Genomic DNA, 57671 nt, shown 5'->3' on the forward strand with positions numbered 1-57671 from the left:
ATCCAAGACCAGAACATCGTAGGACTGACTTCGCAACCGCTGCTCTTTTCCATGCAATACCCGCTGGTGGGCACGGCGAGGTACACCTTTGGGGTGCGGCCCATCGGTTCATCCGGTGGAGTGCAAGTGGCTAATGGGATTGTGCAGTTCAACCCCCGAGGCGAGGCCATCTGCGACGCCGGTCCAATCATTGTCCCCGCACCGGTGTTGGAGATCGCCATTAAAGAAGCCCATGGGAACCGCGCCGCCTCTGGAGCTAATGTTATCGCCCTCAATATCAGTGGCCTGACCGGGCAAACCACTCTCTTCCGTCCATGAAAAATTTCCGCAAATCCCTGGCTGCGTTTTCAATGGTGGAGATCGTCGTCGCGCTCGGTGTGGCCTCATTTACAATGGTGTCCATCCTCGGCATGCTGCCGATTGGGTTGAGCAACAGCCGCAGTTCCACGGCCCAGACAGGGGCCATGAATCTCATCACCGCCATCGCCGCCGATCTCAAGGCCACCGCTTCCGGTGCGACCGCCACGCCTCGCTTTGCCATCGTCACCAATGCCACGGGTGGGCAGACCTACTATTTCAATGAAGAGGGAACCGTCTCCTCCTCGCTTCAATCCGACTCTCGCTACAAAGCGTCAGTACAGGCGGTATTGATGCCCTCCACCAGCGAAACGGTGCAGCGGGTAACGATCTCGTGGCCCGCACAAGCCTCCGCGCCTAATCTAGGCGGATCGGCAGATGTGGTGGTATCGCAGTCCCGGAACTAACCCCGCTTTTCATTGCCCCCCAAATGGTACCTTCCCCCAAGTCCGGTGAGTATTGCGGCGAACCAGCGCCCATCCGGACGGTGCGGTTGGGTTTTACGTTACTGGAACTCATGGCCTCCATCGGCATCCTCGTTTTGTTGGTAGCCGTGGTCCACCAGTTGGTCAGCAGCGCCACCCTATCCACAGTCAGCGCCACCCGTTTGATGGACTCCGACAATCAGGCCCGGTTGATCTTCGCCAAAATGGCCGAGGACTTCGCCTCAATGTACCGCCGCGCCGATGTGAACTATTATTTTAAAAGTCAGAGCGGAAATGACGCATTTTATTTTTACAGCCAGGCGCCCGGGCACATCGCCTCGCAGGAGGTAGCGGGAACGACCGACGCCTCCATCAACAGCGCTTCCCTCGTGGGCTACCGCGTGAGCGATTCCGTGAGCGGCGGGACGCGGGTGGAATTGGAACGCCTGGGCCGGGGCTTGCGCTGGATGGACCTCTCCGCGCAAGCCGCCGAGAACGGCGCTGCCACATCGGTCCAGCATTTGCCCTCGCTGATCAAAAACGCTTTTTCCCAAGCGATCGCAGATGTCTATAATAACACGACAAACCCCAGCACCAGCGCCTCGGCCACTAATCAGTGGGATGTCATTGGAGACCAGGTCTTTCGCATGGAGTTCTGCTTTCTATTGCGGGATGGCACCTTTAGTTTGAAACCGGTTTTGGCGGCCTCCACCAATTCCAATAATCTCGAAGCCAACGCCGCGCCCACCACCACCGCAGACTCCTCGGCAGGCTACGGGGTCGGCTCTCGCTGGTACGACACTACAACGCAAATCGCTTACCAGTGCACCAACGCAGCGGCGGGCGCTGCCGTGTGGGCGCCGCAGGGCCTCGCGGACGTCAAGGCCGTGGTCGTCACTCTTGCCCTCATCGACACCAAAAGCCGCGTTTCAACCGGCATTGCGAGTATCCGGAACGCCATTTCGAGCCTTTCGGACACTCCCGCAACCAACCCAGGATCGATGCAAAAAACGTGGGTGCAGAAAGCCAACGATACCGCTTCCCTTGTGCGGGAAACCGGCCTCAATCGCACCACCGCTTCATCCGTGCGGGTTTACGAGCGTTTCTTCTACCTGAACTAAGGTTGTTTATGACAATGAACGGTTTCAATCAGCACCTCACGCATTCGGTCCAAGGGGCCGCTTTGCTGCTAGTGCTTTGCTTTGTCGTTTTGACCGCCGGTTTGATGGTGGCCTTTTTTTCGCGGGCTACAACAGAGCGCCAGGTCTCCAACTTCAGCGCCGGTTCAACCAAAGTGGAACTACTCGCCGATACGGCGCTCGACCTCGTGATTGACGACCTCAAACAGGAGATCGTCAATCATTCCAACACCAGCGGATCGGGTACCAACACCCTCTACACCCCAGCGTCGGGAACCTACGCCGTTCCGGTACGGCAGACCTTCCTTTCGGGCACGCTGGCCAATCTGCTGCGCATCAGCAGCCGCTCCGACCCGGCCACGCGTGCGGTCAACGCGTCCACCTCAGGAACATCGATCAACGGGCGCTCGGTGCCGCTCCCGCGCTGGAACCTGCATTACCTACTGCCGCTCAAAACCACGGGCACGGTAGGCGACACCACGCCGGATGCGAGCTTCGCCGCGCCGGATTGGGTGATCGTCACGCGCAGCGGCACGGCAGCGGGCTCCGGATGGAGCCACTCACTGGCCGACGCAACCTCCAGTAATACTTCCTATGCCATTGGCCGCTATGCCTACGCCATTTATGACGAGGGCGGGCTACTGGATGTCAACGCGGCGGGGTATCCTTCCAGCTCCGCGGCGGATCAATATGGGCCAAAGGGAGGCATTGCCTATGCGGACTTGACCCAGCTATCGTTGACGGCTCCCCAAATCGACCAACTCGTGGGCTGGAGAAACTACGCCACCGCGCAACCCACGGGGACCTTCTCTGCGTTTACCTTTGACAACAGCGCTGCCGCGCGCTTCCAAAGCTGGGCCACCTCAAGCTCCAATCAGTTCCTGAGCATCTCCGGCACAGCCACGTACAACGGCAACACCGATCACGCCATCCTCAACCGGCAGCAACTTATCAAACTGCTGCTCAGCATCGGCAACACCAGCGCCGAGCAAACACAGCTCCAGAGCGCCTTGCAATACCTGGGCACCTTCACCCGCGAGGTCAACGGCCCCACTTCCTCCGGCACTGGCACCAGCCTCACCGACTTCAATCCGCCCGCCATTTTTGGCGTCAAAGTCAGCGGCACCTTTACCCGCGCCGACGGCACCCCGACAGTCTCGGGCGAGCCGCTGGTGAAAAACCGCTTCCCGCTGGAGAAGCTCGCGCTTTTGGAAAAAATGCAGGGCGTCGGTTCGCTGAGCGTCCAGGACAAGGACGACATCGCGCGCTACTTTGGTCTCGACCCCGTGAGCGATTCCAACGGCTACTTCCGCCACTGGAGCTACCCTACCACCAGCACGGTTTACCGCCATGGCGTGGGCACCACGGGCACGAACGGTATCATGTCGCTGGCCGATGTCGCCGCGCAAAACCGCGAGCCCGATTTCTTCGAAATGCTCCAGGCCGGGATCTACCAGGGCTCGCTCGGCAAGGGGAATGTTCGCACCGATCTCTTGCATGGTGGCATGGGATACACCCTCCCGAGCCCTAACAATCCTGGCTTTACCGATCCGGACACCCGAATTACCCTGCAACTCCTGCGTATCGGGGCCAACATCATCGACCAATGGGATTCCGATAGCTATCCCACCACGATTACCTACACTCCCACCGGTGATAGCGTTTATGGGATCGAGGATCTTCCTTACATCGACAAATTCCTATTCCGTGTCACTGGGACAAACATCAACTACACTCTTCCCTATACTTTTTCCTGCGGTTTTATGCTCTGGAACCCGCATCAGCTTTTGGCTAATAACGGAGCCTACCCCTCGAATATTCAGATCTCGCCGCTTTCGGACGCCAGCAACGCCCAGAATTCCGATTGTTGCCTGGTGGGGGTTGTGGGCGACGATGCCAGCAAAAGTAACCGGGGCTACTGGAGTTACGATGTGGTCAATGGTAACTGGAGTGCTGGCTCACCTTACCAGCGTTTTAGCCAAATCGCTTCAGGTTCCGGAGTGATCGGGCTATCCTTATCCACTACCAGGACGGATTATCGGGAGCCCGCCTTGAGCGGCAGCATGACGATTTTCACGATGAACTCTTTCCCTGACGACACCGTGACTTCGGGGACGCTTAAGTGGTCCACGGTGAAGGCTGCTCAGGCGCAGATCGCTGGCTCGACGAACTGGAATGTTGGCCTGCGGTTCTGGTTTTCGCTGGTGTACCGCATTCAATTTCAAGATTCTTCCGGTGTTTTCCGGACCTACGGTACGTTTGTGGGCCAGGACCGCACAGACGTCGCGACCGGTTTCCGGCAAGGGCCTTGGTTTCCCTTCGACCAGACTACGCAGCCCGGATGGTGTTCCTATCCGAAGCCGGACCCGCGCACCTACCGCTTTGCATCGGGCTACTCCTCTTTAAATCCGAATTCGTTACAAAGTCTTACTCCATCATACAACACCAAGGCGGCGTCTATATACCAGAACGACCCTTTTGTGGCGAAAACGCTCAATAATTCCAACCAAACCCTCTATGCCGATTACCGTGCCGACTTATGGTCGGTGAACGATCCCCTTGACGGGGTCTTCACTGGAGTGAGCACCGATCCGGCCACCGTCAGTCCAGCCAAGCCTTATTATTTTGATCCCGATGGCAAGGCGCGGCCAGGGGATTCTGTTTACTCCTGGAGCACCGCATCCACTTCGCAGAGCCCCCTCTACACCTCCGGCACGGCGGCTCGGCCCGTGATTTTGAACCGCCCGTTCCGCTCCGTCGGCGAGTTGGGCTACGCCTTCCGCGATATGCCGTGGAAAACGCTCGATCTCTTTTCGCCCTACAGCGCCGACGCCGCATTGCTTGATCTCTTTTCGCTCCAGGGGGGGCAGCGGCTGCTCGCCGGTCGCGTCAACCCCAACACGCGTCAGCCCAAGGTGCTCGCTGCAATTCTCGCGGGGGCCACGCAGGCAAGTGCATCCACCACCGGCACCGTTTCCTCGGCCAACGCGCAAGCCGTCGGCTCGGCCGTAACGGCGCTTTCCGGAGCGATTCCGTTTGGGAACCGCCAGGAACTCGTCAGCCGCTTGATGAACCAGCCCGCGGTGAATGGCATTTCCAAGCTCAAGACCGAGCGGGAATCCGTGATCCGCGCGCTGGCGGACGCCTCCAACACGCGCACCTGGAATTTGCTGATCGACCTCGTGGCCCAGGTGGGCAAATACCCCGCCGCCGCCGGTTCGCTCGATCAATTCCTGGTCGAGGGAGAGCGCCACTATTGGCTCCACGTGGCCATCGACCGCTACACGGGCCGGGTGGTGGATCAACAACTGGAGGTTGTTTCTGAATGAAAGCGTTTTGCCTACTTGTTGCGTGGCTGGTGTGCTTGATCCCGGCAACCCGGGCGCAGGAGTCCGCTTTGCCGGTTCCCAAGCCGCCTTACGTCGCCCCCATCCCCGACAATGCCCGATGGGTCGTCACGCTGGAGATGCCGGGAGCGTCGTCCACGCAATCGGAACTTCCCACGTCGATTGAGACCATCAAAACCGGCAGCACCAAACGCGTCACGTTGTTCCTCAAGGGCGGATCGTCCCAGCGGTTCGATCAAAAGGGCGAATATCTGCTTACCAACACCCCCTCCGGTCCGCAGATCTCCAAGTACATCCCGCTTTTGCCGCCGTATCCCTTTTACACGGAGGGTTTCCTATTCGTGGAAAACGTCGTCCCGGCGAATTTCAAAGGCGTGGTGAAGCTCAAGGGCGTTGAATGCTTTTATTACGCCAGCGGCAACACGAGCGTTTGGATTGCCGCTGAATCCATGTTGCCGGTGGCGGCGCGGCACGAGGGCGTGCTGGCTTATTTCCAATTTCTCCCAGCGCCCACCCAACCGCTCACGCTTTCGCCGGAGGTGGTCGCGCAGCTTGAAAAATACGAAGCCGCCGCCAACGCCTTCCGCGCCATGCGCTAGCCATTCCGTTTCATGAATCATACCCTTTCCAGCGCACTTAAAAGCGATTCCCAGGAGCCCGACCAACTCACGGTCGGCTCGCTCAAATACACCAAAGCCGGCCTCATCACGCTTTTCCTATATTTGCTGTGGGGCGATTTTTGCTTCACGCTGATGGAGACCGTCGTACCCAACATCCTGCCGCTGAAGCTTCGGGACATCGGTGCGCCCAACTGGATTGTGGGCCTGATGATGCTCACCATCCCGAACGTCATGAGCGCGACGATCAACCCGATCATCAACTTCCGCAGCGACCGCTTTCGCAGCAAATGGGGACGGCGCATTCCCTTCCTCGCCGGGGCCACGCCGTTTCTCGTGCTTTTCCTGATTTTGCTGGGCTATGCGGAGCCGATCGGCGCGTGGGTGGAACATGCGGTAATGGGCGGCCGGGTGCCCTCGACCACGGTGCTCATCGCGGTAATCGGCGTATTCCTAGTCTGCTTCCAGTTCTTTAACATGTTCGTCTCCTCGGCCTACTATTGTCTCTTCAACGACACGGTGCCGCAGGCGTATCTCGCGCGGTTCATGGTGAGCTTCCGAATGGTCGGCGTGGGCGCGGGTGCGGTATACAACTACTTCGTGCTCCGCTATGCGAACACCCACATGCAGCAGATCTTTCTCTGGGCCGGGCTGCTCTATTTTGTGGCCTTTGCCGTGATGTGCTGGAAGGTTCGGGAAGGGAATTACCCGCCGCCACCGCCCAATATCGATAACCAAACGGGGTTCGTGTCGGCGGTCAAAACGTATGCCGTGGAATGCTTCACCCATCGTTTTTATTGGTACATTTTTCTCGGCAACGTCTTTGTGGCAATGGGGTTTGTTTCGGGTTCCTACGGCCTGCTTTATCAAACCAAGTATCTCGGGCTCGGGCTCGATTTCATTGGGAAAGTCAACGGTGTATGCGGCGTGGTGGGGCTGCTGTTGCTATATCCCGCCGGCATCATCACCGACCGCGTTCATCCGCTGCGCGTGCTGCTGCTAGCCAGCTCTGTTCAAGTGCTGGTGGTGGGGCCGCTGGGGATCATCTTTGCCATGACGCGCCCGCTGATGTCGGCGGAGACAGTGGCCTGGTTCTTCATCGGGCTCTCGTCGCTGTGGCTGCCTTTCATCGCGCTCAACGGCGCGGCAGAGCCGATCACAATGATGCGGCTCTTTCCCGCGAGCCGTTATGGCCAGTTTGGCTCCGCCAACGCCCTCCTGCGTTCGCTGGGGATGATGGTCGGCGGCGTCCTCTGCGGCGGCTACCTCGATGTAATGAAGCGGCTACATCCCGATACGCCAGATTTCTGCTACCGCTATCTGCCGTTTTGGAACATCACGTGCAGCGCGGGTTACGCCTTTTTTATCTATCTCGTTTACCGCGAATGGAAGCGACTTGGTGGAACGAAGCATTTTGTACCGCCGGTCAGCGGTGACATCTAACTATTGGATATTACTCCGAAACAACTTAACTAAACTGAGTAAGTCCACCACCCTTTTGACTTCAAAACCAAGCCGGGGAAAATAGCAGCCTTCAATCCAAAGACAAGCCATGAACCTACCCCCATCTTCCCTCCTCGGAGCTGTCGCCGCCGCAATGATGTTGCTGATCTCCCCGGCCGCTCTCAACGCCCAAAGCCCGGATGCACCGCCCGTCGAGCATCGCGCGGCCACGGCAGGTGAAAAGGAAGTCTTCGCCGCGCTGGATCTTTCCCTGCCGGAACTGGCCCCGGTGAAAAAGGCCATCGACACGGGCGACTACGGCCTCGCCACGCACGAATGGGCCACCTACCTGCGCCAGCGCACCTCCGTTCCGTGGTTTATCGATCCGAGGGAAAAGGGGGCATCGGTGCGCGGCTTCGACCTCAAGGTGGCCAACAACGCCGTAGCGGGAAAGCTACAAGGTGGCTATGTAAATCTGCTTCACGCCTTCCCGGATGGAAAAATCGACTGGGCCTACGATCCCACCGGCAAAACACCCGACATGCCCCCCAATCACGAATGGGTGTGGCAACTCAATCGCATGATGTTTTGGGAAGACCTCGCGGGCGCTTACGCCGCCACAGGTGACGAGCGCTATGCTGAGACGTTTGTGAACCATCTACGCTCGTGGGTTGCCCAAACAGCCAACATCCCGACGATGGACGACTGGCGTCCCGGCTCGGCCTGGCGGCCCATCGAAGCCGGATTGCGCATGGGCAATTCCTGGCCCATGGCCTATCACCGCTTCCTTTTGTCCCCGTCGTTTACCGACGCCGACATGTTGCTGTTTGTCCGTTCCTGCCTCGACCATGGCCGCTATTTGCAAAAATACGGCGTGGAAAACCAAGGCAATCACCTCACCATGGCCATGTCAGGATTGTACTGCGTTGGTGCGCTCTTCCCCGAATACCGCGAAGCCAAAGGATGGCGCACCACCGCCGTTGAGCGCCTTGCCCGCGAAGCCACGCGCCAGTTCTTGCCCGACGGAGCGCAATTTGAACTCACGCCCGGCTATCACAACGTGGCGCTCGAGAATTTCCTGAAAATCATGGATGTGGCGCAAAAAACCGGCCATCAGGAGGAGGTTCCCGCCGCTCTGACTACCTGCGTAGAGAAAGCCTATACCTACCTGCTCGGGCTGATGACGCCGGACCGTTCGCTGCCGATGTTCAACGATTCCTGGGGGATTTCGGCCAACTATCTCTACCAAAAAGCGGTGAAGCTCTTCCCCGAGCGCACCGATTTCCGCTGGGCCTTGACGGTCGGCAGGGAAGGCACAGAACCCGCTGCCACCTCGCAGTTCTTCGACTGGGCCGGGTTCGCCGTCATGCGTTCCGGCTGGGGGCGAAACGACAACTTCCTCGTCTTCCGCGCGGGTCCCGCGGGCACCGGCCACATTCACAACAGCGCACTGGACGTCGTCCTGTGGGCCTGGGGGCGCCGCTTGCTGCTGGACAACGGTGGTGGCAGTTACGAGAAAAGCAAATGGCGCGACTGGTCCATTTCCACCCAATCCCACAACTGCGTGGTGGTGGACGGCTTGAGCCAGAACGTTCCCGACGAATGGTCGCCGCAGGGGCATGACAAAGACCCGCGCTATGTCTCGCAGAAGCCCATCGACGCAAGCTGGACGAGCACGCCTGCCTACGATTACGCGCAGCAAACCTACAACAACGGCTACGGTCCCCAGCGCAAGAAAATCGCCGCGCAAAAGCGGGAAGTCTTCTTCCTCAAGCCCGGCATCTATGCCGTGCGCGACACCGTTGCGCCCAGCGACGATGCCGAGCACACCTACCAGGCGCGCTGGCAAGTCGGCAGCACGCATACGGAGTATGATCACGCTTCGGGGTCCGTGGAGACGCGGGACGCAGGTCTGGCCAACCTCGCCGTCGTTCCGCTTCTCCGCGACGGGCTGGAAGTGCGCAGCGTCACGGCCCAGGAAGAGCCGGAAATTCTCGGCTGGATCGTCATCAAGGATAGCGTGCCGCCGCGTCAGCCCATCACCACCGTGCTGCACACCGTCAAAGGGAGCGGCGTAAAGCAATTGCTCACGCTGCTCATCCCACTCAAACCGGGGGAAAAATCTCCCATCCGCAGCGTCTCCGGCACCAATCCCATCGAAGTCACCTTCAACGACGGGCGGCGCATTCAAATCAACAACGCGCCGGATGCCCCGCTGACCCTGAGCGAGCTTAACTGAGTAATTAATTCTCCACCTTGAAGGTGGAAACTGCGGCGTTATTTTTCCCTGAAACGGACACTCGTCCATCAACGATACCCCTAAGCAAACCCATGAAAACCCCGAAGACTCGTCATCCCCGTTATACTTCCGCCGCCCTGGTCGCATTGGCACTGGCTGGCGCATTTTCCGGCACTTCCCAAGCGGACACTTCCACATGGTCTGGCACCAGCGGTCTTTGGTCGGCTTCCTCTAACTGGGATTTGGCACCCGTCCTCGGGGGCTCCATCACGTTGGGCAATGTGGCCAGCGGCACCCGTACCGTAAGTTACGACGATACAGCGACTACTGGCACGATCGCGACTCTGACGATGACCCAGACATCTGCGGCCATCAACCAGCTTTTTATCACTGGCACCAAAGGGCTGACGGTCACCAACGCCATTACGCTTGGAGCCACCAGCGGCACTGAGGAGTTAAGAATCGGCAATACCGTTACAACTAATACTACCGGATACACATACTTGACGGCTTCCGGCGGAGTGACCGTCAACAGCGGCGGGGTGCTCACTTTCCAAATCAGCGGCAGCAATAGTGCCGGTTCTCCAACCATGGTGGGCAACGTCACCGTCTCGGGCGGCTTGGTGGGAATAATGACCGGAGGTAATCGTTACTCGGCAAATGGCGGGCTCATTACAGGAAATATGAGCCTAACCTCGGGAACCATCCGGATGTACGACCCGGTGGATACCTGGAGCCGCGGCAGAATTAGTGTCTCCGGTTCGTTCACCGCCACGGGCGGTACCATTATTGGGGGGCCTCAAAATACGTTCAATGAGATTTACGTTGGAGGTAATATCACCGTCGGCTCGGGCGTGACGCTGAGCATGACTCCTAGCTTTGTGCTCATGGCCAATAATTCCGTAGGGACTATAGATGCCTCTGGAGCCGGCATTCTGGGGGCACGCACCTGGATCGGCAGCGGAACCAGTACCGCCACGTTCAAAACGAGCGGTACCGCGGCCCTTCAAGCCACGGGAATTTCTTTTGCCGTCGGCTCCACCAACGTCCGCCAGAAAATTGTGCTCGGTAGCAACCTGATCAAAACGGGCACTGCCGTCACGCCTATTCAGTCAACCTTTGGTGCGGGATCTGGCAACAACTCCGAATATGAACTGGACCTGGGCGGACACACCTACGATGCCACAGCCTACGTTCTGCCCTGGGCTCCCAACACCTCTAGCGGAACGGCCAAATACTTTATTACATCCTCTACCGCAGGGGGTGTTTTCAAGGTGCAGCAAGTGAATCTCTCCACAGCGTTCACCCAAACCACCCTTGGTGCGGGCGCGACTTTGCAAATCACGGGAGGCAACGGAGCCACGATCAATCTGTCCGGCAGCAACACCTTCGCCACCAACTCGACGGTGCTTTACACCGGAGCCGCCACCACGAGTTCCGCAGCCGTGCTGACCACCAACAGTGCTCTTGGAAATCTCACCGTCAAAACCGGCGCCGTGCAAGTATCGGGCTCCGCGTTGACGACCGCCGGGACGTTGACGGTTGACGCGGGCGGCACGCTCGATGTCAGCGCCTTCTCAGCCAAGGCTGCGGGCGGCCTCGTCCTTGGTTCGGCCACAGGCTCGGGCCTGATCACCGGCGCACAGGGGATCGTGCTCGCGGGCACCAATGGCGGCGCGGTCGCCGCTTCGCTTATCAGCGGCACCATCACCAGCGCCATCTCCAGCGGCACTGCCGCCAGCACCGTGACCAAAACGGGCACCAACACCACCGTGGTGCTCAATGGGGTCAATACCTACCTCGGTGCGACCACGGTTTCCCAAGGCCGCCTCGATGTCAACGGCTCCCTCGGGGCCAGCAGCGCGGTCGGCATCGCCGCATCCGGTACGCTGGGAGGCGCGGGCACCATCAACGGCACCGTGGTTAACAGCGGTGTGATTACCGGCGGCCTCATCTTCGCCAACGACGTCACCATTAACAACGGAGCGACCGCCACCGCCGCGGCCTTCAACGGCAATATCGTCGACAACGGCTCCATCACCGGCGGCCTCACCGTCCAAGGCGGCAAAGTCCTTAGCGGCTCTGGCTCCGTCAGTGGCAACACCACCGTCAACGGCGGCACCGTCAACGGCACAGGCCTAGCGCTGGGTACAACCCGGCTCAACGGCACCAGCACCCTGAGCGGCTACAACATCGCCAGCAGCGTGGCCATCACCGGGGGCAGCACCTCGCTGACCGGCACCACGAAATCCACCGCAACCTTGTCCGTCGGCGTGGGAGCCATCCTCAATAATACCGGAACCGTGGACGGCAACGTAGGCGTTAGCGGATTACTCAAAGGCACCGGTACGGTAACTGGAAATCTCGCTCTCACCAGCGGCACCCTCTCGCCCGGCAACAGCCCCGGAATCACCACCGTCCAGGGCAACTTCACCATGGACGCGAGCTCCAAACTCGTGGCGGAAGTGAGCGGCACCATCGCGGGATCAACCTACGATCAGGTCAAGGTAAGCGGGAACGTCACCCTCGCGGGCACGTTGGATCTGAGCACGCTCGGCGGACTAGGCATGGGCGACACCATCACGCTTATCGACAACACCGGCAGCGGTACCACCAGCGGGTACTTCTCGCAGATCATCACCAGCGGCAGCACCTACGCAATCGGCACCGCTGTCGGGACGTATACCTTCACCTCAGGTACCACGGAGTATCTCCTCAACTATGCCGCCAATGCCGACAGGGACAGCCTCAACAATGACGTCACCCTGACCGTCGTGCCCGAGCCCGGCACCTGGGCTATGCTCGTGGGCGGAATGGGGCTCCTCACCTTCGGCCAGCGCCTCCGCCGCCGGTCGGCAAGATAGGAAATGAACAGCAAATTAATCCCGCCAGTTCCGGCTGGCGGGGTCGATCCTTATCGGGAAACATCATGCTCATCGCATCGCAGACACGCTCTAGGAATACAGAACCTGCCGAGGAAAACGGCATGAGTTCTCCATCGCACCGCAGGCCAGCCCTGTTTGCCATGCAGGACCCCCTGATGTTCGACATGGTCTGGACAGAGCAGCAGAAATCCAAGCTCCGCGATCTCGTGGATATTTCGGACTGGGTGTGGACCGGCAATGTCGAAGATCATCCGGAAATTCTCGCCAATACGGAGCTGATCTTCTCCACCTGGGGCATCCCCAGCCTCACGCCTAGGGATCTGGACTATCTGCCGAAGCTCAAAGCGGTGTTCTACGCCGCCGGTTCCGTCAAATCCTTTGCCGCCCCGCTGCTCGAGCGCGGGATCACCGTCGTCAGCGCAAACGTCCCCAATGCCATTCCCGTTGCGGAATTTACATTATCGCAGATAATCTTTGCCTTAAAGCAAGGCTGGCAGCATCACCGACAACTACGCTGCACGCCTAACGCTAATGGGTTTAAGGAACTGCCCATCACCGGGCTCTACGGAGCAACTGTCGGCATTATTTCATTAGGAACGATCGGAAGAAAATTATGCGAGCTGTTGACCCCCTTTGACTTGAATAAGCTCGTGTACGATCCGTATATCAAAGAATCCACGTTGCGAAAGTACCACCTTCAAAACACAAGCCTGGAGGCCCTTTTCGCCCAGTCGGACGTCGTCACCGTACACACTCCATCGTTGAAGGAAACGGAAGGCTTGGTGACCGGCAAGCTGCTGGATTCCATGAAGCCTTTCTCTACCTTCATCAACACGTCCCGCGGCGTATTGGTGAGGGAAGATGAAATGATCGAAGTTCTCCAGCGGCGTCCCGACATCACCGCCATCCTGGACGTAACCCGCTCTGAGCCACCCATGGAAGGCTCGCCCCTTTATCACTTGCCGAACGTGGTGCTGATGCCGCATATCGCAGGGTCCAAAGGCAACGAGATCCGGCGCATGACGGACTGGATTATCGAGGAGTGCGCCAACTATATCGAAGGTAAGCCGTTGAAACTCGCCGTAAGTGCCGACGCATTAGACCATTCGGCCTAGGAAGCCGAATAGGACCCCCCTAGCACTTCATGCAAAGGCAATGAAATTCGCTTGATGCTTGGGCTGGATCTTAATTGCGTCATCAAAAGATGAATGACCGTTTGGGCTAGTTCAGTGTGGGAAACTCCCACACATGCCAGAGGAGGATCAAAGTACCTCGATATTTCATAATCGCCCACACCGAGCACGGCCACGTCATGCGGTATCTTCAGCCCTTGCTCCCTGATTGCCCGATATGCTCCCAAGGCCAGAGCATCGGACGCTGCATACAAACCATCAAATGGAATCCCCTTGTGTGCCAAGTAAAACTTCACCGCATCGTAGGCCGTATCACCGGAGAGTTTCTCCGCAATAATTTCCTCGGCGGGAATTCCCAGCAATTCGGTTGATCGCCTCTGAAATCCGTTCACCCGGTTTTCCGTGCTCTGGGTCAACGGGCTGCCATGAATCACCGCCAGGCGTTTCCTCTTCCGTCTCACTAATAGCTCGGCAGCGCGCGCCCCGGTTCCCTCGTGTTCGACAACACACGGATACCCGGCAATGGATCGGTTTACCAATACCACGGGGAAAGGCAAATGCGTGCGAGCCAAAAAGTCATCATCCTCGGCAATCGTGTTCAAAATGATCGCGGCGTTAAAATGATCCCCAGACAGCAACCCGGGCATCTCTTTCAACCGTCCGGCGTTAAACATTTCGATTAGTAAAGAGAGCGATTGATTTTTCGCTTTTCCCACGCCTTCGATCTCCCGATGAAGCGCCGCGACGAAATGATTTACCAGCGTAATGGGGGCTTCAAAACTTGTAATCAAAGCCAGCACGAGCGCGTTTTTCACCCCCTCGCTGCTCCGGAGCCTTCGTGCGCTGATATTGGGTAGATAGCCCAGCTTGGCTGCGGTATCGCGGATTTTCTGTGCCGTTTCCTGAGGAATGCGTCTTTCCAGATGCCGGTTATTAAGAACACTGGAAACTGAGCCGATGGATACCTGTGCCCTGGCTGCAATATCCTTTAAGCTCACGCGAGTATGGGCTTTTGACGACAATTTTGACATGGGAGAAAGGATTAAAAAAAACAGCAGATCACGAATTGACCCAAATTTGCCCCCAATCCTCCTAAAGTTCCACAGGAAAACCATATATCGAGATGCACAAACGTTATTGCATTTGCGAGGAAATCTTTTTAATCTTCAACGCTACTTTCTCCCTCACCTACTCTGTTTACACCTATGCTCCCTCTTTTTCTTGGTATTGACGTCGGCACGGGAAGTGCCCGCGCGGGAATTTTCACCGCAAACGGTCAAATGATTGCGTCCTCCAGCCAGGCGATCCGGATGTGGAAATGCAAAAATGATTTTGTCGAACAGTCATCCGAGGATATCTGGGCCGCTTGTTGCCGTGCGGTTAAGCTTGCGATCTCCCAGGCGGGAGCCGTTGCGCAGGATATCCACGGCATCGGGTTTGATGCAACGTGTTCTCTGGTTGCCTTGGATGCCGCAAATCAACCGATTACCGTCAGCCCCACTGGGGAGGATGAGCAAAATGTGATCGTCTGGATGGATCATCGCGCTATTGCCCAAGCGGAGCGCATCAACGCCACCCGGCATCCCGTCCTCCGCTACGTCGGCGGAACGATCTCCCCCGAGATGCAGACGCCCAAACTCCTTTGGCTCAAAGAAAACATTCCCGGCACTTGGACCCGCGCCAAGCACTTTTTCGATTTGGCGGATTACCTAACCTTCCGAGCGACGGGCGATGACACGCGCTCCCTATGCACTACGGGATGCAAGTGGACTTACGTTGGGGAAAATGGGCTGGATGGCGACGGCTGGGACAAAGGCTTCTTTGAACAGATCGGTCTCGGCGATCTTGCTGGGGAAGGATTTCAGCGAATCGGCACCCGCGTTCGCCCCATGGGGGAAGTTCTCGGGAACGGGTTGAGCAAAACGGCCGCTTCTGAAATGGGACTGAAAGAGGGCATACCCGTGGGCGTTTCCATCATTGACGCCCACGCCGGCGGCCTCGGTTTGCTGGGAGCCCCACTTGAAAAAGGGGCTGGACAGACATCGATGGAACAGCGGCTGGCGCTTATTGGCGGAACTTCCTCCTGCCACATGGCGGTGTCACAGAGCCCGATTTTCATTAAGGGGATATGGGGGCCGTACTTTTCCGCCATGATTCCAGGCTTGTGGCTGACGGAGGGGGGACAATCCGCCACCGGCGCGTTGATCGACCACATCATTTTCTCTCATCCAGCTGCCGCCTCGCTCCAAAATGAAGCTCGAGAGCAGAACCAAACGATCTACGAACTGCTCAACGCGCGAGTGGAGGCGTTGGCTAAAGCCGAAAATTGCGGCCATTCCTCGGAATTGACTCGCGAGCTTCATATCCAGCCCGATTTTCATGGCAACCGCTCGCCACTGGCTGATCCCACGCTGAGGGGAATAATCAGCGGGCTGACGCTCTCTTCCACGGCTGACGATCTTGCACGGCTCTACCTGGCGACCATCCAGGCAGTTGCTTATGGCACACGGCATATCATCGAGACGATGAATGAATGCGGATACGGAATCAGCACCGTATTCGTTTGCGGCGGCGGAACCAAAAATCCTCTCTTTTTGCGGGAACACGCCGATATCACAGGCTGCCAGATGGTTTTGCCGCGGGAGCCAGAGGCGGTCCTGCTGGGAGCCGCGGTTTTGGGGGCGGTTGCTTCGGGACAATTCCCCACGGTCATGGCGGCAATGCAGGCAATGAACGCCGCAGGAAAGATTATTGAACCGGCACAAGGCCGCACCGCTGCCTACCATCGGCGGAAATACGAGGTTTACCTCCGCCTTCATGCCGACTTTTTGGATTACCGCCAGATAATGAATATTCGATAATATCCACCTTTCGTCAGGAACATGAACCGTTCCATGAACCCTCTACAGATCCCGTTGCTAAGCAGCGTACCCGCGAGCCCTCTAGGGTAGAGGCGCTTTGTAGTGATCGCGGCCGCCGAGTTTTCTCCAATCTCGGATGACGGCCACCATTGGGACAAGCGCCAAGAGGCTGAAAATCGACGTCCAGTAGAACGCCAGGCGGTAGTTGCTGTTGGAAATATCCATCAAGTAGCCGATGGCGATGTTTCCGAGAATCAGGACGCCGCAGTTGAAGACGTTGAGAGCGCCGGAGAATTGGCCAAATTTTTCAACAGGGAAAAGCTTCATGGCCACAGCGCGCCCCGACAAAGAGTATCCAATCACCCCCAAGTTCGACACAACCGAATAGACGAACAGCGCGGTCTGACTATGAATCAAGAGTGCGCCCAGCAGAGATTGAATGCAGAGGGTCACGACCATGATCATCTGGAGGTAAAGGGGTGAAAAGCGGTCGCTGAGGTAGCCGATGGGATAGACAGTGATAACAGTGATGGCGCTGGACCAGGCAAAGATGTGGCCCATCCCTTTCATATCGATGCCGAGGGTTTCTTTGGCAAAAAGAGCCGTGAAATTACCGGCACACGCCAAGCCAAGGGTGATCAGGATCGAGACGAAAAAGCTGTTCCGGTAGATGGGGATCTGCAAACACTCGCGGAAGTAAATCGCGTAGGTTTTAAGCAAACCGGGGGGCTTTTCCTGTTTGGCCGGGGGCGGGTATTCGCCCTCTTTGACTTTAAAGCACATCACCATGAAGACAGCGACGTAGAAGAAAGCGACGCCGATAAATGCGGCATGGCGGTAGGTCATCAGGTGGGGAAATACAAACCAAAGGAAAACGGCAGTTCCGATATTCCCTGCGATGCCCATCCATGCCAAAAATCGAGACATGCATTCCAAGGGATAGACATCTCGAATGAGCCAGTTGTAGCCGTTGATGAGAAGCATGTTGGAAAAGTGATAGGTGGCGATAAAGACGCACAGGGAGCCCAGGACAAAGGTTCCCCTAGTGACATTCCCGGGAAGCCATGAGCCGAACAGACCGTGGCACAGGCCGCCGATTTCTGGCCCGAATCCAACGCCGACGAGGATGAGGGCAGTGAGCGGACTGACGATACGCAGCAGCGGGATCCGGCGTCCGATCGGGGTGCGCAGGTTGTCGTTCCAACGGCTGATGTTGGGCAGGAAGAGCATGTTGATCACTCCGGCGATGCTCCCCATCATCATGCCGATGAGTGTATTGGAGGCGCCCTCGCTTTTGAGGTAAAGCGGAATGAAGCGGCCGAAGACCGATTCAAAAAATTGGAACGCGAAGTCGCCGCCCAACAGCCACAGGGAAAGGATAATGAGTCCTTGCTTGGTGTAGGCGAGGTTTTCGGTTCGGTAGAGGCGCGGTTCGGAAAGGGAGACGGCTGGAGGTGCGGCGGGGGTCATAATGATGATGTTGCCTTAGAAAATCGCTCTTAGAGTGATGATTTGGAACGGAGCGAACTCCAGCGTGACGCGGCCCTCTTGCAGGGGCAGCGGATGCGGTTCTTCTTCCAAAAGATTGGTGACAGAGACCTCGCGCAAGGGTTGGCGGAAGGTCAACTCGGCCCGGCCATGGGAGCCCTCGGCCTCGTAGAGCCGCAGGATGATGCCGGGGCCGTCTTCGGCGGGCTTGACCGTTTCGCACAGAATGTTAGGAGCACTGATATCACAGAGTCCCGCGAATGAATGCGCGCCGGGGGTAACGACCAAAGGGATATTGAATTCGTACGCGGGACGGATGACGGCGTCGGTGGAAAAAGCGCCCGCGTGCGGCAGCAGGGCATAGGAAAAGAAGTGCTCCCCGGCGTCGCCCCGAGGATCGGGATGGCAGCCGCCTTTGAGCAAGGTGAGCCGCAGGTCGCTGTTTTCCACGGAGATGCCATACTTGCTGTCGTTGAGGATGGCGACGCCGTAGAGGGTTTCCGAAAGGTCGGTCCACTTGTTGTTGCAGACTTCAAACATGGCTTTCTCGTAAGGGGTATTTTTGACGGTCGAACGCAGGGCGTGCCCGAACTGGATTTCGTGCCGGGCAAAACGGGACCGCAGGTTGAGGTCGAAGCCGACTTTGAGAAGCTGATGTTTTTCGTGCCAAGCGACCCGGGTGTCAAAGTCGATTCGATACGATTCGGTATGAACCGTCATGTCCTGCGTGATGCGGGATTGGCGACCGATTTCGTAGACGCTCCGCAGCGTGAAGCAGAGCGGGCCGTCGGCGACGACGCGGCGTTCGGCAAGCCGCGTCTGGAGCTTCATTTTGAGCTTTTGGTCGGGATCGATATCCCAGTTATCCCAGACTTCGGGGACGTCTTCGCCAAGCAGGAACGCGTTGAGGGGGTGACCGCCGCCCCGCAGTTCGCGGCGGTGGGCGAGGTCGTAGAGCGAGGCAATGTAGCCGTGTTCGTCGAATTCGATTCGGAAGAGAGGCGTCTCGAGCGTGTGTCCGTCGTACGAAAACGGGGAGGCGGGGCGCGGGGCCGGGGCGGAAGTCGCCGCGAACGAGGCGCGGCCAAGGGCAGGCACGGCCAGGCCTTTGGCAAGGAGCACGGGCTCACCGCCGATGGTTTCGATCGCCTGAGTGATGACAGACGGATCAACGCAACCGGTGCCGGGCGGCAAGCCTTCAATACGCAGCGTGCCGGTCCGATCCCAACCGAGGCTATTCCAGAGCGTCCAGGCGGAGTCCTCGCCAGGGGCGGTGCCGAGTTCGCGAGCAAGGCGGTGGGCGGTTGCTTCGACGTCGCGCAGTTCGGCGATGGCGCGGTCGTGCACTTCGGGCATGGAGGTGCCGGGGAGGATGTCGTGGAATTGGTTGATGAGGAGTTGACCGTAGAGGGCGTCGGTGGCGGCTTTGCGGGAATCGCCTCCGCCAAGCAGTGTGACGGCGGAGAGAAACTCCGCGTTGTGCAGGGCGATTTCACTTTTACGAATGCCGCGCTTGATGGCGCCCATCTGCGTGAGTGTGCCCCGGTGGCCTTCGAAGTAAAGTTCGCCCGAGTAGGTGGGGATGTGGGTGGAGGTGGCTTCCAGGTCGTCCATGAACTGACGGACGGTGGTGTGTTCGGCGCGGGGGCAGCCGTCGAGATCACGGCAGCGCCGCGCCATTTCGAGCATTTCATACTGCGGCCCGCCGCCGCCGTCGCCGAAGCCGTAGGAGATGAGGCGGCTCTGGTTGACTTCCTTGTGCTGGACGTAGTTTTCCACCGTGCGGAAGTCTTTTGGGCCGCCGTGCAGCTTAGTGATGAGCGTGGCGGGATCGGGCCAGCAGTGGATATCGTTGAAGTGGGTGAGCACTTTGGAACCGTCCAGCCCTTCCCAATAAAACGTGTCGAGCGGAAAGGTATTAGTGTCGTTCCAGGTGAGCTTGGTGGTGAGGAAATTGCGGATACCGCACCCGAGCAGGATTTGCGGCAATGCGGCGCTGTAGCCGAAGGTGTCGGGCAGCCAGAAGGTATTGGAGCGGTAGCCGAAGTGAGCTTGCGTGTAGCGCTGGCCTTTCATGAACTGGCGAACCATGGATTCGCCGCTGGTCATGTTGCAGTCGCATTCGATCCACGCCCCGCCGTTGGGCTCCCAGCGCCCTTCTTTAACCCGCGCTTTGATCTCTTCAAAAACCGACGGGTAGTGGAGCCGCATCAGCTCGGTGTGGTAGGAGCTGCTTTGGTGAAAGGTGTACTCCGGGTACTGCTCCATCAGATTAAGTACGTTGGAGTAAGTGCGCGCGCATTTACGGATGGTCTCGTCGATGGGCCAGAGCCACGCGGTGTCCATGTGGGAGTGGCCGATCAATCCGGCCCGGGCGGCGGAATCGGAATTGCGCAGGGCGAGCTCGGGGGCCATTAAGGCACGGGCTTCGGCGAGTTGCGCGCGCCATTCTTCCCGGGGAAGGAGGGCTGGGTCTTGGGCTACGACTTCGAAAACCCGCTCCAGCACGGCGCTGATGTGGCCCCGGCGAAAGCTTTCCTGCGGCAGCGCCTGCTGCAATTGGGAAAGGCTCCGAAGGTCGAATACAAAGTCTTTGACGTCGTCGAGCCGCCGCATGAGCGTGACGCCTTCAAACAACTTGGGAAAGCGGATCGGGTAGGCGTCCTGGGTTTCCGGCGTGTCGAGCGGCATCGAGCCGACAGACGGGTGCCCTGCGTAGCTTTCGGCGGCAATTTCGTAGCTCTTCCCGGCGATCGGGCAGCGGTCGAGCATCAGGGTATGATGGTTGCCTCGCGGGGCGGCGTCCCTGGGGTGGGTGAAGAGGCCTCTCGGTTTGCCGTCGATCCAAAAGAGTGCTTCGCAGCCTCCGGTGCGCGCGCGGATGAAGAGGGGTTCTCCGGCAGCTTCGGCAGGAATGCTGACGTTGCCGACGAACCAGCAACTGCCCCATTGCTCTCCCCATTCGGTGCCGTGGGCGGCGCGCGGCCACTTGGACCATCCACCAGGGACGCTTCTCCAATGTTCGCGGGTCTCGCAATAATGCACCGGGATATCGCCCACCGTTTCAAATATTAAGGATGAGTAAGTATCCGCTATCCGGCGGACTTTGTTGATGGATTTTGCAGAAATGAGCATGAGATTTAGGGCCGGAATACGCTGGGCTTCCCGGAAACCGGATCGATTTGTATCGTCAGGAAATTGGCGGGAAGTCCGTTGGACTGGATGGGATCGGTTTCCAGAATGGCGGTGAGAAACCACTTGGAGGCGGGATCGAGGCTGGTTTCGCCGGTGGGCTTGAACTGGAAAGCGACGTATTGGTAGTTGGTGCCGACGCGGGGGAGACGGGGAGAGGATGCGTCGGCGGTTTGTTGGGTTAGTGTAAGGAATGAGGTTTTGTCCGTCGCGGAGGCGAGGACGACGCCCTGGGGAAAGCGGATCGGTTTGGTGGCGGCTTTGTTGCCGCTGGGCTCGATCCTAAAGAGCTGGAAGGCGCGGTAGGCCATGGCGCCGGTGTCGTCGGGCAGCCGGTAAAAGCGGACTTCAACCTGACGGTTGTAGGTGTTGGCGATTTGCTGGGCGAGGGAGAGGTTGCCGACGACGATTTCGCCCGTGGAGGCGACGTTGGAGGCACGGGCGCTTTTCTGGAAGGTGGCGACGGAGGTTCCGAGCAAGGCGATAAGGATCGCCATGACGATCATGAGTTCCAGCAAGGAGAATCCCGCGTGTTGTGATTTGCCGCTTGGCCGGTTCATGCGTGACTAGTGGTTGAACCGCGTCTGGTTGATGACGCGGAAGCGGTAGTGCCCTTCCATGTTTTCCCCCGTGGGATTGGTGGCGCAGTCGGGGAGCGTGGCGTCGGTGGGATCAATGTAGCGTTCGATGGTGACGGAGCCGCGCCGCTCGCCGGTGACGGCACCCATCGATTCATCCCATACCTCGGTCCCGTTTTTCGGGCGTTGCAGGGTTTGCACGCGGTAGTAGACCTGGAAGACGTTCGATTTGGTGGTGAGCCGCGCGTAGAGGTTCGTGTATGGTTTTTCGCGGAGGTTATCGCCAGTGAGCTGATTGGCGGCCCAGTAAGTCTCGGCGTTTTGGTTGCTGATCCACGTTTGGTTATCGGGAACAAGATAGACGTCGCAGATCTCCGTGGCGGAGCGGAAGATGTCCCCGCCCTCAAACCGTTCCCGGAATTGCCGCAAGGTGCCGTTGATGTCGCTGAGGTTCAAGGAATGCCGCGGAGAAAACGACCCCGTGGAGGATTTGATACCGCCGTTGATGTTGGGCACGGCGGCAATTTTTTCTGCCTTCAACGCCGCACGAACCGCAGTGTTCCGGGTAATATAGGTGTACGGCATGATCTGGTAGTTCATGTTGATCTTGCCTGAGGTGGAAAGCGGTTCGCTGAGCGCGTAAGGTTCGACCACCGGCATGTTGAAGAGGTCCATGATGAGATGATCCTTGGGGCCTTTGGTGTTGGCGGGGTGACTCTGCTGCGGGCGGAAAAGGAGGGTCTGCCAGGGGATACCCGCTTTAACCTGCGTGGGCAGCGAACCAAACATCCCGGGAGAAGGGATGATGCGGTTGGGAGCGAAAAACGACGGCCCGGGTGGATTAACCGCGGCGCTCTTGTAGTTGTTGTTATTGCCTTCGTCGGGTTTGTTGGCAAAGGCGCCGTTAAGGAACCCCGGGAGGCTGTTGTCCCAATCTCCGGTGGCGGCGGCGCTACTGACGTCGCCGGGCACGTCGGCAGCGCTGCTGGACGTGGCATTGCCGGAAACGAGATAGCCCCCAGAGGCTCCGACAACCGGCCACGCACCGCCAGCTTCCTGGAAGGAGTGGGCCAATTTTGAGGTGCCGGAATAGGCAGGATGCGTTTGAAATAACGTGGCGGTATCGACCGAATGGGTGGCGGCGACTAGGCGGAGATCGCCCGCCTTGGGCATCAATGTGCGTAACACGTCGCCGGAGGTTGGGTCCACGGTGGTGGTGGTATCCGTCAAGCTTAGCCGCCATGATGCAGGGGCGGGTTGCAAGTTGGACCGGATGAAGGAGCCTTCGTACTGAACGGAGCCGTTGCCCGGATTCTGGACTGCCCGCGATACCCGGGTGTCGTACCCCCACCAGTTGCTGGCTTTGCCGTTGGCTTCATTCACGCCGGTGAGGATCAGGTCGGGAGTGGGGACGAGGGCGGCGCCGTTGGTCCCGGTGGCGTCGGGGAAGGAGACGCCGAAGGTCTGGATGACTTCGGTGGCTTTGGTCTTCGAATTCACGGCCAGAAGGCTGACGCTAATGGTGCCGCTGGTGGAAATGGAAAGGGTGTTGGTGCTGACGGTGAAGGGGTTGCTGATAAAGGGATAGCGGGCGGTGTTGGTGGGGTTGCTCCAACCGTTGACGCTGTTGCCAACGGTGTAGCGGAACCCGTTGACGCCGCCCATGACGGTCGACTTGTAAACATCGTAGATCCGGGTCTGGGTGCCGCTGGAGGTGCTTGGGAAGGGGGCCAGGCCGTTGATTTTGAGGTTCTCCAGGCCGGAGACGCTGATCTGGAAGTTGCCTTCGATGCCGGTCCAGCCAGGCATGGCACTGGTGGCTTCGAAGAGCAGGGCGGCTTGGAGCCGTTTTTGCCCGCTGTTGAGAGCGGTGCGGGAACCGCCGTAGGTGTCGGCCAGGGTAGGGTTGTACGGGAAGGGGCTGGTGGTGGCCGTTGCCGCGGTGTAGTCGGTGCCCACCGCGGTGCCGTTGGAGCCGGTAAGCGAGCGGGCGGTGGCAAGATTGCTGACGGCTTTGGGGTCGTAGGCCGAGAGGTTGGTGGCAGGTGCCAGACCGTTGCCATCAGCGGTGCAGATGATGTGAAGGCCAATTTCCGATATCGTGTAATACCGGCCCAACCCCTGGGTGGAGCCGATCTGGATCGGCGAGACCTGACCGTGCCCCGGCCAGTAGTAAGACGTGCTCTTACGCGGTGTGGTGAACTGGTAGAACTGCGTGGGCGCGGTGCCGGAAACGTAGGAGTTTCCAAGGCTGTCGTCAAAGAGGTTGGTACAGCGGATGTAGTCGAAGATTTCGGTGAGGATCTGGTCGGCATCGCTGCCGTATTTATCCTGGAAGCTGACGCCGGAGAAGCCAGGGACGGCCCGGGAGGTCATGTTCTGGAGGTAGCTGTAGAGATCGCGGTTGCGCTGGATATTGGCGTAGTCGTTGGTGGCGCTGCCGGAGTCCTGCCGCTGGAAGTAAAAGCGCCGGGAGGAGGAGATGCTGCCATAGGTGGAGCAGAATGCCGAAAGGCGGTCGAAGGCGTTGGTATAGGGGCTGTTGGGGTTGGTGGCGAAATCGACGTGGACGGGCCAGATCGAGACGCGGGGCCGCCCGAAGAGATTGAGTTCGGGCGCGGAGCTGCGGGCCGTCAAGAGAAAGCGAGACTGCACGAGCTGTGCTTGCGTGAAGCCCTGGGTGAGCCGCCCGTCAGTGCCGCTACGGAAGAGCAGTTCGTCGGTGTTGCTGTAGAGGCGGTCGGTATCGGGGATGATGGCCGTGGTGGAAGAGACGGTGCCGTTGTCCGAGCCGCCGGGCTGGATTCGGGGGACAATTCCGTAAATCGTGTCGGCGTTGAGCGTCGGGAATACCGCGCTGAGCGAGACCCCAGCGGGGTGCCCCGGGTAGCGTTGGAATTCGCCGTTGACCGGTTGGTAGGTGGCCAGGTTAACGTCGTCATTGACCGCGAAATGGGGCGTGTCCCAGTAGCTGCCCTCTGACGCAGTATTGATATTGATTTTGCTACTTTCGTCGTCCGTCCAAAAGGCGATGCGGCCCACGATGCTGGCGGTGGACGAGCCGAGGATGGTGGCGCGGGTGCCCGTGCCGGAGACGGTGGGAGAGACCAGGGAGCCGTCGCTGAGAATATATAGCCACCGGGCGGGCATCGGGATGGGCTGGCTGGTGCTGGCACCCGGCGGAGTGGAGCTAAGCGAATAGCCGTCGATGGTGCTATCCGGGGGCGGTGTGATAGGGTAACTCCCCGAGACGGGTTGGTTGAGGTCGGTAAAAATGGCGGGCTGGGTGGACCAGTTCGCCATGTCGGTGACTTCGGCGTTCAGGCTGATGCTGGAGGCCACCATGGTGCCCGACGAGTAGAGCTTGTAGACTTTGGAGAGGCCGCCATTGGGCAGGTAGGTGCGGATCATCCCCGGCTGGCTGGCCCAACCGGTTTCCGTGGAATCGACGGTTTCCGTGGTGGCCTGCCGGATTTGCGTCATGACGATGTTGGCCGCTGTATCTGCGAGGATCTGCGCTGCATTGCTATCGGCATGCGCCTTGGAGGCGCTCAGCTCGGTGCCGATGCTGCTCATAAAGGCGACGACCATTACGGAAATGATCACCAGGATAGCGAGGACGGTCACCAGGGCAATGGCGCGCTCCCCGCGGGGACGAAGGCCGCCGGTTGGATGAGGACTACGCAGGGGGTGGATGCTCATTGGGGGGGGTACTAGGGATTCCAGCGGGCTTCCCTCAAAGCCACATCCGCCCGGAAGACCCGGTAGTGGAGGCGCTTGCGCTCAAGCGCGTCCGTGACGGTGGTGAGGTCCGCTTCGAGATTGGCCGCGGTTTGAAAGACTTCCGCATAAGAAAAGCCCAGGTCAGGCAATGCGGAGCCGTTTTGCAACCGAGCCATGGAGCCTTCGCTAACGGCAATCAACACGACTTGGACGATGGGCGGAAGCTGGTGCATGGTGGCCGGTTGCGTCCCCGAGGTCCACGGGGTCCGGCTGTCGTACTCGTAGTCAGGGGCAAGCGTGGTGGCGTCTTCGGCCAGCTTGGGCAGGATGACGCAGGCGATGATGTTCTCGGCGATAACGTAAACGGGCGGTGTGGCAGCGGCGAGGCCGGTGGAGATCCAGGAGTGGTCGCTGACTTTGTAGATGGAGAGGTTCTCGGTGGGTTGGCGGAATTCCAGCAAGCGGTAACGCCAGCGCGGCGCGGGCGGGCTCGGCAACTGCGCCAGGAAACCGGGGCGGCTGGTCTCGTCGCTGTCGAATTCAACGAAAAAGCCCATGGCGTCAAGGAGCTTGGCCATTTCGGAGTAATCGGCGGTCTGGGTATAGCCCAGCGGCGCGGCAAAGAACACGGAATGGGTGACTTGGGTGCGGGCCCCTGTAAGCAGGTTTTTGCCCGAGATGAACTGCAACTCGGACTGCCGCCCGTAGACATCCGGCACAAAGGTCGCGGCATTGCTCGGCTGGCGGCGGGTACGGGAGCTGTCGTAGTAGTCGTAATAGGTGTTGAGCGTGGCCTGGCTAAGCGTGCGGCTAATCCGCTCAAAAGCGCGCCGGGCGGACTGGAATTCGTCGATCTTTTCCGAGGATGCCTTCCAGGCTTTTCCAGTGGTGTTAAGGAGCCCCATACATACCATCAAGATACTGGAAAGCACCACCATCGAGACCAATGCTTCGAGCAATGAGAATCCCCCCCTGGGGAGCTGCGGTGACCATGGCCTGCGAGGATTCACTTTTTTAACGCCCATTGTTTACAGCCAGCGTGCAGTAGGTCTTTATCTCGCCGTTGTTGCGCAGGTGGACGAGTTCGAAAATGACCGTCTTGGCAGTGCCATCGGCCACGGTGGCCCCCGGTAATTTGCAGGCTTGCTGTTGCAGGTTGACTTTGAAGAAGGCGTTGGCGGGAGTGTTCCCGCCGCTCTGGATGAAGGCGCCCCCTTCATCATAAAAACGCGGGAAGGTGCCGGTAAAGGTGGCGCTGCCGCCCACTACCGCGCTGTAGTCCATCAGTTGCAATTCGTTCGAAACCGCTTGCACGACCTGGGATTCGGCAGTGATGTTCATGAAGTTGCGGGAGAGCCCCACCCCCACCGAAAGCAGGCCGATCAAACCGGATGCAGCGAAGCTCATCACCCCCAGGGCCACGATGACTTCAACCAAACTGAACCCTCTCCGGGCAGAGGTCGCCGGAACACGAATACGAGATCCCGAAAGCCGCGGCGGCATGCAATAGGGGGGGAGGTGGGCTCGCATGGGTGTAACTTAGTTTTAGGCCGGTACCAAAACAACCGACTTTTCATGAACCCCGTTGCATGGGGCGCTTGCATTTCTCCTTTGGATCATTAAAAGTGCATGTGTCTGCCGCCGTTTTTCGGTCCCCCCTTTGAATAATTCGGCACGACTTTCTCAAGCCCCCTTATGTCCCAACTTCCCACTCATGCCGATATCGCGGCAGCGGCGGGTGTTTCCCGCGCCACGGTCAGCCGTGCTTTGACGAACCCACACCTGGTCAACGAGGCGACGCAAAAGAAGATCCTGTCGGTGGCTGAGAAACTGGGCTACCGCCCGGATCCTTTCGTAACCGCCAACATGCAGCGGGTGCGCAGTTCGGGGAAGATCCGTACTAAGGCGATCCTGGCTTATTTGATTCCCCGGTCGCTGCCCCGCTACGTTAAAGACGTCAACTCCTATAAGGATCACTATGATTCCGCCCAGCAGAAAGCGCATGAGCTGGGGTTTGAACTGGATACGATTTCGATGGAGGAAGAGAAGCTTTCAGCCAAACGCTGCTCAGAGATCATGATTGCCCGTGGAATCCAGGGTGTAGTTATAGGCCCGTTTGACAATCCTTTTATCCGGCTCCATTTGGACTGGTCCCGCTTTGCGGTGGCTACGATTGGGTTCGCGCATGTGCGGCCCCGGTTTTCCATTGCCACGACCAATCATTATCAAATCATGAGCTTGGCGATCCGGCGGTTGCGGCACCTAGGCTATCACCGCATCGGGATGTCGATGCCGTCGCGGGCGGACCGCTACACGCAGGGGATGTTCGGCGCGGCCTATTGCCAATATGCAGATGCGCAGCCAATGGGCGAGCGAATTCCCCGGCACGTCCTGGAGCTTAAAGATTGGGGCAAGGAGGCTTTCATGAACTGGTTCCGGCGGTATCAGCCGGAAGCGATCCTCCATATCACGAACGATGAGCGCCGGTGGATCGCCGAGGAGGGCATCCGTGTTCCAGAGGATGTCGGTATTGTGAAACTGGGGTGGGACGCGCCGGTCGATCTTGGGTACGCTGGGGTGAACCAGCATAATGAGCTGGTGGGCAGTGCCGCCGTCCAGCTCGTGGTGGATGCGCTGCATCTCAACGAACGCGGCGCTCCAGCTTACCCCAAGTCCATCTTGATCGACGGCGAGTGGGTGTCCGGCAATAGCGTCCGCTGCATTCGCCGGTAAAGTATCCCGAAACGGGCCTGGAATAAAAATGCGCAGATGCAACGAGGTGCAATTCATCCTGTTTGTTAAAATTGCGGGACGGCCCCTAAATTGCGCGTTGTCAAAAGAATTCAGTTCTCCTTTCCCTTCAGAAAACATCCCCATCCTATTATGATTCCTCGTCTTTTGTGGGCAAAGACCGTTGCTGCGGCCTTGGCCCTTTCCTCACTGGTATCGGCCACAGGCCTGGCTCAATCCTCCACCGAACGCCCTTCGCCCTACGAGCCGGTATGGCTGCGGGTATCGGGCAAGCAGATGGTAACCTCGCCTCTCGCCCCCGGTGGAGAAAAGCCGTTCATCCCCGTGGGGCTCGGGTATTGCCGAGACGTGATCATTCGCGCGCAGGATGAGGAGCTGATGAAATATTGCAAAGAGCGCAAACTCAATACCGTACGACTGAGCTTTTACCTGCTCAAATTCAACGGTAAAGCCGATAAGCCGATCGACGTGGATGCGCATATTCGCGACTTTGTTGACCCTGTGGTTGATGCCGCGCGGCGTAATAATATGTATGTCATTCTTGACGACCACGAGTACCTCAGCTCGGCGGTTGACGAAGCCTCGGCGCGGCAGAAGCAGAATACCAAATCTTGGGATGAAGCGACGGTGCAGCAATGGATCGACGGCTGGGTTAAGGTGGCCGAGCATTATCGCAACGACCCGTATGTGCTGGGCTATGAACTGATCAACGAGCCGCACGATATCGCGCCGGAGGATGCCCGGGAGAAGATTACCCGCTGCCTTCAAGCCATCCGCAAGGTGGATCAGCGCCATATCATTTTGCTCGGCAACCACGATTGGTCGCACGCCCGCTCGATGGAAAGGACTTGGGGGCCCACGGCTTCCACGGTCGATGCGCCCTACAACAACGTTGTTTTTACGTTCCATGACTATCCGGACGACAACGATCCGTGGATTGTCCAACAGCACGTGACCGCCTTCCGGGATAAATACAACGTGCCGGTGCTTTGCTCTGAGTTTGGAGCGACGCATTGGAACAAGAGCGAGACGGCTTGCCGCGAGTTTGAAGCTGGGATGATGACCCTCTTTGCCAAAGAAAACGTCGGCTGGATGATCTGGGCCTTGAGCAGCATGAAGGACCGCCCGCGCGCCGTGTGGATGGAACCCGGCAAAACGCTCCCCGGCGGGCACGAAGTGGGCGACAGCCTTGCGTATAGCGATATCTGGAAACCGGCGGCACGCATCATGGCCAGCCCATTCCCCACCGAATACAAGCCTTCCAAATCCAAATAGTTCCAACGCAGTTTAGCCAAATCAAATTCATATGAAGACCCCCATTCTTACCAAAATAGCAGCCCTGTTTGTTACCGTGGTGATGACCACACTTTCGTGCAACGCTCTGGCGGAGGACGCCAAGAGCCCCATCGCGGTCCTGATGCCTAGTGACCCGCAGTCCGAGTATGCTGGCGGGTTTTCCCAACACGGGAAAGTGACTGGATTTTCCAGCGGGGAAAATGAGCCAGTCCGCTTGACTACCGGATACCTGGGGGGCGTGGTTCGTTGGTTTTGCGATCACCTCTGGGTGCCCAAGGCCAAGATAGACTCTTGGGGCCGGTATGGCATTCGGGTGGAACTGCGCAGCCCCAAGGCAGATGCTAACGTCGAGGGCAATGCGGTATGGCTCGGGGTGGCCGAACCGCCGGAATATTCCCCGTCGGCTAAGGGAAACGTTCAACTTAAAGCTGGGCAATGGGGCGAGATTCTTTTTCCCGCGCCCTATATCGCGGGGATGAAAGCGGAGAAGATCAGGGGGCTTTTGTTGCAACTTAGCGAAGGTGAATACGAAATCCGCCGCATCGAGATTGTTCCACTACCCTAAATTACAATCAGTTGTCTCGTCTTTAGCCCAAACGAAGTCATCAACCCATCCCCTATAAAAACATGAAAACCCCTGCCCTCAAATCGATTAAAACCGTTATTCCTCTTTCGCTGCTGCTACTGGCAATCCCCGCAAAGGCGGCGGTCTGGACGAATATCCAAGCGGGCACCTATACTTGGGACTCAGCGAATTGGGATACGACTTATCCAAATGGAGCCGGAGCCGTTGCGGATATCAGCCCGGGGTATATCGGGCAGCTTAAGCTTAAGAATGACATTACCGGTGGAATCACTTTGGGCAAAATTACCGTTAGCGCTGCCAACAAGGCTGTATTCATCGCCGATGATGGTGTGGGCGTGCTTACTATGGATTCAGGTTCGAGCAGCCCGGCAATCATGGAACTGACGGCGACAAGTGGTAGCACTAGCAGCCTGACCGTCAGGGGGGCGCTGGTGCTTAACAGCGATCTTCAAATCCTCCAAAATAACACGACTACTACTGCCGAGGGAGCCATAGCGATTTCAGCTACTGCTTCGGGCGTGGGCCGCATTACGGTGATTAACAATCACGCTTTCGATTTAAGCCAGGGCACGGTGACGCTGAATTCATGGAATTCAGCGCCAGCCGGTGTGACCATTGCCAAGGGGGTTACCTCCATCATTGGGAGTAATAACTTTAACAACTCTGCCGTCATTACCTTGGGTACTGCGGGTGGGGGCAATGTTGGCTACGTTTGGGGAACGGGAAATAACCGATACGGCTATGTCAACAATAGCATCGTCGTCGCCGCCAACACCGGGGGGCAGACGGTTCTCGGGGCGATTAGTACGACTGCAACCGCTGGTCAGCAGACCTTCACATCGATTACGCTGAACCAGAATCTCGCCATTATCAGCCGCATGGCCGCAAGCGCCTCGTCCGGGGTTAACATTACAGGACCTATCTCCGGCACGGGCGGCCTTGCCATTAACGGCACCTACTCTATCGGTGGGGTATCCACACAAACCACCGGGGGAGTGCAACTGACCGGTACCAATACTTTTACGGGCGACACGCGTGTTGTCGCCGGGCAATTGCTTATCGGCGGCTCGTTGGCCCTGCAAAACAGTACACTGAATCTTGCGACCGGCGATACCGGAACTGTCGCCTTCGGCAAAGCGGCCAGTTCGAGCACCACGGCGGTCACGGCGGCTGTTTTGGGTGGCCTCTCGGGTTCCCGCGACCTTGCATTGCAAGATATTCTTGGCAATGCGCTGGCCTTAAAAGTAGGAAACAACAACCAGAGCACCACCTACACCGGCGCGCTGACCGGAGCCGGTTCGCTAACCAAGATTGGCACCGGTGGATTAGTCCTCGGTAGTGCCAATACCTATACCGGATTGACCACCGTCAGTTCGGGAACGTTGCAAATCGGCAATGGCACCAGCGGTTCAATCGCCAGCGGTACCGTCGCGGTGACCAGCGGGGCAACGTTGGCTTTCAACCAGGCCGACGGAGCCTCTTATTCTGGCACGATCGGCAACAACGGCACGATCAAAGCAACCTCCGCTTACAAGAACACTTTATCGGGTAATATCGGCGGCACTGGCGGGTTTGCCCAGGCTGGCAGCGGCACCACCACGCTTTCCGGTTACAATACTTACTCTGGCGCCACCAGCATCACCGGTGGTTTGCTGAATCTTACCGGTACCTCCACCAGCAGCGCTTTCACCGTGGGCGCCTCGGCGGGTCTGAAAGTCAACGGCTCGCTAGTCGGCACGGTGACTTCGGCGGGCGTGGTCGGCGGTACGGGGAGCATCTCCGGAGCCACGGTCATCACCGGCACGCTGGCCCCCGGCAACAGCGTCGGAACCATCCACACGGGCAATCTTTCCCTGGCTGGTGGCGGCACGCTTTCCGTGGAACTGGGCCGCAATGAGTCCAACGTGGCGGTGAGCGATCTGGCCAGCGTCAACGGCACGGTGACGCTCACCGGGGCAAACCTGCAACTGCAGGTTTATACCAGCTACACGAACCCGCTGATGGGCGATATCTATTTCTTGATTAACAATGACGGCAACTCCGATGCCATTGTGGGCACTTTCACGACCCTGGATGGTGTGGCGACTACTTTGACCGAGGGAAGCCGGTTTACCTGGAATTCCCAAGAATGGGAGATCACTTATACCGCAAACTACGACACCCAGAGTGTCACCGGAGGCAATGACCTGGCGATCATCGCCGTTCCCGAACCCGGCACTTGGGCGATAATCCTGGGTGGGCTAGGTACGCTGATTGCCGGGCAACGCCTACGCCGACGCAATGACTAAAGACTAGCATCTAAAAGGGGAGGCACCCCGGGCCGCGTTCTCTGATGGGACGCTCCCGGCTGCCTCCCTTTGTTTTTTCCTGCACCGCAATCTATGACAATCCCATCCACGTCCACTCCAATTCGACTCGCCGCCGCCGACCGCATGGCGACGCTTAAGCGCCATAGCGAAGAACTGCTAAGCCGCTGCAATGAAATCGACGAGCACTGGGACCATGGCGTTTTCAATCGCTACCGCCACCCGGTTCTCACCGCCGGGCACGTGCCGTTGGAATGGCGCTATGACCTTGATCCTGTTGCGAATCCATTCTTGATGGAGCGCCTGGGCATCAATGCGGTTTTCAATGCGGGCGCGCTGGAGTGGAATGGAAAAATCGTGCTCGCTTGCCGCGTGGAGGGCTACGACCGGAAATCGTTCTTTGCAATTGCCGAAAGCGCCAACGGGATCGACAACTTCCGCTTTTGGGACGAACCCATCGATCTCCCGGAGACCGGCGAACCCGACACCAACGTCTACGACATGCGCCTCACCCGGCACGAAGATGGGTGGATCTACGGCCTGTTTTGTTCCGAACGCAAAGACCCCGCCGCGCCGCTGCACGATACCTCCAGCGCTGTCGCGCAATGCGGCATTGTCCGGACCAAGGATCTAAAAAAATGGGAGCGCCTGCCCGATCTTCAATCCCCTTCCGCGCAACAGCGCAACGTGGTGCTCCATCCCGAGTTCGTTCATGGCAAGTACGCTCTCTACACCAGGCCGCAGGATTCCTTTATCGATGCGGGCAAAGGTGGCGGGATTGGCTGGGCGTTGTGCGATTCCATTGAGGCGGCTTCCGTTTCGGACGAAACCATCATTGACGGCCGCGTTTACCACACGATCAAGGAAGTCAAAAATGGTCAGGGGCCGGCTCCGATTAAAACGAATCGCGGCTGGCTGCACCTGGCCCACGGCGTGCGCAACACCGCGGCAGGGCTGCGGTACGTCCTTTACCTTTTCCTAACGGATCTTGCGGAGCCTTGGCGCATCCTTCACCAGCCAAGCGGGTACTTTATTGCGCCTGTGGGAAGCGAACGCGTGGGCGATGTTTCCAATGTGGTTTTCTCCAATGGCTGGGTGCTCCGCGATTCCGGAGCGGTGTTTATTTACTACGCTTCTTCCGATACGCGGCTGCACGTGGCGACCACCACCATTGAGCGCCTGCTCGATTACGTGATCCATACCCCCGAAGACGGTTTGACCACCCGGGCGAGCCTGGAACAACGTCTGGAATTGATCCGCCGCAACCGCGCTCTGCTTGGAGCTTAACTCCTTTTATGAATATCAGATCTTCCTTTGTCATTCTGTCGGCGGCAGCATTTTTGCAAAGCGCATCCGCATGGGCGGGCGTCGTTTCGCTCCAATGGTCGACCGACAAGGAGCCGGTTGCCTACCAACCCGGCGAGCCGATCACCTTCCAGCTCCGGTTGGTGGAAGACGGGAAGCCGCTGGCAGGAAAAACGCTCAAGTGGACGCGCCGTGGCGACGACCAGAAAACCGAGTCGGGGCAGCAGCCAAGCGCCGCCGATACGCCGTTGAAGATCGTCACTTCGCTAGACAAGCCGGGTTTTGTTTACCTTGCCGTCACCATTGCGAACGAGGACGGAACTCCGCTGAAAGGCAAGTTCGTCAACAACAAGGAGACCGGCAGCGGCTTTCTTTTGGAAGGGGACGCCACCGCGCCCGTAAAGTTTGAAGGCGGCGCTGGAGTGGAGCCCCGGAAACTGGAGGGCAACCCCGCACCAGCGGATCTCGACGCGTTCTGGACCGCTCAGAAAGCTCGGCTTGCGGCGGTCCCCATGAAGGCGGAACTCAAAGAGATCGAGTCGCCCAAACCGGGCTACGACGCGTTTGATGTGCAGATTCCCTGCCCCGGTGGAAAAGCGGTCTCCGGGTGCCTTGCGGTGCCGAAAACCGCTAAAGGAAAATCCCTCCCGGCGGTCGTCAGCTTCAACGGGTACGGGGTCAGTCCAGCCCGCCCGCAACCCGTCGCCGGGATGATCTCGCTCAACATCAACGCTCATGGGATCGAAAATGGACGAGAGCCGGAATTCTACAAGGCTCTGGGGCTGGGCGAACTCAAAGAGTATGCATTCTCCAAGCAGGAGAACGCGAAACCGGAGACCGCTTATTTCAACGGCATGGCGCTTCGCGTTTTGAGAGCTTTGGAGTACATCAAGTCGCGTCCCGAGTGGGATGGCAAAAATTTGATGACCCGCGGGGGGAGCCAGGGCGGTCTGCAGGCCATATGGGCAGCGGCGCTGGACGGCGATGTGACGGAATGCCGCGCCGAGATGCCCTGGTGCTGCGATCTTGCGGGCATCCAGGTTGGACGCCTGCGCGGATGGCGGCCCGATCCCGCCACCGGGCTTGCTTATTACGATCCCGTTCACCTCGCGCGCCGCATCAATTGCAAGGTGTGGCTTGGCGCGGGGCTGGGGGACGCCGTGTGCCCGCCTTCCGGGGTGAGCGTCTTCTTCAACACCCTCACCGTGCCCAAGGAGATCGAATATATCCAGGGGGCGTCGCACGTGCGCGCCACGGCGGATATGCAGCGGCAGATTTTCCGTTCGGAGTAGCTTTATGGAGCAGCCCCTTTTTGAAGAGGATCAACATTTTGGCCAGTGGACTCGAGATGATTCAGGATTACCCTGCTTTCGCCTCATAAGGCACGAGGAGCTTGCCCCGGAATCCTCTTTCCGCCATTTGATCAGTACAGGCCATCTTTCCGCGATGGCCGATTGCCGGGGCAACCTGAACCTGTTTACCACGGAGGAGGGCATGACTTGGCTAAACTCGCCAGAGTGCCCGTTTGGCCGCAGTTCGGGGTATTTGGTGCTTCATACCGGAGGGGAGATCTATTCGCTGATCCATGGCGAACTGGACCTCCGCCACGAGGTGGTTTACGGCGTGGGCTCGGCTCGGTACCGGGGCGCGTTGCAACTCCCCGGAGGCTTGCTGGAAGTGGAACAACACTTTCTGGCGCTGCCGGATCTGTCCAAGGCGATCCATCTTTTCGTGACGTTGCACAACCCGGGGCAGCAATCGCTGCGGGTTGATTTGGAATGGCGTAGCGATCAGGAGGCTTCGGGCGGAATGCGGGTCGATGCTTCGGCTCCGGAATCGGGTCCCGGCTGGAGCGCCTGCGCTGGCGACGGACCGTTTTTGACGGCTGATGGCGAGGGCTGGAAACCTTGTAGTGTGCCGCAAAGCCTGCGGCTGCGCCGGGCGTGCGTACTGCCTCCCGGCGAACGGGTCGTGCTACGCGCTACGGTCGGCTATGGCAAGCGGATCACGACCTGCGCAAACCCGCCGCAAGCCCAAGCGCAATGGAGGGCCCGCCTTGCGAACTACCGGGTCGCCGCGCCAGAGCCGTGGATGGAAGATGAGATCGTGTGGGACGCGGGCCAACTCCTTTCATTTACGGCCTACGACAGTTCCGTGGAGGACTATTTCATTGCGCTCGGCGGCTACGGCTGGCCCGAGTTTGGCGTGCGCGAAACCGCCGAGATGAGTATCGTGTTGGCGGAATGCGATTGGGACTTGGCGGTGACCTCGCTTCGGTATGTCGCCAAGACGCAGTTGGCCTCCGGCGATATTCCGAAAATCCATACCATGCGGCGCGACCGCCCGGTGAGGGAATTTGAAAGCGATAACGAGATCTGGCTGCTGCTGGCCGCCGCCGAATGCGTGAACCGGACGGGCCACGCGGAACTATTCGATCAGCCGTGCCCCTTTTGGGATCATGGGGAAAGCGTTCCGTTGTGGGAGCATTTGCGCCGGGCGTTCCGCTGGCTCAAGGAGTCGATTGGCCTGAGCCAGCGCGGGCTGGTCTTGATCCGCGAAGGCGACTGGAACGATTACCTCTCGCGCATGGGCGCAAAGGGAGAGGGCGATTCCGTGATGAACTCGGCCATGGCCTGCCGCGCATGTGACGGATTGATTCCATGGGCCCGGCGCCGGGGCGATCTGGAATTTGCCTCGGAGCTGGAGCAATACTTGCGGGCTCTGCGCGTGGCCGTGGGAAAGGCGTTCGACTCAGAATGGTTCCTTTGCGGTTACACCGACGATGGGAAGCCGGTAGGCTCGTTCGCCGAAGACCGCCTTTACCTCAACGCGCAAAGCTGGGCCGCCCTAGGCCGCTGTGGCACGCCGGAGCAACGGCGCACGGCATTGCGCCATATGCTAGAAAAATGTCACACCGACATCGGGTTGATTTTGCTGAGCAGGCCCTTTTCCAGCCCACCTCCGGACGACATTGCCAAGTGCCCCATCCCGCGAGGCGAAGGCGAGAACGGCGGCATTTGGCCACAGACGATTTATTGGGCGGTGTGGGCGCTAGCCGAGGAAGGGATGGTGGACGAGGCTTTGGCAGAGTGGGTTGCCGGAACCTTGCGCCATCACGCGCGGCGATTCCCCGGCGTTCCCTATGGCATCTTCAATGGCCCGGATTGCTTCTCATCGAAGTGGGCCGGATCGCGCGAAGGTTGCAGCGAGGGCTTCCGTGTCCGCAATGCGCCGATGGTGCCCATGGTGGCGTGGCAGGGTTTTGCCATGCGGTGCATCGAAAAAGCGCTGAAAAAGATGCCCGTGGTGCAACGGGGTGTGTAACGGGCGGATTGTTTCGCCAGGGAGGGATTCCCAAACTGGCGTTACGCATGAAATCGGTCCAAACCTCTTCCGCAATTCTTCTGCCGCAACCCGGAATTCTCCCGGGCGCCCCATGCCACTGGACGGTTTGTGGAAGAGCCAATGTGAGCCACACGGCGGATACCGTTCTGGTCCGCAACGGCTTTCTTTTAAGTTCGCTGCGGCATGCCAACGCGGAGATTGCGCTCCAGTGCCGCGCGCCGCAAGGCACCCCCGAGGTGCAGGTGTGGGCGGGCTTTCGCGCGCGCGACCGCCACAGCCGTTATGTGATCGGCTTGCGCGGCGGCAACAATAACCACCTTTATCTGGCACGCTACGCCCCGGACGGCGGGTTCCGATTTTTGGGGATCGCACCGCTCGAATTTTCACCGCGTGTGGGCACTTGGTACACCTTGCGCATTCTACTCCAAGACCGCCACATCCTGGTTTATCTCGGCGATGAAACCAACCCGCGCATGGCAATCGAAGACGATACCAACGGGTGGACCGAAGGCGGCTTGGTGCTGGGCGGCGGCTATCTCACTACGGAGTTTTCCGAGGTCACAGTCCGTTCACGCGCCTCGGCGGATCTCCCGGAATTAGCGGAAGCACCAGCGGCGGCGCGTCCCGCGATCACCCGGCATGCGACTTACACTCCAGCACGAGTTGAGGTGCTACCCGACACTCGCGCGGAAATTCCACTCAACGGCTGCTGGCTATTTAAGCCCCAAAGCGCTCTTGATGGCGAATTCGCCAATGTCGACCTCGACGATTCCGCCTGGCACACGATGGATGTCCCGCATTTCTGGACACCGATGCTGGCCTGGCAACACGGGGAGACGATGTTCGATCACCTTGAGGGGGTTTCCTCAAGCCGGGGCATCAACGACGCTCTCTGGCTCGCCGAAATGGCCCGCGTGGAAGGCTATGGCTTTGACTGGCAGGCGACGCAAACCGCGTGGTACCGGCACCACATAATGCTGCCGGAGGATCTGCGTGGACACCGCTTTGAGCTGTGCTTCGATGCCATCGCAAAGGCGTGCGAAATCTGGGTCAACGGCAGCCTGGCCGAAACGCACATCGGGATGTTCAGCGAGATCCGATTGGATATTACCGACTTGGCGCGCCCCGGGGAGAATCTAATCGCCGTCAAAGTGATCCGGCACCCGGAAAACCTCTCCAGCAAAGACGGCCGCATTGTCGGCATCGCGGAATCCGTGGAAGTGACCGCGGAGATGACCAATTCAGTGCCCCGGGACATGTTCAACTTCGATCCTGCGGGAATTTGGCAGCCGGTAAAGCTGGTGATCACCCGTGAGGTTTACGTCCAGGATGTGTTTGTGCAACCGGCGCTCGACACCGCGCGGGTGAACGTGGAAATCGGCGCACGCACCGGGACCGGCGCAGAACCCATCACGCTCGGGTACACGGTTCGCGCCAAAGCAACCGGCGAAATTCTTCTAGCTTGCCGCGAGGCCGCCCACGGCTCGCCCGCCGAGCTTGCACGCCTAACGCTGCAACTCCCTAAAACGAATCCCCTCCCCTGGCATCCGGATGCGCCGCACCTGTACGTGCTGGATCTCGAACTCTTCCGCGACCGCCAAAGGATCGACTCGCACCAGACCACGTTCGGCTTCCGCACGTTTGGCGTCAGCGGAAATCGCTTCCTGCTCAACGGCCAGCCGTACTGGCTGCGCGGGGCGAACCATTTTCCCCACGGCCTGCGGCCCAACGACGCCGCGCTGGCCCGCCGCTTTGTCGAGTTGGCGCGCGAAGGCAATGTGCGGGTAACACGCACGCATGTGGCACCGCTGACGGAGACCTGGGCCGCCGAAACCGACCGGCAGGGAATGCTCGTCTCATTCGAGGGCATCTGGCCCTGGCTGATGCTGCACGGGGAGTTGCCCAACCCGAGGCTGCTTGAGATCTGGCACAACGACTTCGCCTCGCTCGTTCGCAAATACCGCAACCACCCCTCGGTGGTGCTCTGGACGGTCAACAACGAGATGAAGTTCTACATTTTCGACCACGAGAATAAAGAGCTGCTAGCACGCAAATGGGGCATCGTCACCCGCATGATCCGAACGGTCCGCGAGCTCGATCCGACACGCCCCGTCGTCGCCGATTCGGGCTACGTGCGCCGGCGGCACCAGGAGGATTACGAGCGCATCGTGCAGCCCCAGGGGTTCGATGATGGCGATGTGGATGATATTCACCAGTATTACTCCTGGTATCACCCTTCGTTTACCACCACTTACCGGGGCGAGTTTGCGAAGGGATTGGCCAGCCCGGACCGGCCTTGCATTTCACAGGAGCTTTCCAGCGGCTACCCGCGCAATGACGACGGCCTGCCGGTACGCGGCTATCTCTTTAACCATGCCACGCCACAGGCACTGGTGGGGGACTATGCCTTCGAGCACAACGATCCCCGGCACTTCCTCAACCGCGTCGCCTTCATCACGAAGGAAACCGGCGAGGCGATCCGCCGGACCAATCGCAACGAAGCAGCGGGAGTCTTGCATTTTGCTTATCTGAGTTGGTTTAAAAACGTGCATGACGCGACGACCATTGCACCGTGGGCGCCTTATGCGGCTTTGAAAACCACGCTGCAACCGGCTCTGGTCAGCGCGGAATTTTTTGGCCGGCATTTCTTCTGTGGCGACTCCGTTTCGCACCAAGTCTATCTCATCAACGACGCCACCGACGCGCAACCGATTCCAGAAGGCGAGTTGCTTTGGCAGGTGGCCGACCCTCACGGCGCGCCGCTCGCACAAGGCTGCGTGCCGACTCCCACAGTACCCTATTACGCGAATCGCCAAATTGCGGTCGATTTCGTGATGCCGGGGAATGTTGCAGGGCGGTGCGAGGGCAGCTTAAAGCTACAATGGACGGCTCGGGGTAGGACGATTTCCGAAAATGACTATCCGGTGGTCGTCGCATCCCGGAAGTGGGCCGCAGCTCCGCTCACCGGGAGCGGATTAGCTCCCCTCGCCGTCTATGATCCGGAGGGGCAATATGTCGATCTCATCCCAATGGGCGCAAAGACGCTCGATGATCTAGCGGAGGTTTACCCAGCCGCCACGCCGTGCCTTGCCGTCGCGGGACGAAGCGAGCACGTGCGCCAAGCTCTAGCCTCGCTGCGGGATTATGTCGAAAACGGCGGTCAACTTTTACTCCTGAACGTGGGAGATCTTTTGCCCGAAATGTTGCCGGGAACCGTCAAGGATTACCGCTGCGTTCCGGGCGAGATCGTTAACTTTCATTTACCCGAAGCTCCCATCTTCAACGGCCTGGAACCACAGGATCTCGCCTGGTTCCACACGGGCCCGCGCCCATCAGCGCTGGTTTGCGAAGGGGTGTTTCGGGTGGACCGCACCAAAACGGGCGTGTCCGTTCTTGCGGAGTTCTGCGATTACCATAACTACCTCAAACAACCGCAGGATGTGGTCCAATCCACCGGCACGCCCCTCTTCGAGTGCCGCATGGGAGAAGGCATGCTGGTTGCCGCTGAAATCACCCCGGCTGCCATTGTCCACGACCCGGTTGCCGCCCGGTTGCTCGCCAACACGCTGGCCTATGTGCAATGCCAGGCCGCCCCGGCCAACCATTCGCAAAAGCAATCTGCGCTCGCCTTTCCCCGCTAGGGTGTCAAAATCCGGTCCAATCACTATGGCCGAAATCGAACAAAGGGTCGACGCACTCCTGGCGCGCATGACCTTGGAAGAAAAAGTCGCCCTATGCCACGCCGGATCGAAATTCGCCGTGGCGGCAAATGACCGCCTGGGGATCCCGGAATTTTGGATGTCCGATGGCCCACACGGCGTGCGCCACGAAATTGAACGCGATAGCTGGGAGGCGGTCGATACGGACACGGATTTCGCAACCTACCTACCAACGGGGACGGCTCTCGCGGCGACCTGGAATCCGCAATCGGCAAGACGGTTCGGCGAAGTCCTCGGCGCGGAGGCGCGGGCTCGAGGGAAAGACATCATCCTTGGTCCTGGCATCAATATTGTTCGCACCCCGCTTTGCGGTCGTAATTTTGAGTATTACAGCGAAGATCCCTGCCACATTTCGAAAATGGTGGTTCCGGTAATCGAGGGAATCCAGAGTCAGGACGTCGCAGCGTGCGTCAAACATTTCGCAGCCAATTCCCAGGAACTCAACCGCAACGGGGTGGACGCGCGGATGGACGAGCGCACGCTGCGCGAAATTTATCTCCCCGGCTTCAAGGCTGCCGTGATGACGGGCAAGGCGTGGACGCTGATGGGGGCTTATAACAAGTTCCGCGGCCAGCATTGCTGCCACAACGAACATCTGCTCAATGAGATCCTCAAGGGCGAATGGGGATTTGACGGCGTGGTAATTTCCGACTGGGCTGGCACGTACGACACCATGGAAGCGGCCCGCTACGGGCTGGATTTGGAAATGGGGACCAGCCGCCCGTATGACGAGTATTACCTCGCGCGGCCCTTCCGGGAGGCGATTGAACGCGGAGAACTTGAGCCAGCGTTGCTGGACGACAAGGCCCGGCGTATTCTCCGCGTGATGTTCCGCGTCAGGCTTTTCGACGCCGACCGCAAGCCAGGTGAACGCAATTCGACGCGACATCACCAGGCGGCTTTGGAGCTAGCCAGGGAAGCGATTGTACTTCTCAAAAACGAACGCCAGGTTTTACCGCTAGACCCCAAGACGCTGCGCAATCTGGTCGTCATCGGCGACAACGCCACCGCAGAACACGCCCGCGGCGGGAATAGCTCGGGCGTGAAGGCGTTGTACGAGGTCACGCCGTTGCAGGGGCTTCGCAACCGACTGGGCGATGCGGTTAAAATCCAGTATTTCCAAGGGTATCCTCCCATTTCCAAATCGGCCCCAGATATCCAGGGGGAATACCTCGGCATCGCCGACAAAGGGGCGGGCACCCATGGCTGGAAACGGCGCTATTTCCCAAACCGAAATTTTTCGGGAGCCCCAACCGAAAGCGCCGACGCTACGCTTGATTTTACATGGGACGATGAAACGGAGTTTACTATTTCCTGGGAGACCACGCTGACGCCCCCGCGCTCGGGAATTTATGAATTTGTACTCACCGGTGTGAACCACGCCCGGCTTGAAATCGATGGCGAGGCGTTGATCCAGTGTTGGTCCGATGGCCAGAAGGATGTGATCGCCAAGTCGATTGAACTGGAAGCTGGCCATACCTATCGGTTCTCGGTGGCGCTAACGCCGCACGGGGCGGGCCGCGTTCACCTCGGCTGGATTCCGCCCGGCTCGTCCGCGCGGCAGGAAGAGCCCCTGGAACTGCTCCGCGCGGTTCGAGAAGCCGACGCTGTGATATTCGTCGGCGGGCTGAACCATCAATACGATGTGGAAGGTTCCGACCGGCCCGACATGGCTCTCCACGACGGGCAAAACGAGCTGTTGGCGAAAATTTTGGGGCTGAATCCCCGGACCGCCGTTGTGCTGGTTGGTGGCTCGCCGGTGGAGATGCCTTGGGCGGCTGACGCGCCCGCCATTGTGCAGGCGTGGTATGCGGGAATGGAGGGCGGCAACGCGATTGCAGAGGTCTTGCTGGGCGAAGTCAACCCGTCCGGGAAACTGCCGATGACCTTCCCGCGCTCGCTCCAAGACACCCCGGCACACCAGCTCAACGATTATAACGCGGAGTTCTGCGATTATAAGGAAGGCGTTTTTGTCGGATACCGCTGGTACGACGCCCGGGAGATCGAGCCGCTTTTCCCGTTTGGACACGGCCTCAGCTACACCACGTTTTCGTTGGAAAACCTGCGACTGGAAATATCCAAAGTCGGCGTGCACGCGCTACTTAATATTACCAACACCGGAAACCGCGCGGGTGCGGAAGTGGTGCAGTTCTACGTCGGCCAGAAGGCGTGCTCGGTGGAGCGGCCGTCGCGCGAGCTCAAGGAGTTCCAAAAAGTCGCTCTGGAGCCTGGAGAAACCCGCTTGGTGGAGGTGTTCCTGCCCCGCGAGGCATTTGCATTCTGGAGCCCGGCAGCGAATGCGTGGGTGGTAGAGGCCGGGGAGTTCGGGGTCGAAGCGGGGGTTTCATCCCGACAGATTTGCTGCACCGAAACGCTCCGAATGGAATAACCCCCAAAGGCCGCCTGATTAACGGAGGCGGCCTTTGGTTAAAAAGCCCTATTTGGTCAGAGTCCGGTTCTTGCAAATCAGCGCCGTCCGGGTCAGGACGCACGCCCGGCTGGTCAGGCCATCTTCGGGAGTATTGAGCACGTAATCAAGCAGACGTTCCACGCTGGTCGTCGCAACATGGCAGCGTGTGTCTGACGAAGCATAGTAAATATACACCTCGCCAGTAGAACGAGCGATCCAGCCGTTGCAGAACACCACGTTGGAAACATCGCCAATCCGTTCGCCACCCTCTGGGGCCAGGAAATATCCCCCCGGGCGGGCGATGACGCGCTTGGGATCATCCAAGTCACTCAAGAATACATACAGCACATATCGCAATCCGGCCGCCGTGTTGCGAACGCCGTGGGCGAGGTGCAGCCAGCCTTTTTCGGTTTTGATCGGCGCGGGTCCCTGGCCGTTTTTGGATTCCTTGATGGTGTGGTAAACGCGTGGATCGACAATGGATTCCTCGCCGATTTCCGCTTTCTCCATGGAATCGCAGAGCGCCCAGCCGATGCCGCCGCCGGAGCCCGCCTCGATGAAGCTTTCCTGGGGCCGGGTGTAGAGCGCGTAACGCCCGCCAATGAACTCAGGGTGCAACACCACGTTGCGTTGCTGCGCCGAGCGCGATATCAAATCCGGAAGGCGCTGCCATGTTTTCAAATCCTTGGTGCGAACAATGCCACATTGCGCCACCGCGCTGGAGGTATCATGCGGGCTTGCCGCGGGGTCTTTTCTCTCCGTGCAAAAAAGACCGTAAATCCATCCATCCTCGTGGGCCGTGAGCCGCATGTCGTAGACGTTGGTGTCCGGTTCGCCAGTTTCGGGCAGATCGACCGGCTCCTCCCAAAAGCGGAAGCCGTCGATACCGGTTTCGCTTTCTGCAACCGCAAAGAAGGATTTGCGATCCGCCCCTTCGACACGGCAGACGAGCAGAAATTTTCCATCGAGATAGATCGCCCCCGGGTTGAACGCGGCGTTAATCCCCAGGCGTTCCAAAAGGAGCGGGTTGGTCGCCGGGTTGAGGTCAAACCGCCAATCCAGCGGGACGTGGGCGGCCGTGAGCACGGGATTGCGGTAGCGTTCGAAAACGCCGTTGTACCACTCATCATCGACGGCGTTCGGGCGCTCGATCAGCGTTTCGAACCGGCGGGTTAAACACGATAGATTTTGGGAGAAGGGCGTCATGGTTTAGCAATTCAGGGAGACCCTCCAGCGATAAAACAGCCCTGCGGGCGGAACAATCGGAAAACGATGCACCGCGTTGCGTAATTCTTGCTCCCGCGCTACGAACATAGTTTAATTCCCCTATGTCCGAGCCGTTCCCCTTCCCCACCCAGAACGACGTTGCCGCGGCAGCCGGTGTGGCGCGCTCAACCGTCAGTCGCGCTCTCAAAAATCACCCATCAATCCCAGAAGAGACCCGAAAGCGGATCACCGAAGTCGCCGCGCAAATCGGCTACCGGGAAAACCCGTACGTTACGGCCAACATGCAACGCGTGCGGAGCGCGCAGCCGTCGCGCAGCCAGGCGGTGATCGCATTCATCACGCCGTATCCGCTACGCCAGTGGTATCGCGAGGTGCCGTCGTATCGGAAGATTTACGATGCTGCGAAGCAAAGGGCGTCGGAGCTCGGCTTTGAAATAGACCCGATTTCGGTGCTGGATCAATCGCTGAGCGGACACCGCTGCAACGATATTCTTGTTGCCCGCGGGGTGGATGGAGTGCTGGTGGGGCCGTTCGAGAATCCGTTTGTGCGCCTCAAGCTTGACTGGCAGCATTTTTCGGTGGCGACCCTGGGGTTTGCTCATGTGCATCCCCGGTTTTCCCACACCGCGCCCAATCACTATCACAACATGTGCCTGGCGATTCGCAAGCTGCACCGGCTGGGCTACCGGCGGATCGGGCTTGCCATACCGGCCCGGGCCGACAGCTACGCACAGGGCACCTTCCGCGCCGCCTATCTGCTCTACTCCAGCAAGGTCGCGCCAAAATATCGGGTACCGGAGTTTGTAACCGATACCGCCAACTGGAATGACAGGGCATTTCTCAAATGGTACGCGAAAAACCGGCCCGAGGCGATCATTTGCCTTACGCAGCATGTGCCGGTCTGGCTGGCGCAGCACAAGATTGATGTCCCGGGAGAGGTCGGGATGCTGATCTTGAGCCGCCACGAGAACGAGCCAGACTGGTCAGGTATCGACCAGCACACAGGGCTGGTGGGATCGGCCGGGGTGGAGATTGTCGCCGAACAGTTGATGCTCAATCAACGAGGGTGTCCCGCTTATCCCAAAACGGTCTTTATCGAGGGCGAGTGGATTCCCGGAAGTTCCACGCGGCGGTTAAGGGAGCCTCACATTCTTTCCGCGTAATTCAGACCTCAACGCAAAGCAACGTGGCACTTCGAAAAATGCCACGTTGCGTTCAATACCCCTGAGAATTTCCTACTGACGACGGCGGAGGCGCTGCGCAAAGCCTAGCATCCCCACTCCGCCAACGATCATCGCCCAAGTGCTGGGCTCGGGAACGACGGTCAAAGTCACATCGTTATTGTGGCCGTCGCCCTCGCTACTTGCTTGGTAGCTCAAGAGATATTCTGTGCCAGCCACGGTGAAGGTAGTGTCGTTGTTGGAAGAGAGCGTGTAGGTGGAGCCGCTCGTGAGGATCGTGGAAAAGTACCCCGTGGTCGTGCCGCTGCCGGTGTTGTCGATGAGAACGATGGTCGCCCCCAGGGTGAGGCCGCTCAGCGAAGTAAGATCCAGCGTGCCGTTGAGGGAGACGTTCCCGCCCACCTTGATCTGGTCGTAGGTCAGCCCTGCCGTCGCGCCGCTCACCGCTGGCGCCAGAGTGGATGAGGCGTCCAAAGTGAGATCGCCTGTCACCGTGCTGGTGCCTTTGATGACGCCGCTGATCAAGGCGCTGCCATCGATGGTGCCGTTGGCGCTTAACGTCGCGCCCACAGCCACCGTGAGGGCGCTGGTGGTCTTGGTGGTGCCCGTCAGAGCGGTGGTACCCGCCGTCACCGCCACGCTGCTGGCGATGTTGTAGCCGCTCAGCGTGCTCAATCCGTTCAGCGTCGTGACCCCGAGCGTCAGGCCGCTGCCGTTAACCGTACCGCTGGTGACGGTGGTGGTTCCGATTACCGAACCGGAACCGCTCAGGGTCTTGCCGCGCTGCACCGTCAGGCCGCTGGTGATCGTTCCGTTGTCCGTAATATTGTCGTTGAACGCAGCCGCGGAGGCCGTCGCACCAGCGCGAACGGTTACGGCGTTGTTGAACGTGAGGCTGCCGGAAGCCGTACCGGAGATATCAGCGGTGCCGTTGATGGTACCCGCGCCGTTCAAGGTCGCCAGGCTGGCAATGCTGACCGCGCTGTTGGCGAGCGATCCATTCACACTCAAGGTGCCGCCGCTAACGGTGGTCGCGCCTGTATAAGTGTTGACGCCGCCAAGGATCAGGTTGCCGCCACTAACGGTTAGTGCCGTGGTGGCGTTGCCATTGGTGATGATGCCGTTGTAGGTGCCGCCGCCGGTCACTGTCAGAAGGGATGCACCGGAGCCATTATTGGTTACCGTCTGAATACCGCTCCCCGTGCTGGTCAGCGCTGCGACGGTCTGGTTGTAACCGTGGAGGTCGAAGGCGTTGCTGCTATTATCGGTGCCGCCGCTCGTGCCGCCCAAGATGAGGGAGGTATTGGTCGGAAGGGCGTTGGTGATGCCGTTGACCAAAATCCCGCCGCCATAGACCCACGTGGGGCCGTTGTAGGTATTTACAGAGCTCAGGGTGGTGGTGCCACCGGTCACATAAAGGTCGGAATTAGCACTGGAGCCGCTGATGGTACCGGTGACGTTGATGCCGCCGCTGCCGCCGTTCAGCACCAGGACCGTGCCGTTTTTGACCAGGGAACCGGAGAGCGTCAGGAGCCCGCTGCCGTTGTTTTGGACGGTGTTGAGGCCGTTGCCCAGGGCGTAGATGCTCTTGGCAAGGGTGCCTGCCGCGCCGGTGTATTGGATAATACCGGAGGAGGTGCTGGCCACGCCCAGGTTCACCGTGTTGCCGGAGCCCAGAGCTTGCGCGCTGCCGTTGGCGGCCACTGTGTTGAAGGACAAGACGCCGTTTTGGACGTTCACCGCGCCGCTAAAGCTATTGATGGCGTTCAAGGTCGTGGTGCCGATTCCGGCTTGCGTGAATTGGCCGGTTCCCGTGATGGCCGCGCCGGAGAAATCTGTGCCTTGCGCCACTGCGTTGCTCCGGTTGATAACCAGAACGCTATTGTTGTTAATCGCGCTGGAGGTCGAAAGCGCCCCCGTGGTGCTACCATTGCCGAGTTGCAGGATGCCTCCGGTGATGGTGGTCGCCCCGGTGTAGCTGCTGCTGCCGCCGAGAATCAGCTTGCCGGTTCCAATCTTCGTTAGCGACCCGGCCCCTGTCAGTCCGCCGCTGTAGGTTGTGTCTTGATTGTTGTTCCCCACGCTCAAAGCCACGGCGGCGACGGTGGCATTGATATTTTGCAACGCGAGATCGCGGGAACCTGACAAACCGCCCAGAACAGCGGAATTGACGGTGGTGCTGCTGTTCAAACCAAAACCGACGGTGCCACTATCGGCTGCGTCGAGGTTCAGCGTGCTGTTCTGGAGCGCATAGGATTTGTTTCCAGAAGCCGCCCCCAACAACAGGGTGCCTTTGTAAACCCGGGTGTCGCCTGTGAAGGTGTTGGTGCCCGACATTTTTACGATACCCGTGGTATCGATATTGGCACCGGAACTCTTTACCGTGCCGTTGATCTGGAGCCCTCCCGTGCCGGAAACGGTGCCTGTAAGCGCCACCCCAGAAGTATCAGCGTTTGTCATTTGGCTGATCACCGTCAGGTTCTGATTGAGCAACAGGTTGCCATTGAAATTCTGGGATATGGAAGAAGTTGGACTTGTCAGGACGGTTGAGCCGAGGACGGTTTTCCCGCCAGTATTGGCCGCCACCGTGATATTCGCCCCGACGGTCGCTGGCGTATAGATAGACACGAACGACACATCGCCGCCGCCGGTGCTTCCCAGAGTTATCCCACTTGTATTTCCAAAAGCGGCATTGGAACTCCACGACAAAGCTCCTTGAGCCAAAGTCACGGCTCCGGTGTACGGCCCAGCGGAAGTCGTCCCACCCCCTAAGGTAATCGAGCCATAATTGAGGTCATTAAGCACATTGGTAATCGTAATGTTCCCAGTGCCTACCAACCGTTGATTGATCGATATTGCCCATCTATTCGATGCAGCGCTCGTCGTGCTGTTGGCGTCCGATTGCTTGATCTGAAGATTGTCCACGACATTCAGAGCCGCGCCACTATTCGATAGAATCAAAGATGCTCCGACCGCGGTGGATGCATTTTCAATAAGTGCCCCAGATCCGCCACCGTTTAGCGTAAGTGAATTTCCCGCCGTTCCAGTGTTGATGGTAAATTGGGAGTTACCAGTCAGGGAAATGGTGCCCACAGTGACCGCGCCAATGTCATTAGTCAGCGCATAGTTTCCTGATGCCGTTCTGGAAACGACAGCCCCCACCGCATTGGGTACAATCCCCGTATCCCAATTGCTGACGGCGCTCCAGTTGCCGTTTCCATTATAGGTATACACCGCTGCATGCACGGGTGCCACCAGCAGGAGCGAGGCAAGCGGAACGGCGACTTTCAGGTATTTGTGAATAGGGGTAGGGGTTTTCATACTCATTTGGGGATGGGATTTCTCAAGAGGGTTTGAGCTTGAGGCGAATGACAGATTGGAAGTCGTTGCCAAATTAGCGCTCAGCCTGTATCGGGCAAACGGTTTTAAGCGCACCCCGTTGCGCGATGATTCCCGGGTTTTCTTTTGAGACCTCCTTGATCATGGGTATTTGGCAACGAGGTGCTTTGTAGTAACATTGATATTCCAGCCCAATTTTCATCATAACCGGCCCATGATCTCTTCCTCCCGTTTTTCGCCCCGCACCCTTTGCTTGTGGGCTTCAGCGCTCGTGGTTTTATCGTCAATTTCGACGAGCTTGGCGGCGGAGCCGGATTACGCAAAACCGCCAGTATTCACGCCTCTCCCCGTGGGGAATGTGACGCCCGAGGGATGGCTGCGCGACTGGTGCCAGCAAGCGCTGGAGGGCATCGCCGGGCACGCTGACGAACTCGACCCGGCCTTCGCCAGGGGTTGGCTCGATCCGCAAACGGACGCCTCCATCCCGGGGCTGAAAAAGGAGGCCATGCAGCAAGGGGACAAGGTCAACGGCTATGTGCTCGAACAAGCAGGCTATTGGCTCGACGGCGCTTCGCGGCTCGCGCACCTGATGGGCGACGAGGCGTTGCTCGCCAAATGCCGCCTCCGTTTCGAGAGCGTCATCCAACGCATCGAAGCGGGCAGGCCGCCCACGGAACTCAACGGCGTCCGGTGGGACGACGGCGAAAAGTGGGCCCACTGGCCAATGGCCGTATTGGGCCGTGCACTGGTGGCGGAATATTCCTTCAATCGCGATCCGCGCTACCTCCATGCCATCGAAAAAATCTACAACGATTACGCCCGCTTTGATGCGCTGACCAACACCAAAGGCCGGGTGTTTTCGCTGATCGAACACCGGGGCCGCCAACCGCTCAACATCGAAGCAATGCTGGAAGCATACCGCCTCGGGGGGCGCGTCCAACTGCGCGACGACGCCGTTGCCGTGCTGCGTTCGCTTTCCGATGAAATCGACACCCGCTTGCATTGGCACGAACAAGGGCTGGCAAGTGGGAAAATGGATTCGCATTTTTACTCCGTCGCCTTCGGCCACGCTGTCACCGTCAATGAAACCGCGAAGATCCCCGCCATCGGCTATCTCTTTAGCGGAGAGGCCGACTGGCTCCGGTTCTCGGAGCTGTGCGAGGAGGACATGGAGCAAAACGCGATGCTGCCTTATGGGCTAACCCCCGGGCACGAGGAGATCGGCGGCGTCGGGCCGTTCGCCTGCACGGAAATGTGCAACGTGGTGGATTACGCGTGGTCCAATACGTGGCTGCTGCGCATCACCGGCAAACCGGTCTATGGCGACCGCGTGGAGCGGGATGTCTTTAACGCAGGGCCGGGAGGCATCGCTCCTGATTTCAAATCGCACGTCTATTATCTGAGCCCGAACCGCATCGACGCGACACACCCGGCGAAGCCCGGCGCGGGCGGGTTGACTTCCTATGCTCCCAAGCAGCAGCCGCTATGCTGCACTGGCAATATCTCCCGGCTTTTGCCCAACTACGTGGGCAGCCTGTGGATGGCTAGCGCAGATGGTGGATTCGCCGCCACGCTCTACGGACCCAGCGTGGCTGTGGTGTCCGTAGGCGATACGAAAATCCGCCTGGAAACCCAGACAGATTACCCCTTTGGCAGCGACATCATGGTCAAGGTAACGGCCGATCAACCACGGGAATTCCCGCTTTATTTCCGGCTCCCTTCGTGGTGCAAAAATCCGCGCCTTGCCGTCAATGGCCAGCCGCGCGAAATCCGCGATTCCCACGGTTTTGCGCGGCTCCAGCAACTATGGAAAACCGGCGATACTATCCGCCTGAGCCTCCCCATGGAAGCCCACGTCGTCGCGGGTCGCTGTGCCGATGGTGCACCCTATACCAGCGTCACCTATGGGCCGTTGCTGTTTGCCTTGCCCATCCCCGTCCTCAATCACGATCTGAACGCTCCCGATCCGACCTTTGCCTTCCAGTATGCCTTGCAGCCGGGCAGCGCCATCCAGGCAACGCATGCGCAGATGCCCTCGCCGTGGTCTTGGGATCAAGCGCCAGTCCGACTGACCGTGCCGGGAGAGACGGTCGCCTTTGGCCCCAATCTCACCTTGCCCAAAGCGCCAACCGCCACCACGAACGCGCCGCTTACGAAGCTGACCTTGCGCCCCTTCGGGGCCACGGCATTCCGCATCAGCATGTTCGCGGCGGGGGACGCGAAATGATTTAGTATTATCCGTTCAAAAAGGCGGATACGTTCGCTTCGGCTAGGCCGAGCACCGTATCCGCTCCCGCGTAGTAAACGCGTAGCGTGCCGTCTGGCTTCAACAGCGCACCGCAGGTAAAGATAGCCCCGTCCACGTCGCCAAAGCGTTCCCAGTCCAGCTCAGGCTGCAAGATCGCCTCTTCCTGACGCCGAAGCACAACGGTGGGGTCCTCCAGATCGTGTAACGCAATCCCAAGCCGGTAGGTATGGTGATGATCCACGCCGTGATAGACGTTCAGCCATCCCTGCGGCGTGCGGATGGGCGGCGCGCCCGGGCCCACCTTCGCGCTATCCCAGTGGTCATGGCGGGGCTTGAGGACGACTTTCGTATCCGCCCACGTACGGAGGTCATCGGAAAACGAAAGCGTGACGCCAGGCGCTTGATCTTCGCGTTCCAGCGGCGCCCGCGACCACGTTCTCCAGTCAAAGCTCTCCCTCGGCAAATGCCGGTAATCAGCGGCCTCCGGGCGGTGCAGCAGGGCAAAACGGCCGCCGATTTTTTCGGGGAAGAAGGCCGCGTTTTTATTGTAACCAAAATCCGCAAACGGAACGAGTTCCCCCCGGTGCTCCCAATGCTCAAGATCGCTCGAAACCGAATAGCCTGGCGACGGAAGCCCGATCTCCTTGTCGTAAAGGCAATAGGTGAGATAGTAAAGGCCGTCGATTTTCACAATGCGGCAATCCTGGGCTTCGGTAGTGCCTCCCAGAAAACGGGAAGGAATGATTGGCTCTGCCCGGCGCTCAAAATGAAGCCCGTCTTCGCTGACCGCGAGGCCGACACTAGTGACGTATCTTCCGCCGGTCTCCTGCTGCCAGGCGGGATCATGATCGATGGCACGATAGAAAAGATACGTCTTGCCGTTCTCCTCCCAAACGGCAGAGTTCAATATCGCGCCGCGCTCCCAAGTCACATCGGGCCTGGGTTTGAGGAGCGGTTCGGAGGTAACGCGATGTAAGCGGAAATGGGTTGTGGTGGTCATGGCTAATAGTAAATATTTTGGTTGTTTTGAGGGAGGAGACGCTACGGCGCAATTTCCAACTCGATCCGATGCTTGACCGGAACGACCGCCTCGCTGGAGGTTTTGCGCAAGTCCACAGAACGTTCGACGATTCGCTCGCTCATGGCCTGGAACGTTGCGGTTTCATCGGGAAGGATCCGCACCCAATCTGGCACGGAATGCAGCAGCGACATGGAAAGCGGCGTCTCCTGGAACTGCTTCTCGCGGATCTTCTTATCCGCCTCCTCGAAGGGCTTGCTGAAGGGGTTATCCAAGAATTCCGCGGCGAGGTTGATCCCCTTGCTCAAGTCCGCTGCGGAAAAGACCTTCGAGCTGGGCCCCCACGTCACTTTGAGCTTTTTGGCGGGCGCATTAAGGACCACCAGTTTGAAGCGGTTGAGTTCCTCGTTGAACGGGATGAACTCGATCATCCCGCGCGTGGCATCCTGTTTTGAAGGGTCGCCGTAAAAGCAAAAAGGATAGCGCGTTGATTCGACCTCGACGAAGCCGGTCCCTGCTGAACTAATCGTGTGCCCTTCGGTGGCCTGGGCTTTGCCATCTTTCATATCCAGTGTGATCGTTCCGATTTCCCCCGAAAATCCCATCGCTTTGAGAAAAGTATAGGCCATCACCAGATGCCCGTTGCGGTTCGGATGAACGCCGTCACTGCCCGCCACCAGGTAGTCGTTGCCATATTTTGCTTTCGCCTTGGCCATCGCGTCCAACAGGGCGGAATGCATATCCACAAACACGAGACCCTCTTTGGTCGCGATTTCCTTGGCCACCTGCCCGAGACCTTCCAAGGTTTGGTTGTAGACCTCCGGCGACAGTTTCTTAAACGAATCAGGATCCACGGTTCCCGGAGTGCTTACGATCATCTGCCGCACCCCGGCTTTTTTGAAATTATCTACAACACCCCCGAGCGCCCGGCGAAACTCGTCCTGGTTTTTGGGCAAGGAGGTCGAATAATTTCCGTCGTTCATTCCATAGCAAAGAGTGACGACCGAAGGGTGAAATGGAAGCACATCGCTTTTCATCCGTCCCAACAATCCCGAGGCTCGTTCGCCGCCCCATCCAAACTGGATCGTCTGCAACTTCGGCACCGGCTGGCAAAGCACCAAATAGTCTTCAACATAAAGCGAGTAAAGCTTTTGGGCCGTGATCGAATCGCCACACATGGCGACCAGATCTCCGGGTTTAAGCACCTCTGCCCGCACGGGACCGAACCCGGCCAACAGAAACGCCATGGCCAATCCGAGCCACGGGATCCGGCGAGAACGAAAGATAGGAAGGAATTTCATATGCCAGTGCACTCTTCGCGGTAAAACCGCGCCAAGCAATGGACAAATAGTGCACTCCGTTGCAATCCTCCAGTTTTTACTCGCGCCCTTATTCACCCCTTGTTAGGCCAATAGCACGACATCTCCCTTCCATCTATGTCCATCGACACCCACATTACAGAACATCTGACCACGCCCGTGATTCATGAATGCGATCTCTGCGTCATCGGCGGCTCGTGCACAGGGCTCTTCGCGGCGATCCGCGCGGCGCGGCTGGGGTTAAAAGTCGCCATCGTCGAGCAGCAAAACTGCTTCGGCGGCATCGCCACCTCGGCGCTCGTCAATGTCTGGCACAGCCTCCTGGATACAGAGTTCAATCGAACGATCATCGGCGGACTCACAGCGGAAATCGTCGCCCGACTGCAAAAGCGCCAGGCCGTGCGCGTGGTGGAACGCAATCCCGGCAACGGCTTCATCTTCAACTCCGAAGAGCTCAAAATCGATCTCGACGAAATCGCTCGCAAGCACCGCCTAAAAATTTATTTTCACACCCAGTTTGTGGCCCCCTGCGTTCAGGACGGCGTCTTGAAAGCCGCCATTGTGGAGAACAAGTCGGGCCGGGGCGCCATCAAAGCACGGTTCTTCATCGACGCCTCGGGAGACGGTGATCTCGCCGCCCGCCTCGGCCTGGAAACCTACCTGCCCACCCAGGGTCAACCGGCCACGGCATGCGCCAAGGTTTCCGGCTGGGACACCATGCCCGGCGACTTTGGAGAAATCAGCCGAGCCGTTCTTGATCACGCCGCGGAACGCCATTTACCGGAAGGTTATCTATGGGGAGCGATGGTCCCCTCTTCGGAGATTTTCATGCTGGCCGCCTCGCGGATTCTTCACCTCAATGCCGCGGTCGCCGACGAGCTTACAGAAAGCGAGATCGAAGGTCGCCGGCAGATCCGGGCCGTCCTGGATATCTTCCGCGAAACGTTTCCTGAAAACCGCGTCGCCCTTCAGGCCCTACCCTCCCGGATCGGCATCCGCGAGTCCCGCCACGTGCGCTGCCTGCACCAAATCACCGGCGATGAAATCCTTTACGGAAAGCCGTTCGAGGACGCCATCGCCAACGGCTCCTACCGCGTCGATATTCACCACCAGGACAGACCCGGGAACACCTTCCGCCATCTCGACGGTCGGGAGTTTTATTCCGTTCCGGGCCGCCCGACTATTGAAGGTCGCTGGCGTCCGGAGACAGCGGAAAACCCAACGTATTACCAAATTCCATACCGCAGCATCGTCCCGCGCGGAGACTATGCCAACCTGCTGCTTGCGGGCCGAATGCTCGACGCGCATGCCGACGCCTTCGGGGCCATTCGCGTGATGGTCATCATGAACCAAGTGGGCGAAGCCGCGGGCACCGCCGCATTCCTCGCGCTCCAAAACGGATGCGCCGCCCGGGAGGTTTCCACGTCCGCTTTGCGCGGTCTGTTAGCCGATGGCGGCTCCGTGGTCCTTTAAATTTGAGAATACTACACCGGTTATTGAATTCTTGGGGCGATCTCTCGCACGCTCATTTTTTTATATAGCAGACCACTTTCGCCCACGTTATCGCTTCTCCAATATACGGTAGCGTTAGGATTACCCGATTCAGAACCCGGTCGAGCGTTTCCTCTTGTTAGGCGTACCGACGGGCTCACTCCTGGCCTACAGGCAACCCCGCCAACGCCGAAATTGCTTCCGTTATCTATAAACTCGCTCACTTTCTTCCACTCGCCTCCTTTGAAACCGTCTGTAAGGTCCAGGTACAGCTCGAGCTTTACGTTGCCGTCGGGAAGATCGTAGACAACGAACTTGTATCCAATCCATACGTTATAGGGAAGCCCGTCAGCCCAAACAGTCTTCGTATTGACCACAGACGAGTTGGGATGGCTCGTTTCTTTCTCGAAATCAATTTTGCCATCATACCGAACCCGAGCGAGAATTCCCCTCGTATCGCCCAAGTTCTTATTTTCGTCGCCCGTTGTCCCATGGTTTGTTCGTGCGGCTCCGATGATTCCTCCCCACGGGGTGGATTGGTCAGAGATTCGTTTGGCATACACCGTCATTTCGACATTACCCCAGGCTTCTCTTCGCGCGGGATCATGAATGTACATTCGTGGGGTTGCGCCGGTTACACTTAACTGCCCCTTGCCGTCAACATGGTAAGAAGCATCTCCATGGTCGGCATCAAACCATAAATCCTCGGGGTCGACTCCTGTAAAAGTTCGCGCAATTCCATTCGCCCAACAGGAGGACCATTCTTTCCCATCGGTGGGATAGATTTCGAGAATGCCAAACCGATTAGAACAACCTGCGATTCCTGCACCAACGTCACCTATTGCAAATAGGAAAAGTGCCCAGATTAACGGTGCTCGCGACATTACATTGGTATGTTCCAGTATCTATCAATAGGCAAGAGCTTACCATCACACAACCGGCCCTAATTCTGGGAAGCCGAGGTGCCAGTCGCCTCGGGGAACGGCGAGCCCATGATACGCGCCGTGGGCGCCCAAAGGTCAACGTAGGGAATCCAGTAACCGGGATTGGTGTTTTGGATTTTCCATGCCTTCTCCGGACTCTTTTCTCCCTCAACCTTCACCGCAATCGAGGGAAAGCTGACGGCGCGGGTTTTGTCGTAATAGATGGACCAGATCATCCAGTGGATTTTGTCGAACGCAAAAAGCGAAAGCATCCCCGCCTGGAATTCGCGGTGAATGGGTTCAGGCTTGCCGCCGCCGCCAAACTCCGTGCACATGACGGGCACGTTGTATTTGGCCTGGAAAGCGCGCAACGTGGCTTGGACCACCCACGGGTTATCGTCCTGTGGATAGTCATGGAATGAAAACATAACGTTGTTATAGGGAGCATCGATTTTGTCGGCGATCCCCCCCCAAGTGCGTTCTAGCGTCCGCGAATGGCTCCAGCTATTGGAGCCAACGATGACGATATGCCGCGAGTCGACTTTGCGGATGGCCTCGATGCAGCGCCGGTACCATTTTTGCGCGACTTCTGGGGCGCAAACCGGTTCGTTGCAAAGCTCGTAGCCGAGAACAAACGGCTCGTTCTTGTAGTAGCTCGCTACCTGCACCCAGCGGTTGACCCAGTTCTGGAACCGCTCTTCGGTCCATCCTTTCGATGCCTGGTCCTGGCGCGCCGTCGCTTCGTCGATCTCGTTTTTAAAGTACGAGTGATCGTCCAGGATCACGTATAACCCGTGGCGCTTCGCGGCTTCCAACACCGGATTAATAAAAGCGGTGATCTCCTCAAAGCTTAGCGGTTCCTCCGGGCGGCTATTGAAGTTCATCGTGTAAAATGCCAGACGCAGCGTATTGAGCCCCATCGATTTGCAATAGTCGGCAACTTCCTCATCATACCCCCTGACGAGGACATTCTTCCCATACCCGACCCCCACGGAATAGAAGGGCCGCTCGCCTCCTTTGCTGTTCGGCGCGGTGACGATCTCCCGCCCTTTCACTTTCAGCCAAACATGGGATGTATCCTGCAAAAAGCCAAAAACCTCCACAGGCACCGCTTCGTCCAGCGGGTTCTTTCCACCGCTCACCGAAGCCTTCAGCGAGTTTGCTTTCCCGGGAGTCAGCGGAGGATTGCTCCACGTGAATTGGTACCTTCCGCCACTGGCCTGCACCGTTTGGGCAACGGCCTTTCCAGAAGCATTCACCAATTTCAAGGTCACCATGGCCGAGGGTTCGGCTGTACGGCCTTCGATCTCGAGGTTGGGCGCGCCGGGATTTTTGACCTCGACGGAAACATGCCTCAACCGCGCAAGCGACACCTTGCAAAGCTCAAACGCCCCGGGAGAACCGCCCCAAATCTGAACGTTTTCAATCGCATCATCCCCAGTAATGTTGTTCTCGCTGGAGGCATTGAGCGGGAGACGGAGCATTCTCCATCCATCCGGCAGGCTCGTTGCCGAAGCGGTAGCCACGGTCTGCGTGCAAATGGTTTTGCGCACTGCCGGCTTGGTGGATAGATCAAGGGTTTCCAGGATGGCGTAAAAACTGGAGGGAGCCGCTTGCGAGCCATAGCGGAACGTGATTTCCAGGCAAGGCGCCGGATCGCTCAAATAGGGAAGAGGGTCGAGCCGCTTGCTCCCCCTAATGCAGCGAATTCCCACGCCGGAATCAGGCTTGCTCAACGAAACGCTCAACTCCCGTGTATTGGGATCCTGCTTTGCCTCGG

35 protein-coding genes (2 of these 35 cut by a window edge) are annotated in these 57671 nt (G+C 58.7%); 22 read left to right on the forward strand and 13 right to left on the reverse strand.

Annotation, left to right across the window (positions count from 1 at the left end):
• From B2828_RS09300 to B2828_RS09340, 9 genes are all read left to right on the forward strand, one after another.
• A protein-coding gene (locus B2828_RS09300) for a pilus assembly FimT family protein (RefSeq protein ID WP_479633449.1) crosses the window boundary here: on the forward strand, nucleotides 1–318 show its final stretch. The gene continues 486 nt to the left of window position 1, outside the view; only the last 318 of its 804 coding nucleotides appear in the window; its start codon lies beyond the left edge, outside the window; it ends in the stop codon at nucleotides 316–318.
• A complete protein-coding gene (locus B2828_RS09305; protein WP_479633450.1) occupies nucleotides 315–764 on the forward strand; it encodes a hypothetical protein in 450 nt (149 codons plus the stop codon). The genes B2828_RS09300 and B2828_RS09305 overlap by 4 nt, the downstream gene beginning before the upstream one ends.
• A gap of 23 nt (nucleotides 765–787) precedes the next feature.
• Nucleotides 788–1903 carry a PulJ/GspJ family protein gene (locus B2828_RS09310; RefSeq protein ID WP_479633451.1) on the forward strand — a complete coding sequence of 372 codons (1116 nt, stop codon included), beginning with the start codon at nucleotides 788–790 and terminating at the stop codon, nucleotides 1901–1903.
• Between the two features lie 14 nt (nucleotides 1904–1917).
• The gene (locus B2828_RS09315; RefSeq protein ID WP_479633452.1) at nucleotides 1918–5250 is read left to right on the forward strand and encodes a hypothetical protein; all 3333 of its coding nucleotides are present in this window, start codon (nucleotides 1918–1920) and stop codon (nucleotides 5248–5250) included.
• Nucleotides 5247–5867 (forward strand): hypothetical protein, encoded by a 621-nt coding sequence (locus tag B2828_RS09320; RefSeq protein WP_479633453.1) that lies wholly within the window; start codon nucleotides 5247–5249, stop codon nucleotides 5865–5867. The genes B2828_RS09315 and B2828_RS09320 overlap by 4 nt, the downstream gene beginning before the upstream one ends.
• Nucleotides 5868–5879: 12 nt before the next feature.
• A complete protein-coding gene (locus B2828_RS09325) occupies nucleotides 5880–7328 on the forward strand; it encodes an MFS transporter (RefSeq protein WP_479633454.1) in 1449 nt (482 codons plus the stop codon).
• A 109-nt stretch (nucleotides 7329–7437) separates the two neighbouring features.
• Nucleotides 7438–9567: an alginate lyase family protein gene (locus B2828_RS09330; protein ID WP_479633455.1), complete on the forward strand. Its 2130-nt coding sequence runs from the start codon at nucleotides 7438–7440 to the stop codon at nucleotides 9565–9567.
• 92 nt (nucleotides 9568–9659) lie between these two features.
• Nucleotides 9660–12431 carry a beta strand repeat-containing protein gene (locus B2828_RS09335; protein ID WP_479633456.1) on the forward strand — a complete coding sequence of 924 codons (2772 nt, stop codon included), beginning with the start codon at nucleotides 9660–9662 and terminating at the stop codon, nucleotides 12429–12431.
• 65 nt (nucleotides 12432–12496) lie between these two features.
• On the forward strand, nucleotides 12497–13567 hold the full coding sequence (locus B2828_RS09340) for a hydroxyacid dehydrogenase (RefSeq protein ID WP_479633457.1): 1071 nt from the start codon (nucleotides 12497–12499) through the stop codon (nucleotides 13565–13567).
• Here the strand turns inward: B2828_RS09340 and B2828_RS09345 are convergent.
• Nucleotides 13564–14700, reverse strand: a complete 1137-nt coding sequence (locus B2828_RS09345) for a LacI family DNA-binding transcriptional regulator (protein ID WP_479633458.1) — start codon at nucleotides 14698–14700, stop codon at nucleotides 13564–13566. The two genes, B2828_RS09340 and B2828_RS09345, sit on opposite strands and share 4 nt — an antisense overlap.
• Before the next feature lie 90 nt (nucleotides 14701–14790).
• On the opposite strand from B2828_RS09345, the gene B2828_RS09350 reads away from it, so the two are divergent.
• A complete protein-coding gene (locus tag B2828_RS09350; protein WP_479633459.1) occupies nucleotides 14791–16446 on the forward strand; it encodes an FGGY-family carbohydrate kinase in 1656 nt (551 codons plus the stop codon).
• An 81-nt stretch (nucleotides 16447–16527) separates the two neighbouring features.
• On the opposite strand, the gene B2828_RS09355 is transcribed toward B2828_RS09350, so the two are convergent.
• Genes B2828_RS09355 through B2828_RS09380 form a run of 6 tightly spaced genes read right to left on the reverse strand, consistent with a single transcriptional unit; the run spans nucleotide 16528 to nucleotide 26957 of the window.
• Entirely contained in the window at nucleotides 16528–17916 is a 1389-nt protein-coding gene (locus tag B2828_RS09355; RefSeq protein ID WP_479633460.1) for an MFS transporter, read from the reverse strand.
• 15 nt (nucleotides 17917–17931) lie between these two features.
• The gene (locus tag B2828_RS09360) at nucleotides 17932–21069 is read right to left on the reverse strand and encodes an alpha-mannosidase (RefSeq protein WP_479633461.1); all 3138 of its coding nucleotides are present in this window, start codon (nucleotides 21067–21069) and stop codon (nucleotides 17932–17934) included.
• 5 nt (nucleotides 21070–21074) lie between these two features.
• Nucleotides 21075–21686: a Verru_Chthon cassette protein D gene (vccD, locus tag B2828_RS09365; RefSeq protein ID WP_479633462.1), complete on the reverse strand. Its 612-nt coding sequence runs from the start codon at nucleotides 21684–21686 to the stop codon at nucleotides 21075–21077.
• 6 nt (nucleotides 21687–21692) lie between these two features.
• On the reverse strand, nucleotides 21693–25406 hold the full coding sequence (vccA, locus tag B2828_RS09370) for a Verru_Chthon cassette protein A (protein WP_479633463.1): 3714 nt from the start codon (nucleotides 25404–25406) through the stop codon (nucleotides 21693–21695).
• A gap of 11 nt (nucleotides 25407–25417) precedes the next feature.
• Nucleotides 25418–26386, reverse strand: a complete 969-nt coding sequence (vccC, locus tag B2828_RS09375; protein ID WP_479633464.1) for a Verru_Chthon cassette protein C — start codon at nucleotides 26384–26386, stop codon at nucleotides 25418–25420.
• A 55-nt stretch (nucleotides 26387–26441) separates the two neighbouring features.
• Entirely contained in the window at nucleotides 26442–26957 is a 516-nt protein-coding gene (locus B2828_RS09380; protein ID WP_479633465.1) for a prepilin-type N-terminal cleavage/methylation domain-containing protein, read from the reverse strand.
• Between the two features lie 165 nt (nucleotides 26958–27122).
• On the opposite strand from B2828_RS09380, the gene B2828_RS09385 reads away from it, so the two are divergent.
• The 9 genes from B2828_RS09385 (at nucleotide 27123) to B2828_RS09425 (ending at nucleotide 43124) form a co-directional block, all read left to right on the forward strand.
• Nucleotides 27123–28160 carry a LacI family DNA-binding transcriptional regulator gene (locus B2828_RS09385; protein ID WP_479633466.1) on the forward strand — a complete coding sequence of 346 codons (1038 nt, stop codon included), beginning with the start codon at nucleotides 27123–27125 and terminating at the stop codon, nucleotides 28158–28160.
• A gap of 150 nt (nucleotides 28161–28310) precedes the next feature.
• Nucleotides 28311–29453, forward strand: a complete 1143-nt coding sequence (locus B2828_RS09390) for a glycoside hydrolase family 5 protein (protein ID WP_479633467.1) — start codon at nucleotides 28311–28313, stop codon at nucleotides 29451–29453.
• Between the two features lie 31 nt (nucleotides 29454–29484).
• The gene (locus tag B2828_RS09395; RefSeq protein WP_479633468.1) at nucleotides 29485–30039 is read left to right on the forward strand and encodes a hypothetical protein; all 555 of its coding nucleotides are present in this window, start codon (nucleotides 29485–29487) and stop codon (nucleotides 30037–30039) included.
• Between the two features lie 62 nt (nucleotides 30040–30101).
• Nucleotides 30102–32348 carry a beta strand repeat-containing protein gene (locus B2828_RS09400; RefSeq protein WP_479633469.1) on the forward strand — a complete coding sequence of 749 codons (2247 nt, stop codon included), beginning with the start codon at nucleotides 30102–30104 and terminating at the stop codon, nucleotides 32346–32348.
• A 93-nt stretch (nucleotides 32349–32441) separates the two neighbouring features.
• Entirely contained in the window at nucleotides 32442–33653 is a 1212-nt protein-coding gene (locus tag B2828_RS09405; protein ID WP_479633470.1) for a glycoside hydrolase family 130 protein, read from the forward strand.
• An 8-nt stretch (nucleotides 33654–33661) separates the two neighbouring features.
• Nucleotides 33662–34963: an acetylxylan esterase gene (locus B2828_RS09410; protein ID WP_479633471.1), complete on the forward strand. Its 1302-nt coding sequence runs from the start codon at nucleotides 33662–33664 to the stop codon at nucleotides 34961–34963.
• 202 nt (nucleotides 34964–35165) lie between these two features.
• Complete coding sequence (locus B2828_RS09415) at nucleotides 35166–36995, forward strand: GH36-type glycosyl hydrolase domain-containing protein (RefSeq protein WP_479633472.1); 1830 nt, start codon at nucleotides 35166–35168, stop codon at nucleotides 36993–36995.
• Between the two features lie 143 nt (nucleotides 36996–37138).
• Complete coding sequence (locus B2828_RS09420) at nucleotides 37139–40657, forward strand: glycoside hydrolase family 2 protein (protein WP_479633473.1); 3519 nt, start codon at nucleotides 37139–37141, stop codon at nucleotides 40655–40657.
• A 25-nt stretch (nucleotides 40658–40682) separates the two neighbouring features.
• Nucleotides 40683–43124 carry a beta-glucosidase H gene (locus tag B2828_RS09425; RefSeq protein ID WP_479633474.1) on the forward strand — a complete coding sequence of 814 codons (2442 nt, stop codon included), beginning with the start codon at nucleotides 40683–40685 and terminating at the stop codon, nucleotides 43122–43124.
• A 48-nt stretch (nucleotides 43125–43172) separates the two neighbouring features.
• On the opposite strand, the gene B2828_RS09430 is transcribed toward B2828_RS09425, so the two are convergent.
• Complete coding sequence (locus B2828_RS09430) at nucleotides 43173–44351, reverse strand: glycoside hydrolase family 130 protein (RefSeq protein ID WP_479633475.1); 1179 nt, start codon at nucleotides 44349–44351, stop codon at nucleotides 43173–43175.
• Nucleotides 44352–44473: 122 nt separating this feature from the next.
• Between B2828_RS09430 and B2828_RS09435 the strand changes: the two genes are divergently transcribed.
• Entirely contained in the window at nucleotides 44474–45535 is a 1062-nt protein-coding gene (locus tag B2828_RS09435; protein WP_479633476.1) for a LacI family DNA-binding transcriptional regulator, read from the forward strand.
• A 72-nt stretch (nucleotides 45536–45607) separates the two neighbouring features.
• On the opposite strand, the gene B2828_RS09440 is transcribed toward B2828_RS09435, so the two are convergent.
• Nucleotides 45608–48874 carry an autotransporter-associated beta strand repeat-containing protein gene (locus B2828_RS09440; protein WP_479633477.1) on the reverse strand — a complete coding sequence of 1089 codons (3267 nt, stop codon included), beginning with the start codon at nucleotides 48872–48874 and terminating at the stop codon, nucleotides 45608–45610.
• Nucleotides 48875–49163: 289 nt separating this feature from the next.
• Between B2828_RS09440 and B2828_RS09445 the strand changes: the two genes are divergently transcribed.
• Nucleotides 49164–51119, forward strand: coding sequence for a beta-L-arabinofuranosidase domain-containing protein (locus tag B2828_RS09445; RefSeq protein WP_479633478.1), 1956 nt, complete (start codon nucleotides 49164–49166; stop codon nucleotides 51117–51119).
• Nucleotides 51120–51126: 7 nt separating this feature from the next.
• Here the strand turns inward: B2828_RS09445 and B2828_RS09450 are convergent, their stop codons facing one another.
• Nucleotides 51127–52140, reverse strand: a complete 1014-nt coding sequence (locus B2828_RS09450) for a glycoside hydrolase family 130 protein (protein ID WP_479633479.1) — start codon at nucleotides 52138–52140, stop codon at nucleotides 51127–51129.
• 41 nt (nucleotides 52141–52181) lie between these two features.
• On the reverse strand, nucleotides 52182–53555 hold the full coding sequence (locus B2828_RS09455; protein WP_479633480.1) for an SGNH/GDSL hydrolase family protein: 1374 nt from the start codon (nucleotides 53553–53555) through the stop codon (nucleotides 52182–52184).
• A 39-nt stretch (nucleotides 53556–53594) separates the two neighbouring features.
• Between B2828_RS09455 and B2828_RS09460 the strand changes: the two genes are divergently transcribed.
• Entirely contained in the window at nucleotides 53595–54950 is a 1356-nt protein-coding gene (locus B2828_RS09460; RefSeq protein ID WP_479633481.1) for an FAD-dependent oxidoreductase, read from the forward strand.
• A gap of 20 nt (nucleotides 54951–54970) precedes the next feature.
• Here the strand turns inward: B2828_RS09460 and B2828_RS09465 are convergent, their stop codons facing one another.
• The gene (locus B2828_RS09465; RefSeq protein WP_479633482.1) at nucleotides 54971–55852 is read right to left on the reverse strand and encodes a hypothetical protein; all 882 of its coding nucleotides are present in this window, start codon (nucleotides 55850–55852) and stop codon (nucleotides 54971–54973) included.
• Between the two features lie 59 nt (nucleotides 55853–55911).
• Nucleotides 55912–57671, reverse strand: partial view of a glycoside hydrolase family 5 protein gene (locus B2828_RS09470; protein WP_479633483.1) — the 3' portion only. 154 nt of this gene lie beyond the right edge of the window; only the last 1760 of its 1914 coding nucleotides appear in the window; the start codon falls outside the window, past its right edge; its stop codon occupies nucleotides 55912–55914.

The organism is Spartobacteria bacterium UBA695, from assembly GCA_002298145.1.
GTDB lineage: Bacteria > Verrucomicrobiota > Verrucomicrobiia > Chthoniobacterales > Chthoniobacteraceae > UBA695.

Excerpts from the sequence above, each read along its gene's own strand:
- B2828_RS09305 (WP_479633450.1), top strand. The coding sequence starts at position 315 with ATGAAAAATTTCCGCAAATCCCTGGCTGCGTTTTCAATGGTGGAGATC.
- B2828_RS09310 (WP_479633451.1), top strand. The coding sequence starts at position 788 with ATGGTACCTTCCCCCAAGTCCGGTGAGTATTGCGGCGAACCAGCGCCC.
- B2828_RS09315 (WP_479633452.1), top strand. The coding sequence starts at position 1,918 with ATGAACGGTTTCAATCAGCACCTCACGCATTCGGTCCAAGGGGCCGCT.
- B2828_RS09320 (WP_479633453.1), top strand. The coding sequence starts at position 5,247 with ATGAAAGCGTTTTGCCTACTTGTTGCGTGGCTGGTGTGCTTGATCCCG.
- B2828_RS09325 (WP_479633454.1), top strand. The coding sequence starts at position 5,880 with ATGAATCATACCCTTTCCAGCGCACTTAAAAGCGATTCCCAGGAGCCC.
- B2828_RS09330 (WP_479633455.1), top strand. The coding sequence starts at position 7,438 with ATGAACCTACCCCCATCTTCCCTCCTCGGAGCTGTCGCCGCCGCAATG.
- B2828_RS09335 (WP_479633456.1), top strand. The coding sequence starts at position 9,660 with ATGAAAACCCCGAAGACTCGTCATCCCCGTTATACTTCCGCCGCCCTG.
- B2828_RS09340 (WP_479633457.1), top strand. The coding sequence starts at position 12,497 with ATGCTCATCGCATCGCAGACACGCTCTAGGAATACAGAACCTGCCGAG.
- B2828_RS09345 (WP_479633458.1), bottom strand. The coding sequence starts at position 14,700 with ATGGTTTTCCTGTGGAACTTTAGGAGGATTGGGGGCAAATTTGGGTCA.
- B2828_RS09350 (WP_479633459.1), top strand. The coding sequence starts at position 14,791 with ATGCTCCCTCTTTTTCTTGGTATTGACGTCGGCACGGGAAGTGCCCGC.
- B2828_RS09355 (WP_479633460.1), bottom strand. The coding sequence starts at position 17,916 with ATGACCCCCGCCGCACCTCCAGCCGTCTCCCTTTCCGAACCGCGCCTC.
- B2828_RS09360 (WP_479633461.1), bottom strand. The coding sequence starts at position 21,069 with ATGCTCATTTCTGCAAAATCCATCAACAAAGTCCGCCGGATAGCGGAT.
- vccD (WP_479633462.1), bottom strand. The coding sequence starts at position 21,686 with ATGAACCGGCCAAGCGGCAAATCACAACACGCGGGATTCTCCTTGCTG.
- vccA (WP_479633463.1), bottom strand. The coding sequence starts at position 25,406 with ATGAGCATCCACCCCCTGCGTAGTCCTCATCCAACCGGCGGCCTTCGT.
- B2828_RS09380 (WP_479633465.1), bottom strand. The coding sequence starts at position 26,957 with ATGCGAGCCCACCTCCCCCCCTATTGCATGCCGCCGCGGCTTTCGGGA.
- B2828_RS09385 (WP_479633466.1), top strand. The coding sequence starts at position 27,123 with ATGTCCCAACTTCCCACTCATGCCGATATCGCGGCAGCGGCGGGTGTT.
- B2828_RS09390 (WP_479633467.1), top strand. The coding sequence starts at position 28,311 with ATGATTCCTCGTCTTTTGTGGGCAAAGACCGTTGCTGCGGCCTTGGCC.
- B2828_RS09395 (WP_479633468.1), top strand. The coding sequence starts at position 29,485 with ATGAAGACCCCCATTCTTACCAAAATAGCAGCCCTGTTTGTTACCGTG.
- B2828_RS09400 (WP_479633469.1), top strand. The coding sequence starts at position 30,102 with ATGAAAACCCCTGCCCTCAAATCGATTAAAACCGTTATTCCTCTTTCG.
- B2828_RS09405 (WP_479633470.1), top strand. The coding sequence starts at position 32,442 with ATGACAATCCCATCCACGTCCACTCCAATTCGACTCGCCGCCGCCGAC.
- B2828_RS09410 (WP_479633471.1), top strand. The coding sequence starts at position 33,662 with ATGAATATCAGATCTTCCTTTGTCATTCTGTCGGCGGCAGCATTTTTG.
- B2828_RS09415 (WP_479633472.1), top strand. The coding sequence starts at position 35,166 with ATGACTTGGCTAAACTCGCCAGAGTGCCCGTTTGGCCGCAGTTCGGGG.
- B2828_RS09425 (WP_479633474.1), top strand. The coding sequence starts at position 40,683 with ATGGCCGAAATCGAACAAAGGGTCGACGCACTCCTGGCGCGCATGACC.
- B2828_RS09430 (WP_479633475.1), bottom strand. The coding sequence starts at position 44,351 with ATGACGCCCTTCTCCCAAAATCTATCGTGTTTAACCCGCCGGTTCGAA.
- B2828_RS09435 (WP_479633476.1), top strand. The coding sequence starts at position 44,474 with ATGTCCGAGCCGTTCCCCTTCCCCACCCAGAACGACGTTGCCGCGGCA.
- B2828_RS09440 (WP_479633477.1), bottom strand. The coding sequence starts at position 48,874 with ATGAAAACCCCTACCCCTATTCACAAATACCTGAAAGTCGCCGTTCCG.
- B2828_RS09450 (WP_479633479.1), bottom strand. The coding sequence starts at position 52,140 with ATGACCACCACAACCCATTTCCGCTTACATCGCGTTACCTCCGAACCG.
- B2828_RS09460 (WP_479633481.1), top strand. The coding sequence starts at position 53,595 with ATGTCCATCGACACCCACATTACAGAACATCTGACCACGCCCGTGATT.
- B2828_RS09465 (WP_479633482.1), bottom strand. The coding sequence starts at position 55,852 with ATGTCGCGAGCACCGTTAATCTGGGCACTTTTCCTATTTGCAATAGGT.